The 57,671-nt window shown below is 60.8% G+C and carries 48 protein-coding genes (2 of these 48 cut by a window edge); 12 read left to right on the forward strand and 36 right to left on the reverse strand.

Annotated elements, in window-relative coordinates:
• The 8 genes from rbbA to EM858_RS15300 all read right to left on the reverse strand — a co-directional run.
• Positions 1-1,562 carry the 5' portion of a ribosome-associated ATPase/putative transporter RbbA gene (rbbA, locus tag EM858_RS15265; RefSeq protein ID WP_127757133.1) on the reverse strand. It extends 1,207 nt beyond the left edge of the window, so only the first 1,562 of its 2,769 coding nucleotides appear in the window; its start codon is at positions 1,560-1,562; its stop codon lies off the left edge, out of view.
• A gap of 11 nt (positions 1,563-1,573) precedes the next feature.
• Positions 1,574-2,638: an HlyD family efflux transporter periplasmic adaptor subunit gene (locus EM858_RS15270; protein ID WP_127757134.1), complete on the reverse strand. Its 1,065-nt coding sequence runs from the start codon at positions 2,636-2,638 to the stop codon at positions 1,574-1,576.
• A gap of 439 nt (positions 2,639-3,077) precedes the next feature.
• Entirely contained in the window at positions 3,078-4,451 is a 1,374-nt protein-coding gene (locus EM858_RS15275) for an alpha-glucosidase/alpha-galactosidase (RefSeq protein WP_127757135.1), read from the reverse strand.
• Between the two features lie 22 nt (positions 4,452-4,473).
• Positions 4,474-6,144 (reverse strand): ABC transporter ATP-binding protein, encoded by a 1,671-nt coding sequence (locus tag EM858_RS15280; protein WP_127757136.1) that lies wholly within the window; start codon positions 6,142-6,144, stop codon positions 4,474-4,476.
• Positions 6,145-6,156: 12 nt separating this feature from the next.
• Complete coding sequence (locus tag EM858_RS15285) at positions 6,157-7,293, reverse strand: ABC transporter permease (protein ID WP_127757137.1); 1,137 nt, start codon at positions 7,291-7,293, stop codon at positions 6,157-6,159.
• Position 7,294: 1 nt separating this feature from the next.
• Entirely contained in the window at positions 7,295-8,302 is a 1,008-nt protein-coding gene (locus EM858_RS15290; RefSeq protein WP_127757138.1) for an ABC transporter permease, read from the reverse strand.
• Between the two features lie 165 nt (positions 8,303-8,467).
• On the reverse strand, positions 8,468-10,555 hold the full coding sequence (locus EM858_RS15295) for an ABC transporter substrate-binding protein (protein WP_127757139.1): 2,088 nt from the start codon (positions 10,553-10,555) through the stop codon (positions 8,468-8,470).
• A 107-nt stretch (positions 10,556-10,662) separates the two neighbouring features.
• Positions 10,663-12,129: an alpha-glucosidase/alpha-galactosidase gene (locus tag EM858_RS15300; protein ID WP_127757140.1), complete on the reverse strand. Its 1,467-nt coding sequence runs from the start codon at positions 12,127-12,129 to the stop codon at positions 10,663-10,665.
• Positions 12,130-12,327: 198 nt separating this feature from the next.
• On the opposite strand from EM858_RS15300, the gene EM858_RS15305 reads away from it, so the two are divergent.
• Both EM858_RS15305 and EM858_RS15310 read left to right on the forward strand, forming a co-directional pair.
• Positions 12,328-13,215, forward strand: a complete 888-nt coding sequence (locus EM858_RS15305) for an AraC family transcriptional regulator (RefSeq protein WP_080818957.1) — start codon at positions 12,328-12,330, stop codon at positions 13,213-13,215.
• 77 nt (positions 13,216-13,292) lie between these two features.
• Entirely contained in the window at positions 13,293-13,754 is a 462-nt protein-coding gene (locus tag EM858_RS15310) for a hypothetical protein (protein ID WP_127757141.1), read from the forward strand.
• Between the two features lie 82 nt (positions 13,755-13,836).
• Here EM858_RS15310 and betC read toward each other — a convergent pair whose 3' ends face one another.
• Positions 13,837-15,351: a choline-sulfatase gene (gene betC / locus EM858_RS15315; RefSeq protein WP_127757142.1), complete on the reverse strand. Its 1,515-nt coding sequence runs from the start codon at positions 15,349-15,351 to the stop codon at positions 13,837-13,839.
• 14 nt (positions 15,352-15,365) lie between these two features.
• Complete coding sequence (gene choX / locus EM858_RS15320) at positions 15,366-16,319, reverse strand: choline ABC transporter substrate-binding protein (RefSeq protein WP_127757143.1); 954 nt, start codon at positions 16,317-16,319, stop codon at positions 15,366-15,368.
• Positions 16,320-16,413: 94 nt separating this feature from the next.
• Between choX and EM858_RS15325 the strand changes: the two genes are divergently transcribed.
• The gene (locus EM858_RS15325; RefSeq protein WP_127757144.1) at positions 16,414-17,310 is read left to right on the forward strand and encodes a LysR family transcriptional regulator; all 897 of its coding nucleotides are present in this window, start codon (positions 16,414-16,416) and stop codon (positions 17,308-17,310) included.
• Between the two features lie 30 nt (positions 17,311-17,340).
• Here the strand turns inward: EM858_RS15325 and EM858_RS15330 are convergent, their stop codons facing one another.
• The 6 genes from EM858_RS15330 to EM858_RS15355 all read right to left on the reverse strand — a co-directional run bounded on the left by EM858_RS15330 (position 17,341) and on the right by EM858_RS15355 (position 23,311).
• Positions 17,341-18,792 carry an aldehyde dehydrogenase gene (locus EM858_RS15330; protein WP_127757145.1) on the reverse strand — a complete coding sequence of 484 codons (1,452 nt, stop codon included), beginning with the start codon at positions 18,790-18,792 and terminating at the stop codon, positions 17,341-17,343.
• A gap of 16 nt (positions 18,793-18,808) precedes the next feature.
• Positions 18,809-19,531, reverse strand: a complete 723-nt coding sequence (locus EM858_RS15335; protein ID WP_127757146.1) for an ABC transporter ATP-binding protein — start codon at positions 19,529-19,531, stop codon at positions 18,809-18,811.
• The gene (locus tag EM858_RS15340) at positions 19,524-20,252 is read right to left on the reverse strand and encodes an ABC transporter ATP-binding protein (protein WP_127757147.1); all 729 of its coding nucleotides are present in this window, start codon (positions 20,250-20,252) and stop codon (positions 19,524-19,526) included. The genes EM858_RS15335 and EM858_RS15340 overlap by 8 nt, the downstream gene beginning before the upstream one ends.
• Positions 20,249-21,157 carry a branched-chain amino acid ABC transporter permease gene (locus EM858_RS15345; RefSeq protein ID WP_127757148.1) on the reverse strand — a complete coding sequence of 303 codons (909 nt, stop codon included), beginning with the start codon at positions 21,155-21,157 and terminating at the stop codon, positions 20,249-20,251. The genes EM858_RS15340 and EM858_RS15345 overlap by 4 nt, the downstream gene beginning before the upstream one ends.
• Positions 21,154-22,026, reverse strand: coding sequence for a branched-chain amino acid ABC transporter permease (locus EM858_RS15350; protein ID WP_127757149.1), 873 nt, complete (start codon positions 22,024-22,026; stop codon positions 21,154-21,156). The genes EM858_RS15345 and EM858_RS15350 overlap by 4 nt, the downstream gene beginning before the upstream one ends.
• A gap of 70 nt (positions 22,027-22,096) precedes the next feature.
• Complete coding sequence (locus EM858_RS15355) at positions 22,097-23,311, reverse strand: amino acid ABC transporter substrate-binding protein (protein WP_127757150.1); 1,215 nt, start codon at positions 23,309-23,311, stop codon at positions 22,097-22,099.
• 134 nt (positions 23,312-23,445) lie between these two features.
• Here EM858_RS15355 and EM858_RS15360 point away from each other — a divergent pair, with 134 nt between their 5' ends.
• Positions 23,446-24,318, forward strand: coding sequence for a helix-turn-helix transcriptional regulator (locus EM858_RS15360; RefSeq protein ID WP_127757151.1), 873 nt, complete (start codon positions 23,446-23,448; stop codon positions 24,316-24,318).
• 19 nt (positions 24,319-24,337) lie between these two features.
• Here EM858_RS15360 and EM858_RS15365 read toward each other — a convergent pair whose 3' ends face one another.
• The 6 genes from EM858_RS15365 to EM858_RS15390 form a co-directional block, all read right to left on the reverse strand.
• On the reverse strand, positions 24,338-24,637 hold the full coding sequence (locus EM858_RS15365; protein WP_020009806.1) for a HigA family addiction module antitoxin: 300 nt from the start codon (positions 24,635-24,637) through the stop codon (positions 24,338-24,340).
• 55 nt (positions 24,638-24,692) lie between these two features.
• The gene (locus EM858_RS15370) at positions 24,693-24,974 is read right to left on the reverse strand and encodes a type II toxin-antitoxin system RelE/ParE family toxin (RefSeq protein ID WP_127757152.1); all 282 of its coding nucleotides are present in this window, start codon (positions 24,972-24,974) and stop codon (positions 24,693-24,695) included.
• Positions 24,975-25,049: 75 nt separating this feature from the next.
• A complete protein-coding gene (locus EM858_RS15375; protein ID WP_127757153.1) occupies positions 25,050-25,859 on the reverse strand; it encodes an ABC transporter ATP-binding protein in 810 nt (269 codons plus the stop codon).
• Entirely contained in the window at positions 25,856-26,890 is a 1,035-nt protein-coding gene (locus tag EM858_RS15380) for an iron chelate uptake ABC transporter family permease subunit (protein WP_127757154.1), read from the reverse strand. Before EM858_RS15380 ends, EM858_RS15375 begins: the two co-directional genes overlap by 4 nt.
• A gap of 2 nt (positions 26,891-26,892) precedes the next feature.
• The gene (locus EM858_RS15385; RefSeq protein ID WP_127757155.1) at positions 26,893-27,936 is read right to left on the reverse strand and encodes an iron ABC transporter permease; all 1,044 of its coding nucleotides are present in this window, start codon (positions 27,934-27,936) and stop codon (positions 26,893-26,895) included.
• Positions 27,933-28,943 carry an iron-siderophore ABC transporter substrate-binding protein gene (locus tag EM858_RS15390; protein WP_127757156.1) on the reverse strand — a complete coding sequence of 337 codons (1,011 nt, stop codon included), beginning with the start codon at positions 28,941-28,943 and terminating at the stop codon, positions 27,933-27,935. The genes EM858_RS15385 and EM858_RS15390 overlap by 4 nt, the downstream gene beginning before the upstream one ends.
• Positions 28,944-29,164: 221 nt before the next feature.
• Between EM858_RS15390 and EM858_RS15395 the strand changes: the two genes are divergently transcribed.
• A complete protein-coding gene (locus tag EM858_RS15395; RefSeq protein ID WP_127757157.1) occupies positions 29,165-31,285 on the forward strand; it encodes a TonB-dependent siderophore receptor in 2,121 nt (706 codons plus the stop codon).
• A 204-nt stretch (positions 31,286-31,489) separates the two neighbouring features.
• Here the strand turns inward: EM858_RS15395 and EM858_RS15400 are convergent, their stop codons facing one another.
• Complete coding sequence (locus EM858_RS15400; protein ID WP_003521761.1) at positions 31,490-32,383, reverse strand: AraC family transcriptional regulator; 894 nt, start codon at positions 32,381-32,383, stop codon at positions 31,490-31,492.
• A 217-nt stretch (positions 32,384-32,600) separates the two neighbouring features.
• On the opposite strand from EM858_RS15400, the gene EM858_RS27155 reads away from it, so the two are divergent.
• A complete protein-coding gene (locus tag EM858_RS27155; RefSeq protein WP_164865447.1) occupies positions 32,601-32,777 on the forward strand; it encodes a hypothetical protein in 177 nt (58 codons plus the stop codon).
• 156 nt (positions 32,778-32,933) lie between these two features.
• Here EM858_RS27155 and katG read toward each other — a convergent pair whose 3' ends face one another.
• Complete coding sequence (gene katG, locus EM858_RS15405) at positions 32,934-35,105, reverse strand: catalase/peroxidase HPI (RefSeq protein WP_127757158.1); 2,172 nt, start codon at positions 35,103-35,105, stop codon at positions 32,934-32,936.
• 210 nt (positions 35,106-35,315) lie between these two features.
• Between katG and EM858_RS15410 the strand changes: the two genes are divergently transcribed.
• Positions 35,316-36,224, forward strand: a complete 909-nt coding sequence (locus EM858_RS15410; RefSeq protein WP_127757159.1) for a hydrogen peroxide-inducible genes activator — start codon at positions 35,316-35,318, stop codon at positions 36,222-36,224.
• Between the two features lie 63 nt (positions 36,225-36,287).
• On the opposite strand, the gene EM858_RS15415 is transcribed toward EM858_RS15410, so the two are convergent.
• The 3 genes from EM858_RS15415 to EM858_RS15425 form a co-directional block, all read right to left on the reverse strand.
• Complete coding sequence (locus EM858_RS15415; protein WP_127757160.1) at positions 36,288-37,166, reverse strand: DUF3313 domain-containing protein; 879 nt, start codon at positions 37,164-37,166, stop codon at positions 36,288-36,290.
• A 108-nt stretch (positions 37,167-37,274) separates the two neighbouring features.
• Positions 37,275-38,609 carry a HAMP domain-containing sensor histidine kinase gene (locus EM858_RS15420; RefSeq protein ID WP_127757161.1) on the reverse strand — a complete coding sequence of 445 codons (1,335 nt, stop codon included), beginning with the start codon at positions 38,607-38,609 and terminating at the stop codon, positions 37,275-37,277.
• Positions 38,606-39,280: a response regulator transcription factor gene (locus EM858_RS15425; protein ID WP_059756216.1), complete on the reverse strand. Its 675-nt coding sequence runs from the start codon at positions 39,278-39,280 to the stop codon at positions 38,606-38,608. Before EM858_RS15425 ends, EM858_RS15420 begins: the two co-directional genes overlap by 4 nt.
• Before the next feature lie 260 nt (positions 39,281-39,540).
• Here EM858_RS15425 and EM858_RS15430 point away from each other — a divergent pair, with 260 nt between their 5' ends.
• Together EM858_RS15430 and EM858_RS15435 are read left to right on the forward strand one after the other, a co-directional pair.
• Positions 39,541-40,701 carry an efflux RND transporter periplasmic adaptor subunit gene (locus tag EM858_RS15430; protein WP_127757162.1) on the forward strand — a complete coding sequence of 387 codons (1,161 nt, stop codon included), beginning with the start codon at positions 39,541-39,543 and terminating at the stop codon, positions 40,699-40,701.
• 1 nt (position 40,702) lies between these two features.
• Positions 40,703-43,855, forward strand: coding sequence for an efflux RND transporter permease subunit (locus tag EM858_RS15435; RefSeq protein ID WP_127757163.1), 3,153 nt, complete (start codon positions 40,703-40,705; stop codon positions 43,853-43,855).
• A gap of 238 nt (positions 43,856-44,093) precedes the next feature.
• Here EM858_RS15435 and EM858_RS15440 read toward each other — a convergent pair whose 3' ends face one another.
• Positions 44,094-44,636 (reverse strand): NUDIX hydrolase, encoded by a 543-nt coding sequence (locus EM858_RS15440; protein ID WP_059758602.1) that lies wholly within the window; start codon positions 44,634-44,636, stop codon positions 44,094-44,096.
• A 113-nt stretch (positions 44,637-44,749) separates the two neighbouring features.
• Between EM858_RS15440 and EM858_RS15445 the strand changes: the two genes are divergently transcribed.
• The 3 genes from EM858_RS15445 to EM858_RS15455 all read left to right on the forward strand — a co-directional run bounded on the left by EM858_RS15445 (position 44,750) and on the right by EM858_RS15455 (position 47,281).
• Positions 44,750-45,394 carry a DUF47 domain-containing protein gene (locus EM858_RS15445; RefSeq protein ID WP_003521774.1) on the forward strand — a complete coding sequence of 215 codons (645 nt, stop codon included), beginning with the start codon at positions 44,750-44,752 and terminating at the stop codon, positions 45,392-45,394.
• A complete protein-coding gene (locus tag EM858_RS15450; RefSeq protein ID WP_003521775.1) occupies positions 45,394-46,398 on the forward strand; it encodes an inorganic phosphate transporter in 1,005 nt (334 codons plus the stop codon). Before EM858_RS15445 ends, EM858_RS15450 begins: the two co-directional genes overlap by 1 nt.
• A 91-nt stretch (positions 46,399-46,489) precedes the next feature.
• Positions 46,490-47,281 carry a Ku protein gene (locus EM858_RS15455; RefSeq protein ID WP_164865448.1) on the forward strand — a complete coding sequence of 264 codons (792 nt, stop codon included), beginning with the start codon at positions 46,490-46,492 and terminating at the stop codon, positions 47,279-47,281.
• Between the two features lie 12 nt (positions 47,282-47,293).
• On the opposite strand, the gene ligD is transcribed toward EM858_RS15455, so the two are convergent.
• The 8 genes from ligD to EM858_RS15495 all read right to left on the reverse strand — a co-directional run.
• Complete coding sequence (gene ligD / locus EM858_RS15460) at positions 47,294-49,786, reverse strand: DNA ligase D (protein ID WP_127757165.1); 2,493 nt, start codon at positions 49,784-49,786, stop codon at positions 47,294-47,296.
• A 3-nt stretch (positions 49,787-49,789) separates the two neighbouring features.
• On the reverse strand, positions 49,790-50,623 hold the full coding sequence (locus EM858_RS15465) for a Ku protein (protein ID WP_127757166.1): 834 nt from the start codon (positions 50,621-50,623) through the stop codon (positions 49,790-49,792).
• The gene (locus EM858_RS15470) at positions 50,620-50,907 is read right to left on the reverse strand and encodes a hypothetical protein (protein ID WP_104679975.1); all 288 of its coding nucleotides are present in this window, start codon (positions 50,905-50,907) and stop codon (positions 50,620-50,622) included. The genes EM858_RS15465 and EM858_RS15470 overlap by 4 nt, the downstream gene beginning before the upstream one ends.
• A gap of 44 nt (positions 50,908-50,951) precedes the next feature.
• Positions 50,952-51,845, reverse strand: coding sequence for an SDR family oxidoreductase (locus EM858_RS15475; RefSeq protein WP_127757167.1), 894 nt, complete (start codon positions 51,843-51,845; stop codon positions 50,952-50,954).
• Between the two features lie 203 nt (positions 51,846-52,048).
• Positions 52,049-54,388 carry an EAL domain-containing protein gene (locus EM858_RS15480; protein WP_127757168.1) on the reverse strand — a complete coding sequence of 780 codons (2,340 nt, stop codon included), beginning with the start codon at positions 54,386-54,388 and terminating at the stop codon, positions 52,049-52,051.
• A gap of 189 nt (positions 54,389-54,577) precedes the next feature.
• A complete protein-coding gene (locus EM858_RS15485; protein WP_127757205.1) occupies positions 54,578-55,681 on the reverse strand; it encodes a hypothetical protein in 1,104 nt (367 codons plus the stop codon).
• 227 nt (positions 55,682-55,908) lie between these two features.
• Positions 55,909-57,495 (reverse strand): ABC transporter substrate-binding protein, encoded by a 1,587-nt coding sequence (locus tag EM858_RS15490; RefSeq protein WP_127757169.1) that lies wholly within the window; start codon positions 57,493-57,495, stop codon positions 55,909-55,911.
• A gap of 75 nt (positions 57,496-57,570) precedes the next feature.
• Positions 57,571-57,671, reverse strand: partial view of a mannonate dehydratase gene (locus EM858_RS15495; protein WP_003521785.1) — the 3' end only. 880 nt of this gene lie beyond the right edge of the window; 101 of the gene's 981 nt are visible here — the last part of the coding sequence; the start codon falls outside the window, past its right edge; it ends in the stop codon at positions 57,571-57,573.

Genomic DNA, 57,671 nt, shown 5'->3' on the forward strand with positions numbered 1-57,671 from the left:
TTGACGCCCGAAGCATCCTCGAGATAGGCGACGAAAGCCTCTTCGAGGGTTGCGGCATTGCGGCTTTTGGTAATCGCGTCAGGCGTATCGCTGATCAGCACCTTGCCGGCATGCATCAGCGAAATCCGGTCGCAGCGCTCCGCCTCGTTCATGAAATGTGTAGAGATGAAGATGGTGACATTGTCGTTGCGCGAGAGATCGGCAAGGATTTGCCAGAACCCGTCGCGCGCCACCGGGTCGACACCGGAGGTCGGCTCATCGAGGATGAGAATATCAGGCGAATGGATCATCGCCACCGCCAGCGACAGCCTCTGCCGGATGCCGAGCGGCAGGTCGTCCGGCAGGGTCTCCATGACCGCGCCGAGGTCGAAACGCTCGGCCATTTCGGCGATACGCGGTTGAATGCTCTCTTCCGGCAGCTTGAACAAGCGGGCGTGAAGATCGAGGTTCTGGCGCACCGTCAGCTCGGAATAGAGCGAGAAGGCCTGGCTCATATAGCCGACGCGGTGACGGATCGCCATGTCGCTGGCATCCACCTTGTGCCCGAAAAGCTTGGCCTCGCCTTCGCTGGCGGCCAGAAGCCCCGTCAGCATCTTCATGGTGGTTGATTTTCCGCAGCCGTTCGAGCCGAGAAAGCCGAAAATCTCACCGCGCGGAATCTTGAAGCTGACATTGTCGACGGCGGTAAAATCGCCGAAGCGCATGCTGAGATGCGACGCCTCGATGGCATAGTCGCTCTCACCGGTCACCTTTCGCGGCGCGATATGGACTTCGTGGTAACCCTTGCGCTTCTCTTCAGGAAGAAGCGCGATGAAGGCTGCATCGAGATTGGGTGCGGAGGTGCGCTTAAGAAGTTCGGCAGGCGAGCCGGTGGCTAAAATCTTGCCGCCATCCATGGCGACCAGCCAGTCGAAACCGGCGGCCTCTTCCATATAGGCCGTGGCGACGATGACGCTCATGCCCGGACGCCCGGCCCGGATGGAATCGATCAGCTCCCAGAATTGCCGGCGCGACAATGGGTCGACGCCGGTGGTCGGTTCATCGAGAATGAGCAGGTCGGGATCGTGGATAAGCGCGCAGCAGAGCCCGAGTTTCTGCTTCATGCCGCCGGAAAGCTTCATCGCGGGGCGGTCGGCGAATGGCTCGAGGCCGGTGCTCTTCAGCAATTCGGCGATGCGCGCCTGCCGCTCCCTGCCGCCCTGCCCGAACAGCCTGCCGAAAAAGTCGATATTTTCGAAGACGGACAGGGTGGGATAAAGGTTCTTGCCAAGACCCTGCGGCATATAGGCGATACGCGGGCAGGTATCTTCGCGGTGGCGCGGATCGGACATGTCCCCGCCCAGAACCTCCACCCTGCCTTTCTGGATGGCGCGCGCGCCGGAGACGAGCGATAACAGGCTCGATTTGCCGACACCGTCAGGCCCGATAAGCCCGATCATCCGCCCGGCGGGGATATCGACCGATATGTCGGCCAGCGCTATGGTGGTTCCAAAAGTCAACCGCACATCGGCCAATCGCGCGATCGGTGCATGCCTGTCATTCGTTGCGGGAGGCGCGACCATGGTGGCCACCGTCACTTGACGAGATTGCGTTCGAGGTTTTCCGGCCAGGCGGCCTGCGGATCAAGCCGGACATAGGCCATGCCGGGCAGCCCGGTTTTGACATACTGGATATATTTCTGCAGCAGCTCCTGCGGGATTTGCGCCCTCACCCGGAATGTCAGCTTCTGGCGTTCCTCTTCGGTTTCAACCGTTTTCGGCGTGAACTGCGCGACATCGGCGACGAAGGAAACCTTCGCCGGAATGGTATATTGCGGGGCGGCATCCAGTATCAGGCGAACGTCCGATCCCATGGATGTGCGACCGGCCTCGGCCGTCGGCAGGAAGAACGTCATATAGACATCGCCGAGATCGACCAGGTTCAGAACCCGTCCACCAGCCGACAGCACCTCACCCGGCTGGGCGATACGATATTGCACGCGGCCGTCGCGGGGCGATTTCAGCGTCGCATCGGCGATGTCAGTCTCGATGCTTTCTATATCGGCCTGCGCGGCATCCACCGCCGCCTCGGCATCGACGATCTGCGCCTTGGCGGCGTTGATTGCGGCATCGGAGGCGGCAAGCGAAGCCTCAGCGGAGGCGAGCGTGGCGCGGGCGGACTGCTCGGCGGCCTCACTGTCATCGACGATCTGCTGCGAGACGGCGTTGCCGGTCAGCAGCTGTTTCGAGCGCGCATAGGTCTTGGAGGCGGAATCGAGCTGGGCCTTGCGCTGTTCCACCACCGCCAGCGCCGAGGTCTTTTCGGCCTCCCGTTGGGCGACAAGGCTGTTGGCCGTATCGATTGCTATTTTCGCGCGGCGAAACTGTGCTTCCGCCTGACGCTTCCTCGCCTCCAGTTGCGCCGTATCCATCTGGGCAAGCACCTGCCCGGCCTTCACGAAATCACCCTCACGCACCATGATGTCCTGAAGACGACCGGCGGTCTTGGTGGAAATATCGATTTCGACGGCCTCGATCCGGCCGTTGCTGGCCACGAAACCGGCGGGAAGTCCCTCACCCTTCAGCTTCGACCAGGAGAAATAGGCGACACCGGCAATAACCAGAATCACCAGACCAACGAGCAAGCCTTTTTTAGACATCCGTCTTCCCCATGAACCCTTCGAATTTCAACCCTAATACGATGAAACCGAAGAAGCCAGCCACCATTGCGTTTAGTATTCGCCCCCAACATTTCTCCTCTTTAAGAGGGGATAGATCGAGTCAGGGGCTGTTTAGACGTCGAGGTGTTTTGTAGCCTTGACACAAGTCAAATGCTTTAAGGGTTTCAGACATACGCCTAAACCGGCTGATGATGGCAGGCCTCAGGGGTTGCAAAGCTCTATGAAACGGCCGCGTTTGGCAAAGCCGCATCATCCGCACCCCGTCACCCCGGACCTGATCCGGGGTCCAGCGCGATCAAGTCCTTGATCGCGGAAGAGTCCTCTCACGGCGCAGACGCGCCGTGGCTGGATGCCGGATCTAGTCCGGCATGACGGAGGAGAGGGCCTGTACCTTAATATTTGTCGTAGCAACCGCGCCTTACACCGCCCGCGCCCGCTTCACCTCCACCTGCGTCCATTCCGGCAGCCAGTCGCGATGGGCCAGTAGCAGATCGTCCACCAGCGACCAGATCTGGTCGAGATCCAGTTCCGCCGCCGTGTGCGGGTCCATCATCGCCGCATGGAAGATGTGCTCGCGGTTTTCGCTCATCAGCGCCCGCACCGTCAGCTCCTGCACATTGATGTTGGTGCGCATCAGGGCGGTGAGCTGCGGCGGCAATTCGCCGATGAAGGTGGGCTGCACGCCGTTATGATCGACCAGACAGGGCACTTCCGCCGCGCAATCCGATGGCAGCGAGGTGATGCAGCCATTGTTGCGCTGGTTGCCGTAGATAACCGAAGGCTCGCCGGTCCAGACCGAGTTGATGATGGAGGAGGCATATTCCTTGGATGGCTTGACCTCGATCTTCTCGGCCGAACGATAGGCCGCCGCCTGCTCCTTCCAGCGCTCGATCTGCTCGATGCAGCGCTTCGGATATTCATCGAGCGGGATACCGAATTTCTCGATCAGATCCTCGCGCCCTTCCTTGATGAAATAGGGCGTATATTCGGCGAAATGCTCGGAACTCTCGGTGACGAAATAACCGAGGCGCGTCAGCATCTCGTAACGCACCTTGTTGGGGCAACGCGGGTTCCAGCCGGGTTTGGGCGCACGGCCTTCGCGGTAGGCGCGCACGAGGTCGGGATAAAGGTTCTTGTAGCTGCCATCGGTCTGGCGGTGTTCGAACTCCAGGAAGAACGCCATATGGTTGATGCCGGCCGAACGGTAGCGGATTTCCTCATATGGAATATCGAGATCGTGGGCGAGTTCCATGGCCGTGCCCTGCACGGAATGGCAAAGGCCGACCTGCCGGATCGTCGGATATTTTTCCGCGATCGCCCAGGTATTGATCGCCATGGGGTTCACATATTGCAGCATGATCGCATTCGGGCAGACGGCCAGCATATCCTCGCAAATCTTCCAGAGGTGCGGCACGGTCCGCAGGCCGCGCATGATGCCGCCGACGCCGAGCGTATCGGCGATGGTCTGACGCAGGCCATATTTGCGCGGCACCTCGAAATCGGTGACCGTGCAGGGCTCATAACCGCCGATCTGGAAGGCCACGACAACGAAATCCGCGCCGGCGAGCGCCTTTTTCTGGTCCGTATAGGTCTCGGCTTTCGCCTTCGCCCCAAGCGTCGAAATCAGCTTGTTGACGACGATGGCGCTTTCTTCCAGCCTCTCGCGATTGATATCCATCAGCGCGATGGTGGCGCCCGAAAGCGCCGGACGCTGCAGCACGTCGCCAATGATGTTCTTCATGAACACCGTGGAGCCTGCGCCGATGAATGTGATCTTGGGATCTCTTGCCATGTCTACCTCCAGCATTGGGAATTCAAGCGATTTCGAAGGCGGCCCGTACAAGCCGCTGGGTATATTCGGTTTTCGGATTTGTCAGCACATCCTCGACAGGCCCTTGCTCAACGATCTGCCCGCGCTGCATGACGATGACGCGGTGGCAGAGCGCGCGGACCACTTTCAGGTCGTGTGAGATGAACAGGTAGCTCAGGCCCCGCTCATCCTGCAGCTTGCGCAGGAGATCGATGATCTGCGCCTGCACGGAAAGATCGAGCGCCGAGGTTGGCTCGTCGAGCAGGATGAATTCCGGCTCCAGCGCCACCGCACGGGCAATGGCGATACGCTGGCGCTGGCCGCCGGAGAATTCATGCGGGAAACGTGAGAGGATATTGCCGGGCATGCCCGCCGCCTCCAGCGCGTCGCGCACCCGGTCCAGCCTTTCGGCCTTGGTTCTGCCCAGCCCATTGACGACAAGACCTTCCTCGATGATCTGGCCGATGGTCATACGCGGATTGAGCGAGGCGAAAGGGTCCTGAAAGACGATCTGCATACGCGAACGCAAAGGCCGCATTTCGGCGCGGGAGCGGCCATCGACCCTCTCGCCATCAAAGATCACCTCGCCGGCCACCGGCTCGTTCAGCCGCAGCAATGATTGGCCGAAGGTCGTCTTGCCGGAACCGGATTCACCGACGAGCCCAAGCGTCTCGTGCCGATTGAGGGTAAGCCCCAGACTGTCGACGGCGATCAGTTCCTTCAGCTCCGGTTTGAACAGCCCGCCGTAACGCATCATGAAAGAGACGCGCACGCCGCTTGCCGTCAGCAGCACGCCGGAATTTTCCGGCAGCGGCTTTGCCGTGCCATGCGGTTCGGAGGCAAGCAGCTTTTTGGTATAGGGGTGCTGCGGCGCTTCGAAGAGCTTTTCCGTAGTGTTGTGTTCGCGCATCTCGCCATGCTGCATGACATAGACGTAATCGGAAAACTGCTTCACGATCGTCAGGTCATGGGTGATGAGAACCACGGCCATGCCGCGCTTCTTCTGCAGGTCGCGGATGAGGTTGAGGATTTGCGCCTGCACCGTCACATCGAGCGCGGTCGTCGGCTCATCGGCAATAAGCACATCCGGATCGTTGGAGAGCGCCATGGCGATCATGACACGCTGCCGCTGGCCGCCGGACAGCTGATGCGGATATTGCTTCAACCGCGCTTCCGGCTCCGGTATCTGCACCTGCCGCAGAAGATCGAGCGCCCTCGCCTCGGCCTCTTTTCGGCTCAGTTTCGAATGGACACGGATCGCCTCGACGATCTGGCTGCCGATCGTATAGATCGGGTTCAATGAACTTATCGGCTCCTGAAAGATCATCGAGATGCGGTTTCCGCGCAGCGCCCGCCGCTGGCGGCTCGAAAACTTCAGAATGTCGTCGCCATTGAAACGCACGGTGGCGGATTTCGCAACGGACGCCCGCTTCGTCAAAAGCCCCATGATCGTGCGGGCCGTGACGGATTTTCCCGAACCGGATTCGCCGACGATGGCAATCGTCTCGCCCCGGTAAAGCTGAAAAGAAATGTCCTTCACCGCTTCCACCGTGCCATGTTCCACCTTGAAGGTCACGGCGATGTTGCGCGCATCGATGATGGCGTCGTCGCTTCGGTCATCGGCATCGAAGCGGATGGCGGGCGCGTAAGTGTTGTTCTGTGCAGCAGCAACCATATTACGCTCCTCTCAATAGGGATCGACGGCATCGCGCAGGCCATCGCCCAGCGCGTTGAAGGCGAAGACCGTGACCAGCACGAAACCGACCGGGGCGAGAATCCAGGGATAGGAACCGATGACGGAATAGGTCGCCGTATCCTGCAGCATCAGCCCCCAGGAGATGAGCGGCGGCTTGACCGCAAAGCCGAGGAAACCGAGGAAGGATTCGAGCAGCACGACGCTTGGGATATGCAGCGTGACGGCAACGATCACATGGCTCATCACATTCGGCAGGATATGCTGGAAAATGATGCGCCGGTCAGTGGCACCGACGGCAATCGCCGCCCGCACATAATCGATACGCGCCAGCGCCAGCGTCTTGCCGCGCACCTCTCGCGACATCTGCGCCCAACCGAGCGCCGACATGACGCCGACGACGAAGACGAGGAACACGGTGGTCGGCGCGGTGACCGGAATGAGCGACGTCAGCGCGAGATAGAGCGGCAATTGCGGAAACGCCAGCACCACTTCGACGAAGCGTTGTACCCATGCATCCAGCGGCCCGCCGAAATACCCTGATATCAGGCCGACACTGGTGCCGATGACGGTAACGATGGCGACGACGCTCAAGGCGATGGCAAGCGAGATGCGCGAGCCATAGATGGCGCGCGACAGCACGTCGCGTCCGAACTTGTCGGTTCCGAGAAAATGCACCGGCTGGCCATCGGTCGAGCCGAAGAAGTGACGGCTCATCGGGATAAGGCCCAGCAGCCTGTATTCCGCACCTTTGACGAAGAAGCCGAGATAGACGGGATTGTCGTAATCCGGCCCGACGATGGGCTGGAAGGTGACAGGATCAAGTTCTTCCGTCTCGGCGATGGCATAGACGCGCGGCGCGAGGCTGATATTGCCATCCTTGTCGGTGAAGCGAACCACCTGCGGCGGCGAAAAGCTGCCATGGGTTTCGAGCGGGTTCATCGGCGCGAAGAAATCCGCAAAGATGGCGATCAGGATCAGCAGCGCTACCAGCACCAGCCCGACCATGCCGGTGAAGGAGCGTCTGAGACGCCGCCAGACCAGCGCGAGATAGGTCTCGTTGCCATGGGCGAAACGGTCGGGTTTTGCGGGGGCGGCGGTTTCGGTCTTCATCTCGTCAAACGCCATCATTTCAGGCCCTCCCGAATTCGCGAACGCGCGGGTCGAGCATGGCAAGCAGCATGTCGGCGATGATGTTGCCGACGATCAGCGTGGCGGCCAGCACCATCATGAAGGTCGCGGTGACATAGACATCGCCCACCGCCATGGAGCCGACAATGGCCGGGCCGACGGTCGGCAGCGCGAAGATGATCGCGGTTTCGATCTCGCCGCTCAGCATGTAAGGCAGCACCACGCCCTGATACATGACGAGCGGATGCACCGCGTTCGGAACCGCATGGCGCATGATGACAGCGCCTTCCGAAAGACCCTTGGCGCGCGCCGTCTCGACATATTGCGCATTCAGCGTATCGAGCAGATTGCCGCGCATCACTCGCATATTATAGGCCAGCCCACCGAAGACGGCGATGGCGACCACGGGCCAGACATGGCTGACCAGATCGACAAATTTGCCCCACGACCATGGCGCACCGCCATATTGCGGCGAGAAGAAGCTGCCGATCTCGGACACGTCGAAATGAAACACCATGAGATAGACGAGGATCAGCGCCATCAGGAAACGCGGGATCGTCATACCAAGGAAGGCGATGGTGGAGAGCAGATTGTCGACCCAGGAATATTGCCGTGTGGCCGCCCATATGCCGAAGGCGATACCGAGAACCGATGCAAAGATGTGGCAGACCAGCGCCAGCGCAATGGTGCGCGGCAGGCGTTCGCCAACCACATCGGCGACCGGCTTGTTGTAATAAAAGCTGTAGCCGAAATCGCCGCGCGTGACGATGCCGCCGATCCAGTTGAAATATTGAATGACGAGCGGCTTATCGAGGCCGTGTTCGATGCGGTAGGCCTGCGCCTGCGCTTCCGCCTGTTCGAAGGACGCACCGCCCTGGTTCATCAGCTGCGAGCGGATGTAGTCGGCATAATCGCCGGGCGGCGCCTGAATGATGGCGAAGGTTACCACGCTCAGGATCAACAACACCGGAACGGCGGAGCCTATGCGTATCGTCAGGAATCTCAGCATCGAACGGTTTTCCTCCGTTTGGGCGGGCCGTGATGGATAACGGTTCGCCGGGTGCCTCCGGCCGCGCTTCACGCGCGACCGGTACCGGGTGTTCTCCGGGAGGAGTTCTTCAAGTTTGTCGCATTTCCGGACGTAAAACCGCGACGCACTTTTACTGGAAATGCTTTAGTTGATCGGCCCGCCCTCACCCGGCTTGCCGGGAAGCTGCTGCGGGAAGAGTTCGTATTTGCCCTGCTTATCCGCCGCGACCCAAAGGCGTTCGCGAATGATGGAATCCTCGGCCCAGTTGAACATGAAGATCGGCGTGCCCTGCGGCACATTCGAGAACCGCTTGTTGACGATCAGCGCACCGGGATATTCGGTGAGACCGATCGTATAGAGGTTCTGCGTATAGACCTTCTGATATTGCTTCATCAGCTCGGCCCGCTCGGCATTGTCCTGCGAGGAGATGAACTTGCGCACGAGATCGGCCATCTCCTTCTCGAACGGCATCAGATCGAGTTCCTTGCCTTCGGGCGAGCGGTGGTTCCAGCTTGTGCGCGGGCCGACAGGGGCAAGCTGCTCGGTATTCTGCACCACGGATGAAAGCTCGGTGGAGTTGCGCCGTACCAGCCAGTCGAACTGCCCGCCATAATGGGCGGCATCACGCTGGTTGGAATCGAGGCTGTTGATGACGACGCGCAGGCCGAGTTTCGCCATCTGGCCAACAAGACCTTCCGCGAGGCTCTTGTCCGTCGCGTAACCGTTATTGACGAGAAGGGTAATTTCGACATTGCGGCCACCCAGCGTTTCCTTCGGGAAATTCAGGAAACCATCGCCATCCGTATCCTTCAGGCCAATCGAGGCGAGTGCGGCCTTGGCGGCATCGAGGTTGAAGGGGTAATAGACCGTGGAGGCGCGGTCATAGAAGCTGGTGCCAGACGAAATGCCGCCCGGATAGATCGCCGTGAACGGTCCCTTCACCAGCGAGTCGCCGACTGCCTTACGGTCGATGGCCGATGTGACGGCCTGACGGAACACCTCGTTGCGGTTCAGCTCGCGGATCGCCTGTCCGCGCTCGTCCGGATTGCCCCAGCCATTGGCGGAGAAATTCATCTGGAGATTATAGCCGATGAGGCGCGGCCCGAAGGCGAGACGAGCCGGCGCATTGGGGTCGGCGGCGCGTTTCAGCGAGGCGACGAAATTTTCCGGCTGTTCGAGGTTGGAGAAATCGCCCGATCCCGCCACGGCCTGCACATCACGGTCGGCCCAGGTGGAAAGCTTGTAATGGACCTCGTTGAGATAAGGAAGCTGCTGGCCCTTCTCGTCGACCTTCCAGTAATAGGGATTGCGCCTGAGCACGATGATGTCATCGGGACGATAAGCGACCGGCACCCATGCCCCCATGACCGGCATGTTCATATATTCCGGCGGGAAAGCGTTCTTGAACTGGTTGTAGGTGTTCTTGGAATATTTCGGATGTTGCGGTTTCAGGATATGCGACGGCCCGGGGCAGAAGCTCGGATAGGCCATGGTATAGAGATATTGCTTGGGAAACGCCGCCTTGAAGGTCCATTCGACAGTGTAATCATCGATCTTCGTGAGCGTCGTTCCCTCACCGAAAGCCTCGGGCGATGCGCCGCCGCCAAGCGGTGAAACATTGGGGTCGACGACGGCATCTTCCCAATAGAACATCACGTCATCGGCATTGAAGGGCTCGCCATCAGACCATTTGGCGCCCTTGACGAGATGCATCGTCAGCTTGTGGCCATCCTCGGACCATTCCCAGCTTTTGGCCAGATTGGGCAGCGGTTCGGTATCCTTGGCATCCACCTGGAAGAGCGGTGCCGTGCGCGTCAGGCATTCGGAAAGGGCGATATCGATGCCGCCCCAGCCCTGGCTCTGGCCGGCAATATAGTTCCAGCCCTCGGGCCTGCCGCCCACCACATGGCGCATCGTATCGCCGTAAACGCCCATACCGTCGGGCATATTGCCGGTCTTGTAGACCAGCGGTTCTTCCGGCAGGCGCTCTTTCAAGGGCGGCAGCTTGCCGGTCTTTTCGAATTTCTCGCTGACCCAGTCAGGCTCGCTGTAGCTCGGCAGCGCCTTGAATTCGAGGATCGAGTCGCGCGCCACATAATTGATCTTGCCTTCGGCCGGAAATTGCGGCGGCTCGGGCGGCGTGGCGGTCTCGAAGGCATTCGCATTGAGTGCGATCATCGAAACACCGAGACCCAGTGCCGAGATGATACCGATCCTGCGTTGAAGTAACATCGTCATTCCTCCCAAATGGCAGCTCTTCGACCGCCCACCCTCTGTGATCGTTCTGGCCGTGGCGGCGAACTCCCTTCCGCCGCCCGGCCTGTTCCCATGCCTTTCCTTCAAACAGCCTTTTTCAGCGCCGATTTTTCGGCCCGCAATTCTTCGATGGAGCGCACGTTGCGGCGCGCAGCCCCCGCCCAGTCGCGGGTCTTGACGCTGGATTTGGCAAGCCGCTCCTTCGCTGCCGGCACGGCATGGGCATATTGCGGCAGCCAGCGCGCCTGCGCGACGACCATCTCGTCCACCATCTGCCAGACCTCCTCCGGTGTGGCGACGGCGCCGACCAGCGGATCGTGCAGCACGGCCAGCTTCAAAAGATCGATATCGCCGCTCACCGCCGAATGCACGGACATGCGCTGTACGTTGATGGAGGCCATGCAGGTGGCCGCACAGGCTTCCGGCAGGGTCACGCCCGAGACCATGTTGATGCCGAAACGGTCGACAAAACCGGGGGATTCGATGATGGCATCGGCTGGCAGATTGGTGATGACACCATTGTTCTTGACGTTGAAATGGCCGCGATAGACACGCCCCGTCTCCAGCGCTTCAAGAATATGGCTTGCATGTTCGTTGGAGCGCTTTGCCGGATCGATCGGCTTGGCGGCGGATGCCAGGAATTGCGGAAATTCCGTCTCGAACCAGTTCCGCGTTTCGGTGGAGTGGCGGAGATAACCGCCGGTTTCACCGTGGATCCAGTCGGACATGTCGATCCAGCGGGCAATCTCTTCCGGCCGCTTGCGATACCACGGCAGATATTCGGACAGATGGCCGTTGCTTTCGGTCGAATAGACGCCGAACCGCTTCAGCACGTCGATGCGCAGCTTCTCCTGCTGCGAGAAGACCGGATGCGCCTCGAAGGCGGCGACCAGCTCGTCCTTGCCGATCTTGCGACCGTTGAGCCTCAGATCGATGAACCACGTCTGGTGGTTGATGCCGGAGCAGATGTAATCCAGCTCGGACACGCTTTTCGCACCGAGAATTTCCGCAATCTGCTCCGCGCCGTGCTGAACGCCGTGGCAGAGACCGACCGTATCCACCTTGCCATATTCGATGGCCGCCCAGGTATTCATGGCCATGGGGTTGGCATAGTTCAGGAATTTTGCACCCGATGCGGCGACCTCGCGGATATCCTTGCAGAAATCCAGAATGACCGGAATGTTGCGCTGACCGTAGAGAATGCCGCCGGCGCAGATCGTATCGCCCACGCACTGGTCGATGCCGTATTTCAGCGGAATGCGGATATCATCGGCATAGGCTTCCAGACCACCGACCCGCACGCAGCTGATGATATATTTCGCACCCTCCAGCGCCCGCCGCCGGTCGGTATCGGCCGTCACCTTCACGGGGAAACCATTGGCCTCGACGATCTTTTCGAGGATCGCCCTGATCATATCCAGATTGTGCTGGCTGATATCCGTCAGCGCGACTTCAATATCGCGAAACTCCGGCACACACAGGAGATCGGTGAACAGTTTTTTCGTGAAACCGACGCTGCCTGCGCCAATAATAGCGATTTTGAAACTCATAACGCCACCTCTGTTGCAAATCGAACGGGTGAAACGGGCCGAAGGATCTTAAAATGGCACTGCAGAAAAATACCCGTAAGAATCCCGGAAAACCGGCCTTCCTCTCCAATTTTTCAGCAGCAATATCCTGCTGGCTGTCTCCTCGGATCGGGATTATGCGTATAATATCGGTGAGGACCAGAGAAGGATTATGCTTTCATGGGTAATTTTGTGCTGCGGGATTTGATCGATCAGGGACCCGGCATGCGAACAGTCTCGCTGCCGCGCGGCCGCCAGACGCTGCACACCATGCCGACCAGCAGCGGTTATGAAATCCGCAGCGGCGGCAATTACGACTGGGACGGGCGCAAACGCGGCCAGACGCCTTTTACCGTGCTGCAATATTGCATCGCCGGCCAGGGCAATCTGCGTTACGAGAACCGCCATTATGTGGTGAGACCGGGCGAAACCCTGCTGCTGCTCATTCCCCACAATCACCGCTACTGGCTGGAAGAAGGCAAAGAATGGGAGTTCTTCTGGATTTCCATGAACGGCGAGGAAGCCCTGCGCATTCACCGCAATATCCTCTCCGTCACCGGCCCGATCCTCAAACTCCAACCCGAAACCGTGGATCATCTTGCCGAATGCTGCTCGCGCCTCGTCAATGGCGCGGAAACGCCAGGCGCGGCTTCCGCCGTCGCTTATGAAGCGGCGATGACGCTTTATGACGATGTCTTCGGTTCTCATCCTTCTTTCGGCGGCGAATATCGTACCATGCAACAGGTGCTGAGCTACATCGACAGCCATCTCGGCGAACGGCTTTCGGTCAGCGACCTTGCGGCGGTGGCAGGCCTCAGCCGCGCGCATTTTTCCCGTATCTTCGCGGCAAGCGAGGGCCTGTCGCCGGCGGAATTCGTGCTGCAGCGACGCCTGCGCCGGGCGGCCAAGCTTCTCACCTCGGCGGCCAACCTTCCCATCAAGGAGGTGTCGGTGCTGTGCGGTTTCGAGGATCCGAACTATTTCTCCAAGGTTTTTCGCAGGCTCTACGGCACCAATCCGAGCGAATTCCGCACCACCGGCATGTATGCGAGCGTGCGGCAGGGCTGAACGACAAAACGACTTCGTTTTGATATGTTTCAGGCGATTAAGGATGGGCGTTACGCCCTTTTTGGAGACCCGCCGAGGTGAAGAGCAAAATCCGGACGTTCCTCGTCTTTCCGCTTCGGGCGATCATCGTTTTCGCCCTGATCCTCGACGGCATTTTCCGCCCGCTCTACCGGCCCGTCATCAGGGCCATATCCGGGCTGACATTCATCAAGCGACTGGAAAGCCGGATCGCGCGATTGCCGCGTCTTGCCATTCTCCTTTGCCTTGCGGTGCCCTTCGCCATCGCCGAACCGATGAAGATCATCGGTCTCGTCCTCATTGCCCATGGCGCCGTCAAGGTGGGGCTGGTTCTGACGGTCTTCGCCCATCTCGCGACATTCCTGATCGTCGAGCGCATTTATCACGCCGGCCGGGAAAAGCTCCTCACCTATCCCTGGCTTGCATGGATCATGCGCTATGTGCGTTTCGCGCGGTCGTTTTACGATCGCTTCAAACTTGCGGCGCTGAACTGGGTCAGGCTCCGGCTTCTCGCGCAATAGAGGCACAGCGCCCCGTCACCGTTTGCGGCGCAGTTCCGCAAGGCAGAGGATGCCCGTACCAGCCTGATCCGCCCTACCCGCTTCACTCCCCGCGCGGATACCGCTGGTTTTCCTCCAGCACGTTGAGGTCCATGTGGTTGCGCATATAGCGCTCGGAGGCTTTCTGCAAAGGTTGGTAATCCCACGGGTAATAAGCGCCGTTGCGCAGCGCCTTGTAGACCACCCAGCGACGCGCCTGGCTTTCCCGCACCGCCGCGTCGAAAACCGGGAGCTGCCAGCGGCTGTCGATTTCAGCGGAAAGCGATGAGAGGACGGTGCTGAAAGCAGGGTCGCCGGCAAGGTTCGTGCGCTCCTCAGGGTCCGCGTCGATATCATAAAGCAAGGGCGGATCGGCCTCGCAGACCGATAGTTTGTAGCGGCCGTCGCGAAGCGCGACGAGCGGTGCTATCGAGCCTTCGGCGGCATATTCCATCGGCACCGGGCCGCGCTCGCCAGTTCCCGCTGCCAGCGCCGCCAGATCCTCGCCGTCCGTCCAGCGTTTGAGCGAGGTGATATCGAGCCCCGCCAGACCGCAGAGCGTCGGCGTGACATCGAGTGTGGAGACTGGCGTGTCGATCAAAGCCGGCTGCCAGCCGGGTGCGGCCACCATCAGCGGCACGCGGGCGGAACCTTCGAAGAAACACATCTTGAACCACAGCCCGCGCTCGCCCAGCATATCGCCATGGTCGGAGAGGAAGAGAATGATCGTGTCCTCCTCCATCCGCGTCGCCTTCAGCACCTGAAGGATTTCGCCGACCTTTTCGTCTATATAGGAGATATTGGCGAAATATCCGCGCCGTGCCCGGCGTATCTGCTCCGGTGAAATATCGAAAGCTTCGTGATCGCAGGCTTCCAGCAACCGTTTCGAATGCGGATCCTGCTCGTCGAAGGCAATCGCCGATGTCTGCGGATCAAGCTCGGGGCAGTCTTCGTAGAGGTCCCAGAATTTGCGCCGCGCCACATAGGGGTCGTGCGGATGGGTGAAGCTGACTGTCAGGCACCACGGCCGATCATCGAGGCGGCGCGACAGGTCGTAGAGCTTGCGGCTGGCGTGGTAGGCCACCTCGTCGTCATATTCCATCTGGTTGGTGATTTCGGCGACGCCTGCGCCGGTGACCGAACCGAGATTGTGATACCACCAGTCTATCCGCTCCCCCGGCTTGGTATAGTCGGGTGTCCAGCCGAAATCCGCCGGATAGATATCCGTCGTCAGACGCTCCTCGAAGCCATGCAGCTGGTCCGGGCCGACGAAATGCATCTTTCCTGAAAGGCCGGTGTAATAACCCGTCGCCCGCAGGTGGTGCGCATAGGTCGGAATATCGGAAGCGAATTCGGCGGCATTGTCGTAAACCCGCGTGCGGCTCGGCAATTGCCCGGACATGAAGGAGGCGCGGGCCGGCGCGCAGAGCGGGCTTGCCGTATAGGTGTTGGCGAAGCGGACGGACCGCTTCGCCAGTGTTTTGAGATGGGGTGCGTGAAGAAAATCGGCCGGGCCGTCGGGAAAAAACGTCCCGTTGAACTGGTCGGCCATCAGGATCAGGATATTGGGACGCGGCATTTCCACTTTCCGGTTTAGAGACCAAGCTTGCCTTTGACGGTGTCCGCACCCGGCTTGCCATCCAGCGTGGTAACGCCCTGCAGCCAGCCATCCAGCGCCTGCGGATTGGCCTTCAGCCAGGCCGCTGCCGCCGCCTTCGAATCCTCGCCACCAAGAATGGAGCCCATCAGGGTATTTTCCATGCCAATATCGAATTTCAGGTTCTTGAACAGCGTCGCCGCATTCGGGCATTGCTGCGGCCAGCCGGTGCGGGCGAGCGTATAAACTTCCGCGCCGCCGAAATTTGGGCCGAAATAGGCGTCGCCGCCGGAGAGATAAGCAATATCGATCTTCTCATTCATGGGATGCGGCGCCCAGGCGAGGAAGACCACCGCCTTCTTGTCCCTGCCCGCCCGTTCCACCTGCGCCAGCATCGCCTGTTCGCCGGATTCGACGAGCTGCCAGCCCTTCAGGCCGAAATCATCGGCGTCGATGATCTTCTGAATATTCTGGTTGGCCGGTGCGCCGGGCTCGATTCCATAAATCTTGCTTTCGAATTCATCGGCATGTTTGGCGAGATCGGCGAAATCCTTGACGCCCTTTTCCGCCATATAGGCCGGCACTGCCAACGTGAACTTTGCACCCTCGAGGTTCTTCGTCATCACCTCGGCCGCCTTGGCGGCATTCAGATCGTCCACGAAGGATTTCTGCGCCGGCATCCAGTTGCCAAGGAAAACGTCGATTTCGCCGTTCTTCATCGCCTGATAACCGATCGGCACTGACAGCGTCTTGACGTCAGCCTCATAACCCAAGGCATCCAGCAGCACGGAGGCAACGCCATTGGTGGCGGTGATGTCGGTCCAGCCCGGATCGCTGAGACGGATGGTCTTGCAGGCCGCGTCATCGGCCGCCTGAAGCGGGGTGGAGAAGGCCGCCACGGACAGAAAAAGACCGGCGGCGATACGATGCAGATGAGAAATGGTTTTCATTGCGGCTCCCCTTTTATCAATCCAGTTTATTGAACAACACGTTGCTTTTGCCTGTGAAGCGGTTATTTTTCGATAGTTGATATAAGGAATTTTAATGTCAGATCGGCCACTTGACCTGGGATGGATGCGCATTTTCACCGAGGTTGCCCGCCGCGGCAGCCTGACGGCGGCGGCGGCATCCCTGCGTCTGACCCAGCCGGCCGTCAGCTATCAGATCCGCAGGCTGGAGGAGGAACTGGGTGTAACCCTCATCCGCCGTAAACATCGCGGTATCGAACTGACGACGGAGGGCCAGCGGCTGTTCGAGATCGTCTCGCGCAATGTCGACGCCATCGACCTTCTGGCGCAGCAGCTTCGCCGGACGGAGGAGCGCCAGACCATCCGCCTGCACACGGACTATGCCTTCTCGTCCCTGTGGCTCATCCCGCGCATGCATGGTTTTCGCGCGCTCAACCCGGACATCAACATCCAGATCGTCGCCACGCAGGATCCGCTCGGCCAGGGCAAACACGACAGTGATGTGATGGTGATTTTCGGCACGCGGCAGGAGGCGGGCGAAGGAGCGGTATTGCTGCTTTCGGAAAAGGTCACACCGGTCTGCTCGCCGGCGCTCCTCGCGGAAACGCCGGCACCGGCGGGTGTCGTTGATTTTTCACGCCATAAACTCATCCACCTCGAAAACACCTCGCAGGCGCATTGGTTCGACTGGGCTGCCTATTTCAAGCATTTCGGCGTGCATCGCGGTGCCGAGTATGATGGCGGCGATATCAGCTTCAACAATTACACCATGGTGGTGCAGGCAACCATCGGCGAACAGGGTTTCGCGCTCGGCTGGGCCGGACTGGTCGATCCGTTGCTGGAGGCCGGCGTGCTGGTGACGGCCGGCCCGAGCCTCGATGCGCCGGGACGTGGCTACTGGCTGATGCGACCGAAAAGCAGCGACAGCGCGGTAAGAAAACTCACCGGCTGGCTGATCGACGAGCGACGATGACGCCGCCCGCCAGCCTGTACCGTTTGCGATTCAGATGGGATAATGCAGTGGCCCGTCCTGCAGCGTGACCCAGCGCAGCTCGGTGAATTCCGCAATGCCTGCCGTGCCGCCAAAACGGCCGTATCCGGAGGCCTTGACGCCGCCGAAAGGCATCTGCGCCTCATCGTGAACGGTCGGGCCGTTGATGTGGCATATGCCGCTTTCGATGCGGGCGGCAATGGCAAGCGCCCTTGCCTGATCCCTGCCGAAAATCGCCGCGGAAAGACCGAACTCGGTTTCGTTGGCGATGCTCACGGCCTCATCGATGCTGCCGGCCCTGATGATGGAAACGACGGGACCGAAGCTTTCCTCTGCATAAAGCCGCATGGCGGGCGTGACGCCATCGACGGCGATCGCATCCACCATCGTGCCATTGCCGCCGCCGCCCGCGACCAGCCGCGCACCCTTGGAGACTGCATCATCTACCAGCGCCCGGATGCGCGATGTCGCTTCGGCGCTGACCAGCGAGCCGAGCGGTGTTTTGCCTTCACGCGGATCGCCGGCCGTGAGGCTCGAAGCTTTTTTGGCAAAGGCCTCGACAAATCTATCGGCAACGCTGTCGAGCACGATGATGCGCTCCGTCGACATGCAGATCTGGCCCTGATTCATATAGGCGCCGAAGGCAGCAGCCGCGACAGCCGCATCGATATCGGCATCATCAAGCACGATGAACGGCGCCTTGCCGCCCAGCTCCAGCAAAGCGGGTTTCAAGTAACGGCCGGCGGTTTCGGCAATCACCCGGCCGACGCGGGTCGAGCCGGTGAAATTCACGCGTCTGACGGCGGGATGCGCGATCAGCGTATCGACGATCTTTGCCGCATCTTCCGGCGCATTGGATACGGCGTTGAGCACGCCCCTGGGCAGACCGGCGGAAGCGACCGCCTCGATGATCAGTGCATGGGTGCGCGGGCAGAGTTCCGAAGTCTTCATGACAACCGTATTGCCGCAGGCAAGTGGCGTGGCGATGGAGCGCACGCCGAGAATAACAGGTGCATTCCACGGCGCCATGGACAGCACGACGCCGGCCGGCTGACGCAATGCCATCGCCATGGTTCCCGGACGGTTGGAGGGGATGATCTCGCCCTTGATCTGGGTCGTCAGGCTTGCCGCCTCGACCAGCATATCGCTCGCCAGTTTGACGTTGAACCCGGCCCAGGCATCGGTCGCGCCAATTTCTTCCTTCATCGCCTGGGTAATGTCAGGCCCGGCGGCGAGAAGCGCCTGCGCGGCAGCCAGGAGCAGGCGGCGGCGTTCACCGGGCGGCGTTGCCGACCAAACCGGGAAAGCGGCCGCCGCGGCATCGGCTGCCCGGGTGGCGTCCTCCACCGTTGCCGCCGCAGCACTCGTCGCCACATCGCCGGTGATGGGGTTGCTGCGTTCGAAACGCTTGCCGCTTGTGGCCGGGCAATGGTCGCCGCCGATGAAAAGATTGACTGTCTGCATAGTATTCCTCCTGAATTCAGACAATGGCGGCGGTGGTACCGCCAAGAAACGCCCGTTGCACGGCTGGATCGGCGGACAGGGCCTCAGCCGTGCCTGCCCCGACGATCCGCCCTGCTTCCAGCAAATATCCGCGATCGGCAAGTGAGAGGCTTTCGCGCACGTTCTGCTCCACGAGCAGAATGGAAAGGCCGCTCTTCTTGATCTCCGCCAAAGCGGCAAAAAGCTCCTGCGTAACGATGGGCGCAAGGCCGAGGCTCGGCTCGTCCAGCAATAGATAATCCGGTGCCGACATCAGCGCGCGGCCGATGGCGACCATCTGCTGTTCGCCGCCGGACATGGTGCCGGCAAGCTGCTGCCGCCGCTCCGCAAGGCGTGGAAACAGCGAGAAAATATGCTCTCGTGTCGCTTTCTCCACTGAACGGGCATGGCGGGGATTGGCCCCGAGACGGAGATTGTCTTCCACCGTCAGCGCCGCGAAAATTCCGCGTCCCTCCGGCACCAGCGCCACGCCCCGCTCTACAATCTGATGAGCGGGGACAGCGGCAAGCGACGCGCCATTGACGCGCACTTCGCCGGAGACCGGAGCCACCATGCCGCCGACCGCTTTCAGCAGCGACGACTTGCCAGCGCCATTGGCGCCGAGCAGAACCACCGTTTCGCCCTTGGCGACATTGAGCGATATGCCGTCAACCGCGAGATGTTTGCCATAGCGGATTGTCAGTGCATCTATTTCAAGCATGTGCCGCTCCCAGATAGGCGGAAATGACCTGCGGATCGTCAAGCACCGTTGCCATCGTCCCATCGGCGATCTTGCGGCCGGCGGCCATGACCACGGAGCGCGGGCAAAGCGCGCGCACAGCAGCCATGATATGTTCCACCAGCAGGATCGTCGTACCCTCGGACGCCAGCCGCCGGATCAGCGCTATTCCTTCCTGCAGCTCCGTGGGGTTGAGACCTGCAAGCCATTCATCGAGAAGCAGAAGCTTCGGTTCGCCCGCCAGCGCACGCGCCAGTTCAAGGCGTTTCTGGTCGATATAGGTGAGGTCGCCGGCCGGCATGGTTTCCCGCCCGGCAAGACCTATTCTTTCGAGGCAGGCGCGCGCGACCTTCTCCGCCTCGGGGCGTGAAAGCCGCTGCGGGCCGAACATGGCCGATACGGCAACGTTTTCGAGCAGGGAAAGCGACGGCAAAAGCCGCACAAGCTGGAAGGTGCGCGCCACGCCGGCGCGTGCAATCACATCCGGCCGCCTGCCCGCAATCTCCTGCCCTTTCAGTCGGATAGACCCTTCAGTGGGCTTCAGCGCCCCGGAGATAAGGTTCATCAGCGTCGTCTTGCCGGAACCGTTCGGGCCGAGCAGCCCGACGACCTCGCCAGCCTCGATGGTAAGGCCAAGGCCATCCACCGCCTTCAGCCCGCCGAAGGTCTTGCGGATATCGGTGATTTCGAGAACGGCGCTCATGCGGCGTTCTCCTTTTTGCGCAGCTTCTCCAGCGCCGCCAGCACGCCATCCGGCAGCACGAAGACGATGAGGATGAAGAGAGCGCCGAGGATGATGGAAAAATGGTTGGGGAAGTTGGCGCCCAGCCACTCGAACAGCAGGAACAGGGGCACCGCACCGAGAATGGGTCCCCAGCGGTGTGTGGCTCCACCAAGCAACGCCATGATGACGGTGAGGAACGATACCTGCGGATTAAAGACGATGGCCGGCTCGATATAGACCCAGCGCGGGGCTTGAATGGCACCGACCAGCGTGATGATCGTGGCCGAAAGCACGAAGAGCGTCAGCTTGGTGCGGGCCAGATTAATGCCCGCGTGGGCGGCCACGACCTCGTCGTCACCGATTGCCTTCAATGCCAGTCCGAGCTTGCTGCGGTCGATGAGGATTGCCAGCAGGAGGGTGATCACAGCCAGCGCCAGCAATTGCCAGAGCACATGCTGCGGCTCCAGCGGCAGGAAGATGTAACGCCCGAGCGTGCCGGTCACATTCACCTCATACCAGGTGATGACCTGGCGGATAAGCTCGGCAAGGCCAAAGGAAAAGATCACGAAATAAATGCCCGCGACGCGCAGTGTGGAAAGCCCGACGACAAGCGCCAGCGCCGCGCCGACAAGGGCCGCGCACAGAAGCACCAGCGGCCATGGCAGAACCTCGCTCAGCACCGCAACCGTATAGGCCCCGACACCGAAGAAGGCGACGGTGGCGAGCGAAATATAACGGGTCGGACCGGAAAACATCGCCCAGGCGGAGGCGAGCGTCGCATAACCGAGAAGGCCGATGATGACGCCGACGCCATAGGCATCGAAGAAGAAAGGGGAAAGCGCCAGCAGCGCGGCTGCGGCAAGGCCGATGAGAAGCGGGATCATTTGCCCCTCCTTGCGAAGATGCCTTCCGGACGCCAGAGCAGCACCACGAGGAAAAGCAGATAGGTGGCGGCAAGCGTGAGGCCGGGATCGACATAAACGAGCACGAAGGTTTCCACGAGACCGAGCAGCAGGCCGGCCACCAGCGCGCCAAGCAGATTGCCGACACCGCCCATGATGACGACGACAAGCGCCTTCATGGTGAAGACCACGCCATAGGAGGCGGAAAAGGTCTGATACATCGAAATCATCACCCCGCCTGCCACGGCGAGTGCGCCACCAAGCGCAAAGCCGATTGAGGCCACGCGGTTCACATCGATGCCGACCAGCGGCGCAGATTTGGGCGCAAGCGCCACCGCCCGCAGGTTGAGGCCCCAGCGGCTGTGGGTGAGCGCCAGATAAAGCCCGCCACCGATCGCGACCGACAGGCCAAAGGACAGGAGCCGGTTCAGCGCCACTGTGGTGCCGAAGATGTCGACGCCATCGGAGAGATAGGAATAGGAATGGTAGTTGCCGCCGAACGCCACGAGCATGATGCCCTGGATAACGAAGAGCAGCCCGAAGGTCGCCAGAATGGAATCGACTTCCAGACGGCCGGAGCCGCCCGAACGGCGCACCAGCGGCCGCATCATGACCCGGTAGATGACGAAAGACAGGGCGTAACCGAGCGGCACGATGATGAAGAGCGACCAGAGCGGCGACAGGCCATAGCTGGAAAACAGCACGAAGGCGATGAAGGCAGCCGCAATCAGCACTTCGCCATAAGCAAGGTTCATGATGCGGGCAATGCCATATTGCAGCGAAAGTCCAAGCGCGATCAGCGCATAGGTCCCTCCCAGCATCAAGCCGAAGATGAGGGTGGATAAAAACAAGGAAGTGTCTCCAGTCTGGAACATGGCGGAAGCCTGCCGGCCGGGGTTCACGGCCCCGGCCGGCAAAGGCTCACCATTGCGGCTTCGGAATGACCGGCTTTGCCACGCCTGAACGGTCCGCCGGTGCAATCGCCACAAAGCGGTCACCCTGCCATTGCCCCGCCCACCAGAGCTGCCGAAGCTGGTTGTCCTCAAGCTTGACCGGGCCGATGACGGTGTCGAAGCTTCCCGTCGAAAGTTCATTTGCCACCGCCGCCTGGTCGAGGCCGACGCGTTGAACGGACTGGGCCAGCATTTCGAGGCTCGCATAGGTGATGGCGCTTGCCCAGCTGTCCGGCTTGGCGCCGATAAAGGCCTCGTGGCGCTTGAAATAATCCTCGATCCTGTCGCTGCTGCCATCAACACCGCCAATGCTGATGACACCTTCCTGCTTGCCATCGGAGACCTTCGGGAAGATCGGGAACGCACCGCCGACGCCGACATAAAGAACCTTCGGGTTAAACCGGGCCGTCTGCGCCTGTTTCGTCACCGCAAAACTGTCGGGTGGATAGGAAAACGCGATAAAGCTGTCCGCACCGCTCGCCGCCGCCTCGTTCACCAGCGCTGCGAAATCCGAAGTGCCGACCGGATAGGTCTTGTCATAGGCGAGTGTGAAACCCGCTTCCTTCAGCGCCGGTCGCGCAGCCTTGATGAGATCGATGCCGAAACCGTCAGCCACGGAAATCACCGCGACCTTGTCGTTGATCTGGCCGGCCTCGCGCGCGGCTTTCAAAACGTCGGCCAGCGCATTGGCATAATCATGGCCGCCGCCCAGCATCCAGAAGCTCTTTTTCCAGCGCGCCGCGAAATCGGGCGCCTTGTCGGTCACACCGGTCACGGCCAGCTGTGGATAACCGAAACGGTCGTAAAGCGGCGCGACGGCAAGATTGAAGCCCGTGCCCCAGGGCGGCAAAATGAAATCGACCTTGTCCTGGCTGGCCAGACGCTCGGTGAATCGCACCGCATCCTCGGCCGAGGAACGGTCGTCATATTCCACCACTTCCACCGGCAGGCGCTTGCCATCCGGCAAAGTGAGGCCGCCGGCATCGTTGACCTCCTTCACCCATAATTTGTAGTTTGGAATGGTGGTGATGCCAGCACCTGTGGCATTGGCGCCGCTTTTTGAAACGGCATAACCGATCTTCACCGAGGTACGGTCCTGCGCATTGGCAAAACCGAAAGATACCGCCGACAGGGCAGCACCGGAGAGCAGGCAGAACAGCGTTCTGCGCTTCAGATTATTCATGATGTTCCTCCCAAAGCGCCTTATCGGGGTTGCCGTTCTCCTCAAGGCTTTCCCCTGCGCTGATCAAAGTTTAGCAATGACAGCCGCATATAAAATGCACTAATGTAGCGCATTATTGTACTTTTGGAGGTTGAATGCCGCTGCACAGCCAGATTGCCGGCAATCGCGTGGAGATCGCGGCACGCAACCTCGCCTCGACGCTGCGCATATCCGAATTCCGATTGGAATCGGATAGCGCCCATCTGCTTCTCCTTTCCGCCGGGGAAGCGGAGATAATACAGGGCGAAAAAACGCTGCCTGTCCCGGCACCGGGGCTCGTCTGGCTGCCCATCGGCCCCGCCGGACGCCTGCGGCAGACCGCCGGAAGCCGTGGATCGCTGCTGAGGACGAGCGAAATCGGGCTTGCCCATGCGATGCCCACAGGCACGAGCGCAAGCGCCGTGCGCAATATATTGCAACGTGTTCTGACGCAGGTGCCGGCAGAAAGGGACCGGCAGGAACTTGCGGGTTATCTCGAGACCATCGCCAGCGAAAATGTCCGCGCGACAACCGGTTCGGACACGATCATCGCCAGCCTGCTCTGCGTCACCCTCATCCGCATCTGCCAGCACGCCATCGCCGATATTGCCGCCGCCATCTCCACCCCCGGCAGCCTTACCGAACGGTTCATCCTGCTGGTGAGCCAGCACAAACGCGATCAATGGGGTGTGGAAGACTACGCAAGGCAACTCGGCGTCAACCGCGAACGTCTTGGATTTGCGGTGAGCAAGGCGACAGGGCTTTCGCCACAGGCCTATATTCACCGGGAACTGCTGTCCGAAGCGCGTGACCTTCTTCTGAACTCATCGCTGCAAGTTGCTGAAATCGCGTTCCGATTGGGATTTCAGGACCCCGGTTATTTCAATCGCTTCTTCACCCGCAACGAGGGCACGTCTCCCGGCCGTTTCAGGAGAACGGCAACGCGAATGCAGAACGTGCCGCCGCCGTCTTATGCGGCCTGGCCGTGACCTGACGGGCGGCTGAGAATTAGGCCGCTTCCAGTTCTTTGATATTGGCAAGGTCCGCTTCCAGCCTCACAGCCGCCGCCTTAATGTCAAAGGCGTTCTGCAAGTTCAGCCAATATTCCGGTGTGGTCTTGAAAAACTTTGCAAGGCGCAAGGCGGTGTCGGCGGTGATACCAAGTTTCTCTCCCGCAATCCGTTCTATGCGGGTGCGCGGAATATTGAGGTGCCTTGCAAGAGCGTAAGCCGACATCCCCAGCGGCTCAAGATAGAGTTCCCGCAGGATTTCGCCCGGATGGATCGGAGGCGATTTACTGATTGTCATGCTCGCTGGCCCTCCTTGGCCGATTTTTCATGAGCCTCTCCACGAGAATTCCAGACTAGTGATAGTCGGTTATTTCCACGCTTTCCGGCCCCGCGTCTGTCCAGACGAAACAGATGCGCCACTGCTTGTTGATCCGGATCGAATATTGGCCCTCACGGTCGCCGGACAGCTTTTCCAAACGGTTACCGGGCGGTGACCGGAGGTCTTCAACCGTGGTCGCCGCATCCAGGATCGTGAGCAGCTGCTGGGCGCGGCGTACGAGATCGGCGGGAAAGCCCTTCTTCACAGATCCGTCGTCAATCGATGCGGTCAGCTTGTTTTTGAAAGAACGGATCATTGCTGGCCTCGTGATGTTGGTATCATAAACAGATACGCACAGAAGTCAACAGAACCGTATCTTAAAGAGATACACCTATTGCCACCCCGCCACCGTCCGATGCCGCCCGATCGGCAGCATCATCGGCTTGCCAGAGGTCGGATCCTTGATGACCCGGCTTTCGATGCCGAAGACGTGACGGACATTCTCCTCCGTTAATACTTCCTCCGGCGTGCCGAAGACATGCAGCGTCCCCTCCCTCATGGCAACGAGATGATCGGCATAACGGGCTGCGAGATTGAGGTCGTGCAGCACCATGACGATGGTGGTCTCGCGGGCGTGGTTAAGGTCGGTCAAAAGATCCAGCACTTCGACCTGATGGCTGATATCGAGGAAGGTGGTCGGTTCATCCAGCAGCAATATGTCTGTCTGCTGGGCGAGCGCCATGGCGATCCAGACGCGTTGCCGCTGGCCGCCGGAAAGCTCGTCCACCGGCCGCTCGGCCAGTTCCACCGTATCGGTTGCGACAAGGGCTGCGGCGACGGCCTCGTCGTCCTGTCGCGACCAGCGGGCGAACAGGCCGTGATGCGGGTGCCGGCCACGGCTGACGAGATCGGCAACCACGATACCCTCCGGCGCTATCGGCGATTGCGGCAAAAGGCCCATGCGCCGTGCGAGGTCGCGTGAGGGTAGACGATGGATCGATTTCCCATCGAGCAGAACCTGACCGGCGCGCGGCGTGATGAGTCGCGACATGCTGCGCAGCAGGGTGGACTTGCCGCAGGCATTGGCGCCGACGATGACGGTGATCTTTCCGCGGGGAACGATGAGATCCAGCCCTTCGATGATGAGGTTTTCGCCGTAGCCGGCGGACAGGCCGCTTACGGAAAGGGAGTGGCCGGTCATAACGAGCCTCCGCTGCGGTTGACCCGCACGATAAGGTAAATCAGATAGGGCGCACCGAGCGCGCCGGTAACGACGCCGACCGGATAACGGCCCGGCAACAGGAACTGGCCGCAATAATCGCCAACCAGCACCAGCGCCGCCCCAACCAGCGCCGCAGGAAGGAGCAGCGAGCCGTTGCTGCCGACGATGCGCGCCGCAATCGGCCCGGAGAGGAAAGCGACAAACGCGATGGGACCCGAGACCGCCGTTGCAAAGGCTATCATGCCAACGGCAGCGATGATGACGATGATGCGGGTTCGCCCCACCCGCACACCAAGCGCTGCAGCGGCATCGTCTCCCAGTCTCAACGCTTCCAGATCACGCGCACGGCTGAGGAGCAGGCCGCCGAAAAGGATGAGCGCAATGAGGAGCGGCAGCAGCTGGGCGATTTTCGCGCCGTTGACGCTGCCGGTCAGCCAGCGCATCGCCTCTTGCAGCGTCCATGCCGGCGCGACGGAGAGGATATAGGCGATAAAGCTTTCCAGCATCGCTGAAACGCCGATGCCGACAAGGATCAGCCGCGTTCCGGCCACGCCGTTGCGGAAGGACAGGAGATAGACGAGAAGCGCAACGCCAAGACCGGCCGCGACGGCGAAGACCGAGACCAGCGGCCCGTTCATCTGCAGGACGACGATGGCAAAAACGGCTGCCGCACTCGCCCCGGAACTGATCCCGATAATGTCAGGGCTGGCGAGCGGGTTGCGCAGCATGATCTGGAAGGCGACGCCGCCAAGCCCGAAGCTCAGGCCTGCCAGAATCGACAGCAGCGCGCGCGGCAGGCGCAACTGCCCGACGGTGAAGGTGACGCCGGCAATGTCCTGCCCCAGCAGAACGCGAACGACATCGCCGGGCGGCGTGAAGGATTGCCCGAGCATCAGCGTCGTTGCGAAAGCGGCAATCAGAAGCGCCGACAGGGCAGCGATGACAAGGCGACGCCGGCGCTGGCGGGCATGACGATTGAAGACGAGATTTTCGATGACGGGAGCGTACATGGTCACAATTCACGCACCCTCTGGCGTCTGACAATCCAGATGAAGAAAGGCGCGCCGACAAGGGCGGTGACAATGCCGACATCGAGTTCCGACGGCCGCGCCACGATGCGCCCGACAATATCGGCGGCAAGCAGCAGGCACGCCCCGCCAAGCGCAGAAAATGGCAGCAGCCAGCGATTGTCCACACCGACGAGCAGACGGCAGAGATGCGGCACCACCAGCCCGACAAAACCGATCGGCCCGCAAATGGCGGTAGCCGCACCGCAGAGCAGAATGGCGCCGAAGGAGGCCACGGCTCTGGCCACGGCAACATTCTCGCCGAGCCCGGCGGCGAGTTCATCTCCGAGCGCCAGAGAATTCAGCTTGCGCGCCGAAAACAGGCTGATGATGAAACCGGCGGCCAGAAAGGGCAGCACGGTCTCGATGCGCTCGAAAGTCGCCCCGCCGACGCCGCCGATCTGCCAGGAGCGGATGCCGCCGGCAATATCGCTGCGCGGCAGAACGACGGCGATGACGAGCGAGGAAAAGGCGACGGAGGTGGCGGCACCCGCAAGTGCGAGTTTCAGCGGTGTCGCCCCGCCTCGCCCAAGCGAGCCGACAACATAAACGAAAACCGCAGACGCCCCCGCCCCGGCAATTGCCGCGACGATGAAGGCCTGAGCCGAGGCGATGCCGAACCAGACGATGCCGATGACGACGGCAAGCGACGCCCCCATGTTCACACCGAGAATGCCGGGATCGGCAAGCGGATTGCGGGTGACACCCTGCATGATGGCCCCGGCCAGCCCCAGTGCCGCCCCGGAAAGCAGGGCAAGCAGCGTGCGCGGCAAACGCACGGCAACCGCCGCCTCTGCAACCGTCTCGACACGGCCGCTGAGCCCACCAACAATATCCGCAAAAGAGACGTCACGCGTGCCGATGGCGACGGACAGCGCACAGAGCAGCGCGAGAAGCGCCAGCACTGCGCCGAGCCAAGCCGTTCGCACGCGGTTGGAGCGGCCGGCGAGCAGCACGGCCGTCGCTTTGCCGGGTCCAGACATTGTCACTGCGATTTCCCGGAGGATTTGTCGGCAGCCTTTGCCAGAAGATCGGCATAGTCCTTCAACACCCACGAAATCGACAGCGGCGTGGGATTGGAGGCGGTGCCGAGCGGGTCGCGGCCCAGCATGACGATGGCATCGTTGGCAACGGCCGGCATGCGGGCGAGAAGCGGATCGGCGCGCATGGCGTTCAGCAGCGGCTCACTGCCATAGGTCACGACGATATCGACATCGTCGAAGGCATCCACACGCTCGGCGCTGACGCCGGCGGCGAATTGCCCCGGCTTCGTGGCTTCCACGACGCTTTTCGGCGAGGCAAGTCCAAGATCGGCGAAGAACTTCACCCTGGTGTCATTGGCCGTATAGAAATTGACGACGCTGAGATTGGTGGCGTCGAGATGGGTGACGAACATGGCTGACTTGCCCCTCAACTGCGGGTGGCCGGCAACGACCTGCGCGATTTCACCCTCGATGCGTTTGATGAGCGCCTCACCTTCCGCGACCATGCCAAGCCCGGCGCTGTTCAGCCGGATCATTTCGCGCCAGTCCGTAGCCCAGGGAGAAACGGGATAGGCAACGACAGGGGCGATCTGGCTCAGCGTATCGTAGTCGGACTGGCTGAGGCCTGAATAGGCGGCAAGGATGACATCCGGCTGCGTCGCCGCCACGGCCTCGAAATCGATGCCGTCACCCTCGTCGAACAGCACCGGCTTTGCCGCGTTGAGTTCGGCAAGCCGCTTCGCCACCCATGGCAGCAGGCCATCGCCGTCATCATCGCCGAAATTGGCCGCCGCAAAACCGACAGGCACGATGCCGAGCGCCAGCGGCACCTCATGGTTGGCCCAGGCGACAGTCGCGACCCGCTGCGGTTTCTTCGCGATCGTGGTCGTGCCGAAAGCATGTTTGATGACGATGGGATAGCTGGTCGTCTCCTCCGCCGAGGCCATATTCGGCGCGATCATCGACAGGAAAAGCACAAATACCGGCATGAGGCAGCGGAACGGGCGAAGCATTGGCGAGCTCTCAAAAGTTCAAAAGTGGACTTGAACTCTCAGCTTCAATTGCCTCCGTCAAGCCCAGGCAAGAAATGCCGTCGCAACAGCGGTGAAATTTCCGGGGTTTTGTACAAAACCGCAAAAAGTTACAATACCGGACAAACTTTCTCAAGTTATTGGGCGCTTCGAGAGTGGGCCGTGGAAGCGGCGATCGGGGCATCAACTTCTGGAACATACCAATGAATATCGAAACCGAAGGCAGACACCGCAAAACCGCGCGACGTCGTTATCAGGAAGCGGCGCTGCTTGCCTGCACGGCGCTTGTCGCCACCCTGCCCGGCGCCTTGCTGGCGCAGGAGGCTGCCAACACGAACAGCAGCACGGTTCTGGAACGGATCACCATCGAAAGCGGTGACAATGACCAGAAGTCCATCGTCGCCACCCGCACGACGAGCGGCAGCAAGATGGCGACCGATATTCTCGACACACCTGCCTCCGTTTCCGTCATCACCGCCAAGGAAATGCAGCAGCGCGGCGTGCAGAGCGTGGAAGAAGCCCTGCAATATACCGCCGGTGTGACCACGGATTTTTACGGCTCCGACGACCGGTTCGACTATTTCAAGATTCGCGGTTTCGACGCCTATACCTATCGCGACGGGTTGACGCTCGGCCGTCCCTTCGGCGCGCTGCGCGAAGAAACCTATGCCTATGAGCGCGTGGAAGTGCTGAAGGGCGGCAATTCCACCACCTTCGGCGTCTCAGATCCCGGCGGCTCGGTGAATTATTCCACAAAGGTGCCGAAACGCACCCGTTTCGGTGAAGCCTATGTCACCGGCGGCTCCTATGGCCGCGCCGAAACCGGCTTCGACTTTGGCGACAACATCACCAGCAACGACACGCTGTCCTATCGCCTGACCGGCAAGCTCAGAAATGCCGATGCGGAATATGACTATTCCCGCGATGACGAGAAATTCTTCATGGGCGGCCTGACATGGCGTCCCACGGATGTCACCAGCCTTACCGTGGTTTACGACCACCTCAACAAGGATGGCGTTCCGGGCGGCGGCGGCCATCCGGTCGGCTCGCATTTCGACCGGAGCCGTTTCTTCGGCGAACCGGACTACAATTATCGCGGCACAAACCGCAATTCGCTGAGCGTGATGTTCGACCACGATTTCGGCTCCGGCCTGACGCTGAGTTCCAACGCCCGCTACAGCAAGGCGAATACGGACTTCGGTTACGCCTATATCTCGTCCACGCCGACCAACGGTTCGACAATCGCCGACCGGTCCTATTTCGGCAACGACACCGAAACCGAAAACTTCCTGATCGACACGCGCCTGCAATACGATACGCGGTTTGAAAATGTCGAAAGCCGCAGCCTCGTCGGCGTCTTTTACAATGACTACACCTCCGGCAGCAAAAGCTACTTCGGCGCAGCGCCGAGCATCAACTGGATGAACCCGGTCTATACCGGCGCACCCGCTTCAGTGCCGCTCTATGCCGACTCCCTGACGGACCAGAAGACCAAGGCGATCTATCTCCAGCAGGATTTCACCTTCTTCGACCGGCTGATCGTCAGCGCCGGCCTGCGCAACGACTGGATCGACACAGAGCAGACCAACCGCCTGCGCGGCACCTCGGCCAGCGGCGACATCAGCGAACTGACCAAGCGTATCGGCGTGTCCTACAAGGTCACCAATGAGATCGCGCCCTATATCAGCTATGCCGAATCGGTGGTGCCGGCATCCGGCCTGACGGTGGAGCCCGAACGCGGCGAGCAGATCGAACTCGGCGTGAAATACCGGCCTGACGCTTTCCCGGCCCTGTTCACCGCCTCGATCTACGATCTGAAGAAGAACAACATCACCGTCACCAGCCCGATCACCAGCCTGCCCACGACCATCGGCGAGGTGCGCGTGCGCGGTCTCGATCTCGAAGCCAAGGCGGAAGTGACCGACAATCTCAGCCTGACGGCGGCCTATTCCTATCTCGACGCGGAAATCACTGAAAACGGCACCGGCGGCAATGTCGGCAACCGGCCGCAATTCGTGCCCGAGCATCAGGCTTCGCTGTGGGTCAACTACACGCTTGCGGGCAACGACCATTTCGGCGACATGACCTTCGGTCTCGGCGGCCGTTATACCGGCGCTTATTATTTCGACAACGCCAACAAGGTCGAAACCGGAAGCAGTGTGACCGTGGATGCGGCATTCAGCTACAAGATTCAGGAAACCGCCTCGCTGGACGTCAATGTTTCCAACATCTTCAACGAAAAACACGTCTCTTATGGCGGTTTCGGCGCTGACTTTTACAATCCCGGCCGGGCGTTTTCCGTGACCTTGCGAAAGACATGGTGATGGGATATATTAGCAATATTTTTCAATATATTGTACTGTTTTCCTAACACACAACGTCATCCTCGGGCTTGTCCCGAGGATCTAACCACGTCTCATCTCGTCTGAAGTTGGCAGATCCTCGGGACGAGCCCGAGGATGACGTGGAGAGAGGCTCGAGGAATGCGCCAAACCGCTGAACATGGGCGGCGCAGGGTCGACCCGCTATCAAAGCAGCCTGTGCAGCCGTCGCCAGGCGGCCGGCGTGTTGCCCACGGACTGGCGGAAAGCCTTGGTCAGATGGGCCTGATCGGAGAAGCCGAGCTGGGCGGCGATATCGGCCACCGTCAGATCGCCTTCCAGCAGAAGTTTCTGGGCAGCATTGATGCGCCGCTCCAATTGCCATTGCAGCGGCGTCTTGCCGGTGGTCTGGCGAAATACGGTGGCGAACCAGCTTTCCGAAAGCCCGACAATATCGGCCATCTCGGCAACCGTCATACGGTCGTCGCCACGCTTTTCGACCTGGGCAAGAAGCTTGTTCAACTGCGCCTGCGTCAGCCTGCCATTGGCCTGCTCCGGCGAAGGGCCGGGAATATCCAGCAGGCCGGCAACGATGCTGCCCACGAGGCTTTCCGCATAGACCGCATGTTTCGAGGGTTCAGCCAGCTCATCGACAAGCAGGCCGGCAAGGGTTTCCACCGAACCGATATCCTGTATCTCGACCGGACGGCGCAGCGCCGTCATCGCCGCCGAACTGCCGACTGAGGGCGACAGGAAACGCAACAGGCGATCCTTGTGAATATGCAGGTTGAGATGCGAGAACCGATGGGTGGCGCTGCTGCTCGTCCACATCGGTACGCCAGCCGGCACATAAACCGCCCGTGTCATCGGCCGCGAATGGTTGGTGAATTCGCCATTGCGGTTGGACATGCTGATGCGCGAAGAGACATCGTTGAAAAAGATCATGATGCGCGGATCGGCGGCCAGATAATAACCCTTGGCTCCCATCTGGCTTTCCGCTTCCCAGAAAGCACTGACCAGCCCGTCGAACTGGCGCCATTTCACCGGCGCAGTGACGCTGATCCCTTCCGTGTGCCAGGTCATGGAATGCCAGAAACTCACTGCGGGTACCGTCCGGTTGTCGGGTCTGGGTCGGGTGAAATCAAAAGACGGGCGCACCGCGCCAGTCATCGCGTTTCGCCCCAATAACATGACTTATCAATTCATGTTAATAGCAAAGATCGTTATAAAATGAAACATTCGCTGCGGCGACCGCGCTGGAACCTCTGCTCATGACGGCCGTTGAACTCCTGACAGAAGTGCAACAACGGAGATTACCATGGACAGCAAGAAGGAACCGGGCGACTTCGCAGACAAGAAGCGCGAGGAGCACGGCCGTGGCGTGATTGTGGCTGGGCCGGACGCGCATGAAAACGAGAAGGACGGCAAAGCCCCGTCGCCAGACGCCGGAAAAACCCCGGTCGGCAAACCGGTTCCGTCCTCGGACCGGCGATAGGGAAACCGTCCTGCGCAAACAAGATAATGAGGGCCTATAAGGCGTCCAGCAATCTTTCGCCGTCACGGCAACCGTTGCGCCTTGGCGGTCGATAGAACGCAAAACACCTCCCCGATTTCTCGGGGAGGTGTTTATTCTTAAACAGCCGGATTTTTCTTACAGAAGGTCGAAACGGTCGGCGTTCATGACTTTCGCCCAGGCGGCAACGAAATCCCGCACGAATTTCTCCCTGCTGTCATCCTGCGCATAAACTTCCGCATACGCACGCAGAATGGAGTTCGATCCGACGACGAGGTCCACACGGGTCGCGGTATACTTCGTCACACCCGTTCTGCGGTCGCGAACCTCATAGAGATTGTTACCGGTCGGAACCCAGGAATAGGCCATGTCGGTCAGCGTGGTGAAGAAGTCCGTCGTCAGAGCGCCGGGCTTGTCAGTGAACACGCCATGCGCCGCACCGGCGTAGTTGGTACCGATGACGCGCAGGCCGCCGATGAGCACCGTCAGTTCCGGCGCGGTCAGGCCAAGAAGCTGGGCGCGGTCCAGCAGCAGCTCTTCCGGGCTGACGACATAGTCCTTCTTGATCCAGTTACGGAAACCATCCGCCAGCGGCTCCAATGGCGCGAAGCTGTCGGCATCCGTCTGTTCGGCGGAAGCGTCGCCACGGCCGGGCGCGAAAGGCACGGCGATATCGAAACCAGCCGCTTTCGCCGCCTGTTCCACACCGTAATTGCCGGCAAGGACGATCACATCCGCGATGCTCGCGCCGCTTTCACCGGCGATCTGTTCCAGAACAGACAGCACACGGGAAAGACGGGCAGGCTCATTGCCTTCCCAGTCCTTCTGCGGTGCAAGGCGGATACGTGCGCCATTGGCGCCGCCGCGCTTGTCCGAGCCGCGGAAGGTACGGGCGCTGTCCCAGGCGGTCGAAACCAGATCGGCAATCGGCAGGCCGGAAGCAGCGATCTTCGCCTTGACGGCAGCGACATTGTAGCTCGTGGAGCCTGCCGGAACCGGGTCTTGCCAGATCAGGTCTTCAGCCGGAACATCCGGGCCGAAGTAACGGGACTTCGGTCCCATGTCACGGTGGGTCAGCTTGAACCAGGCGCGGGCGAAGACGTCAGAGAAGTGGTCCTGATCGTCCTTGAACTTCAGCGAAATCTCGCGGTAGATCGGGTCGACCTTCAGGGCCATGTCGGCATCGGTCATCATCGGGATGGTGCGGATCGAGGCGTCCTCGACATCGACAGGCTTGTCTTCTTCAGCAATGGTGATCGGCGCCCATTGCGATGCACCGGCGGGGCTGTGCGTCAAAGTCCACTCATGCTTGAACAGCATGTCGAAGAAGCCGTTGTCCCACTTCGTCGGCTCGCTGGTCCACGCGCCTTCGATGCCCGATACCACGGTGTCACGGCCAATGCCGCGGCCCTTGGTATTGATCCAGCCAAGACCCTGATATTCCGGGCCTGCGGCTTCCGGATCGGGGCTGAGGTTGGCGGCGCTGCCATTGCCATGCGACTTGCCGATGGTGTGGCCGCCGGCGGTCAGCGCCACGGTCTCCTCGTCGTCCATGCCCATGCGGGCAAAGGTCTCGCGCATCTGCGCCGCTGTCGCCAGCGGATCGGACTTGCCGTTCACGCCTTCCGGGTTGACGTAGATGAGGCCCATCTGCACGGCGGCAAGCGGGTTTTCCAGCGTCTCTGGCTTGCTCACGTCGCCGTAACGGCCGTCGCTTGGCGCCAGCCACTCTTTCTCGTCACCCCAATAGGTGTCCTTTTCCGGCGCCCAGATATCTTCGCGGCCGAAAGCGAAACCGAAGGTCTTCAGACCGGCGACGTCATAGGCAATGGTGCCGGCGAGCGCGATAAGGTCGGCCCAGGAAATCTTGTTGCCGTATTTCTTCTTGATCGGCCACAGCAGGCGGCGGCCCTTGTCGGTGTTCACGTTGTCCGGCCAGGAGTTGAGCGGAGCAAAACGCTGGTTGCCGGTGTTGGCGCCGCCGCGGCCGTCAGTCACACGGTAAGAACCCGCCGCATGCCAGGTAACGCGGGCCATCATGCCCACATAACTGCCCCAGTCGGCCGGCCACCAGTCCTGGCTGTCGGTCATAAGCGCACGCAGATCGGCCTTCAACGCTTCGACATCGAGCGTCTTCAGGGCTTCGCGATAGTTGAAGGAGGTGCCGAGCGGATTGGTCTTGGTGTCGTGCTGATGCAGAATGTCGAGGTTCAGCGCATTCGGCCACCATTCGGTCACCGATTTACCCGAGGCCGTGTTGCCTCCATGCATGACAGGACACTTGCCAGCCGGTTTTGAAGTTGCGTCCATTTCGCCCTCCGATGGGTTTAACAATTAAACGAAATAATCAATTCGACATGTGCAGCGTGGGAGCCAGAGCCAGCGGCAGGTCATGGGAAAACCGTGCAGCGACGCTGGTAACCTCTCACAGCTACAGCTTCTTTCTGTCATGAAGATGACTAACAGCCGAGTTCCATAATTTCCAATTGTATATTCTAAAGGCTGCGATATGCTGAGCTTATGATTGCGCTCTCCATGAAACATCTTCGTTATTTCGACGCTCTGGCCAAGATCGGCCATTTCGGCCGGGCGGCGGAGGCATGCGCCATTTCCCAGCCGGCCTTGTCGCTGCAGATCCGGGAGCTGGAGGAACTGATCGGCGCGCCGCTCGTCGAACGGAGCAGCCGCCAGATCCGGCTGACCGCGCTTGGCGAGGAATTCGCCGAACGCACCCGGGCCATCCTGCGTTCGGTGGACGAGTTGCAGGATCTGGCGCGTGCGGGGCACGGCCCTCTCAGCGGCCGGCTGCGCATCGGCGTCATTCCCACCGTCGCGCCCTATCTTTTGCCGCAGGTGATCAAGACGCTCACGCGGCATTATCCCGGACTGGAAGCACGCCCGCGCGAGGCGGTGACACAGAAGCTCATCGAAGACCTTCTCGAAGCCCGGCTCGACATGGCAATCGTCGCCCTGCCCGTCTCGGAGCCGGCGCTGGAAGAGGTTCCGCTGTTTTCGGAGGAATTCATTCTGGTGCGGCCGATGGAGGATGCGGGCATGCCGGTGCCGAGCGCCGACAAGCTGGGCGAAATGCGCCTGCTGCTGCTCGAAGAAGGCCATTGTTTCCGCAATCAGGCGCTTTCCTTCTGCAGCACGACCAATGCGCCGCCGCGCGTGCTGATGGAGGGTTCCTCCCTCTCCACCCTCGTGCAGATGGTCGGCGCCGGCATCGGCGTCACCCTCATTCCGCAGATGGCCGTCGATATGGAGACACGGCAATCCACGGTCTCGGTGTTCCGGCTCGCGGAACCGCGCCCGTCGCGCACCATCGGCATGGTGTGGCGCAAGAGCAATCCGCTCGCGGCGCAGTTCAGCCATATCGCCGAAATCGTCCGCGAATGCGGTCTTCAGAAACTTGGCATCGCGTCATAGGAACTTAGGTCGGATGATCGCGCGCGCCACAACGCGCGCGATCCACAAATCTTGCGGCTGCCCCTATCGCGACGCGGCCTTTGCGGATCTGTCGGTCCATTCGGGTGGCGCACCGAACTTGTCGGCCACCATGCCCTGCAGGCCGCGCGACCGGCCATAGGCATCGCATTCGACATATTTCGGTTTTCCGCCCAGAGCGGACCGGATTCGATGGCCGGAGGGAATAGAGAGGTTCAGCCCGTCGGAGACCTTGCCTGTCACCAGAATACGCGAGAAGTAGTTCGAGAAATCGGCGGCAAGCTCGTAGGCATCTCCGATTTCCGAGACGCGGGCGTTGCCCGTGATGGAATTCGCGCCCTTGGACCAGACGGCTGCGGCGCGCTGGACGCCGGTGCTGTCCACCGCCTCCGCCTCGACAGCGAGGCCGCCAAGCCCGAATGGAAGACGCGGCACGCTGACCGGCAGGACGAAGCCGCTGCCGAGCGTCACGGCCGTCGATACCCCGGCCATGGTCTTGTCGGTCGGCACCAGATCGGTGATGACCGTGCGCACCGTCATGTCCGCCGGCTGGCCCAGCGCGGCAATCCGGTATTTATCGCTGAGCGCCACGCAGATGGCGCGATCCAGCGCATTCGAAACAAGGACACGGTCCTTTTCCGATGCGACCCGTGAAGAGGCCGCGAAGGAGAAGGTTGTCGGCACGATGGCGACGGTCTTGACCCCAGCCAGTCCGTTGGCGTCCACGAAGGTGCGCGATTTGGTGAACTTGCCCTTGACCGGGCTGAGTTGCGCATAAGAGGTCAGCGTACCGCCTTCCTTGAGCGGCACGGAAGTGCAGCCGGACATGATGATGGCAAAGGGCAAGGTGGCGAAGGCGACGCCGCGACTGCGGGAGGCCCTGTCGCCGGAAGCCCGGGCAAACAGACTGCACTGTTGTTTCACTGCACGTACTCCAGTTGGCATGGTTGATCCTGTGCCCCACACGGTACGACAGCGAAAATTGCGGCAACATTACAATTGCCCGCCCCTGAAATCGCGCGCAACGCAGGATCAGAAACGTAACCGGAAGGTGCTTCCGAAGGCGCTGCTGTCCAGAAAGATTCGCCCGTTATGGTTGGCGACGATCTGCTTGACGAGGCTGAGGCCGAGGCCCGCCCCGGTGCTGCGCGGTGTAACGCGATAAAAAGGCTCGAAAATCCGCTCCCGCTGGTCTTCGGCGATCCCCTGTCCCTCATCGGAAACCGCGATCTCGCCACTGGCGAGAATCGAGACGTGGATCATCCCCCTGTTCCCGCCATGGTCGATGGCGTTGCGCACGATGTTGCTGATGGCGCGCGGCAGGGTGAACGGGTTGCCCAGTATTTCATATCGCGCGATCTGCGCTTCGAAGGAGATATCGTAGCCCGCCGAAAGCGCGAGCGGCGCGAGATCGGCAACGACGGTGCGCGCCGTCTCGACGAGGTCCAGCGTTTCGCGCCGGTCGTTTACCTGATCGTTTCTTTCGAAGGCGAGAAGCTGTTCGGTGGTCTCCCCAAGCCGCGCGACATCCTCCATCAGACGTTGCTGCTCCGGCCCCGGCAAGCCCTCTATCCTGGTCTGCATGATCGCAATCGGCGTTCTCAGCTCATGCGCCGCATCGATGAGAAAACGCTGCCGCGCCCGAAACTGCTCTTCGAGCCGTTCGAGGATGCCGTTGAAGGCAAGGATCAGGGGCACCACCTCCCGCGGCACATCCTCGACCGGAAGCTTCGAGCCCGGCCGGCGCGGGTCGATCTCGGGAGCCTTTTTGACGACGGAACTGAGGCCTGCAAGCGCCTCGCGCACGATGCGGGGAACCGAGAAGAACACGGCGGGCAAGATGACAGCCAGGAGGGGAACGTAAATCTTGTAGGTTCCGGCAAGAAGCGTCAGAAACTGCCCCCTCATATGCGTGGTTCCGCCGAACATGACCCTTATGGAACCCCACTTCGTCTCCATGCTTTCAACCAGGGCGACCTCGGAGATGCCCTTTCCTCCGCGAATATCGGCATCCGTCAGCAAATGCAGATACGGCGACAATTCCCCATAAACGGCGGGCACGGCGCCATAGCTCGCCACCCGCCCGTCCAGCGTGGAAGCCACGAACCAGAGCGTTGAGTTCTCCGCTTTCAGGGCCTGCAATGCCGGGCCATCGGTAACCACCAATCCTTCTTGCGGATCGAGCGAAAGCGACTCATCGAGTGTCGCCGACAGATCGTCCCAGAGCGCAATATTGGGCGAAAGCATTGTCATGCCATAAAAGCAGAGACCGATGATGACCACGGCAATCATGGCGGAGACGACGACGCTGAGCTGCCAGCTCAATTTCCACCACAAGGACGAGTTGGAGGTGCCCTGCGCTTTCATGCCTCTTCCTTCAACAGATAACCGATGCCGCGAATATTGTGGACGCCAACGCCTGCGGAGGCATCGAGCAGACGTTTGCGCAGCCGCGATATATGCGCATCGAGCGCATTTGACTGGATCTCTTCCTCGTAATTGTAGACGGCCGCCTCAAGCGTGGAACGCAGCACGGATTTGCCCTTGCGCTTTGCCAGCGCAACGAGAACCGCAAGCTCGCGCCTTGGCAGATCGAAGGGAACGGAGTTGATCGTGACGCTGAGATGGAGCGGATCGATAACGATGCGGCCGGCTGTGATTTCGGCCGGCGCAAGGTTTGCCGGCCTTCTCAGAACCGCACGCACCCGCGCCAGCAGCTCACCGACGAGAAACGGCTTGCCGAGATAGTCGTCGGCGCCGCCATCCAGTCCGGCGATGCGGTCTTCCGGTTCGTTCAACGCCGTCAACAGAATGATCGGCGTGTCGATGCCGGCGTGGCGCAGCTGCGGAATGAAGGCAAGCCCCTCCCCGTCCGGCAGGCGGCGATCAAGCAGGATGGCGTCATAGACATGCTGGCGCGTCAACTCCATCGCATCGCCGAGCCACATCGTATGGTCGATGACGATGCCCTGCCTGCCGAGCGTCGCCGTCAGCGCATCCGCCATTGCCTTTTCGTCTTCGATCAACAGAAGTCTCATGCGTCACCGTCCCTTCGCATTCCCTTGTCTGCCAGAAAGGTTGCGGCAGTATTGCGGCAAAGAAGACGCCAGAGCATTTCCAACCCGCCGCATAACGGTTTCCCCTCCGAAAAAGGCATGAAATCAGGGCGATGGAACATCAGACCCTGCTGTTTAAGCAGTTGCGTTCGCAAGGGTAATGCTGCTGCAATTATGGACGCCTATCCAGATGCCATGCGCCTCAAGAGAGGCTGCGGTCCCGGTATGGAAAGGATTTCAGCATGTGGGTGAAGAGAACCATCAAGGCAGGGATCGCGCTTGCAGGTTGCGTTCTCGTTGTCACCGCTCTCGATCCGGCGCGCGGCAGCGTCGATGCGAATGAGCGTGTCAAAGGCACCGTGAACGGGCTCGTCGAGACTGCCGCGATGAGCCCGGCAGGCACTCCGTTCGAACTGACGGCCACCGAAACGGCGAAGATCGGCACACGCCCGATGGTGGAGCGGCTTGGCATCAGCGGCGAACTTCAGCCCATCACCCGCGTGGTGATCCGCGCCCGTGAAGCCGGCAAGATCGTCGAGATGAATGTCCGCGACGGAGACACGGTGCAGACGGGCAAGCTGCTTGTGCGTTTCGAAACCGACGAGCTGCAATCGACGCTTTTGCTGCGGCGGAGCGACCGGGATGCGGCTGAGGCCGAGCTGATGCTGGCAATGCAGGCCCTGACGAGAACCGAACAGCTAGCCCTGAAAAACATCGCTTCGGCGGAACAGCTCGACAAGGCGAAAAGCGATGTCGCGGTGAAGACGGCAAGGCTCCAGAGCCTCTCGGCGCAGGCGGATATTGCCCGCCTCGCCCTTCGCAATGCCGAAATCCGCGCGCCCTTCGGCGGCACCGTCACCCGGCGGCTGGCCGAGGCGGGATCGCGCGTCGGTGCGGATGGCGAGCTTCTCACGCTGGTCGATACCAGCGTGCTGGAGGCGAAGGTTCTTGTCGCCACACGCGATGTTCCGCGCGTCGCCCTCGGCCAGACGGCGAAACTGGAAATTGACGGCCTTGACGGCCAGATCGTCAAAGGCACGGTCGACCGCATCAGCCCGGTTGCCGAAGACGGCACCCGCTTCGTCGCCGTCTATCTGCGGCTTGCCAATCGTGACGGCCGGCTGTGGGGCGGAATGTTCGCCAGCGGATCGATCCTGCTGCGCGAGAAAAACGATGCGCTCGTCGTTCCCGCCATCGCGCTGCGCAAGGATGAGACCGGTTACCATGTGCTCAAGGTACAGGACGGCCATCTTCGTCGCCAGACAGTCACGGTGGGAGCGCGCTGGAACGGTGGCAACCTGATCGAGATTGCCGCCGGGCTGCAGGATGGCGAGACCATCCTGACCGCGCCGCTTCCGCAATTGCGGCCCGATATGGCCGTCACCGTCGACAAGGCAGGCTGAAATGTTCCTGACCCGCATATCCGTTACCCACCCCGTTTTCGCCACCATGATGATGGTCGCGCTTCTGGTCATGGGCGCTTTCTCGCTGCAACGGCTTGGGCTGGACCAATATCCCAATGTCGACGTTCCCGTGGTGGTGGTCGTCACCTCCTATCCCGGCGCGACACCGGAGACGGTGGAAACCGAGGTGACACGGCCGGTCGAGGATGCGCTGAACGCCATTGGCGGTCTCGATGAGGTCACCTCCACCTCCTATGAGGGGCGCTCCGTCGTCGTCGCGAAATTCAAGCTTGAGGTGCGCAGTTCAGCCGCCGCGCAGGAAGTGCGCGACAAGATCGCCGCCATCGAGGCGAATTTCCCCGAAGATGCCAAAAAGCCCGTCATATCGAGGTTCGACCCCGCCGCCGAGCCGATCCTGTCGGTAGCGATCAGTTCGACGTCGCTCGATGTGCCCGCCCTCACCAGCCTTGCCGACCAGAAGGTGGTGCGGCAGTTGACGACCGTTGCGGGTGTCGGTCAGGCAACGCTGGTCGGCGCGCGCAAACGGCAGATCGATGTGACAATCGACGAAACGCGCATGCGCGCCCTCGGGATCGGCATCAACGAGGTGGTGAACGCGCTGCGCAGCGGCAACGGCAACAGCCCGGCCGGAAGCGTCGTCGATCCCGTCTCCGAACGCACGATACAGGTGCAGGGGCGTATCGAGGAGCCGCAGGCGCTGCTGGATATGGTCGTGGCAAGGCGCGGCGGCGCGGCCATTGCGCTTCGCGATGTCGCCGCGCTTTCCGAAGGGGCAGCCGATGCCGAAAACCGCGCCCTCTATAATGGCCAGACGGCGCTGGCGATCGACATCGTCAAGGTTCAGGACGCCAATACGGTTCAGGTCGCGACGGATGTGAGGAAGCGCCTCGATGCGCTCAATGCCGAGCTTGCCCCACAGAACGTGCAATTGCGTATCGTCACGGATGCGTCGATACCCATCCGCGAATCCGTCAACCAGGTACAGACGACGCTGATCGAAGGTGCGGCGCTCGCCGTCGCCATCGTCTTCCTGTTTCTAAACTCCTGGCGCAGCACGGTCATCACCGGGTTGACATTGCCAATCGCAATCATCGGCACGCTCGCAGTGATCCATTTCCTCGGCTTCACGCTCAATACGCTCAGCCTGCTGGCGCTGACGCTTTCCATCGGCATTCTGGTGGATGACGCCATCGTGGTGCGCGAAAACATCACCCGCCATCTTCACATGGGCAAATCCCACCTGCGTGCGGCCCTCGACGGCACCAATGAAATCGGGCTTGCGGTAATCGCAACAACGGCGGCAATCGTGGCAGTCTTCCTGCCGGTCGCCTTCATGGACGGCATTGTCGGCCGGTTTTTTTACGAATTCGGCGTCACCGTTTCCGCCGCCGTCCTGATCTCGCTCTTCGTCGCCTTCACGCTCGACCCGATGCTGTCCAGCGTCTGGTACGATCCGGACGCCCAGCCCGATGCGAAGCGCGGGCCGGTGGGCCGCCTGATCGCCTGTTTCGACCGCGGCTTCGAATGGATGGCCGGGCAATATCGCCATGCCATCGGCTGGACGCTGCGGCATCGGCTCGTCACCCTGCTTGCCACGGCCGGCGTCTTTATCGGCAGCCTGTTCATGGTGCCGCTGGTCGGCACGGAATTCGTTCCGAATGCTGATGAGGGCCGCTTCCAGGTCAATATTACCGCGCCAGTCGGCTCCTCGCTGGACTATACGACAACGAAGGTACGGCAGGTCGAGAAGGCGCTGAAGGAATTTCCGGAAGTCGAGACGCTTTATTCCACCGTCAATACCGGCGGCGCCGCCGGCAAGCATCGGGCCGCCATATTGGTGGGGCTGGTGCCGCTCGACATGCGGAGCCGAACTCCGCTCTCCCTTGCCGAACTGGTTCGCAAACGCCTGTCAGCCATACCCGGCATAGAGGTCACGATCCTGCAGAATGGCCTTGGCGGCGGCGAAAGCCCGGTGCAGCTCAGCATCCTCGGCGACGACCGGGCGGTCCTCGAAAAAATCGCCACCGGTCTGGTCGAAGACATGAAGAAAATCCCCGGCATCGTGGATGTGACCTCCAGCGCCAGGGATGTGACCTCCATTCTTTCGGTCCGCCTGAAGCCTGCGGCGGCGAGCGATCTTGGCATTGCCCGCTCCGATCTTGCCGCAGCGCTTTCCCCCCTCATCGGCGGCGAGGATGTGTCGAAATGGACGGATGCGGACGGCAACAGCTACGATATCGTCATTCGCCTGCCCGTCGAGCGGCGGTCCGACGCGGCAGGTCTCGGTGAATTGATGATCGCAACCGGCCGCACGGCCGCGAACGGCGCGCCGCTGATGGTGCGTCTCGATCAGGTCGCCGATATCGGCATCATGCCGGCCCCCGCCGAAATCCGCCGTATCGACAATCGCCGCGAGATAATGGTTTCGGCCAATATCGCCGGCCGCACACTCGGCGACGTGACGGCGACGTTGCAGGGCCTGACAGCCGGCCGTGACCTGCCGAATGGCTATCGCATCCGCTTCGGCGGTGACGCCGAAACCATGCAGGAGACCATCGGCCACATGGTCACGGCGCTTACCATGGCCGTCATCTTCATCTACATCGTGCTCGCCTCGCAATTCGGCAGTTTCATGCAACCGCTCGCCATCATGGCGTCCCTGCCGCTTTCGCTTGTCGGCGTCCTCATCGGGCTGATGGTGGCCGGCAGCACGATCAACATGTTCTCGCTGATCGGCTTCATCATGCTGATGGGCCTCGTGACCAAGAACGGCATCCTGCTGGTCGATTTCGCCAATCGCGAGCGGCGGCGTGGGCTTTCGCTGAACGAGGCGCTGGAAAACGCCGGCGTCATCCGCTTCCGCCCGATCATCATGACGACGCTTGCGATGATCTTCGGCATGATCCCGCTCGGTCTCGCCGTCGGCGGCGGCGGCGCGCAGCGTGCGCCGATGGCCCATGCGGTGGTTGGCGGTCTCATCAGTTCCACGCTGCTGACCCTGATCGTGGTACCGACCATCCTGTCCTATATAGACAGCATCGTCAGGCGTTTCGCCCGCCTGTTACCGAAAGCGCCGGATGAAACGGGGCATCCGAACCATCAGGCGCAACCTTCCCAAAAGCAGCCGGCCTGAAAAGGCCGGTTTTGCATCTATGGGGCTGCCGTCACCTCAGCAGGAGAATGGCGGCTGGCCCCGCCAGAAGCACGGCAAGGACGATGATGGGATGGAGATAACGCAATAAAAAGCGGAGAGCGGAACGACATGGTTTCATGCACCGGCACCTGACGACAATCATCAGGCAAGGTTGGAGATCGCCCATTGCGGCGGCATTACAATCTTGGCCACAGCAGCAGATGCCGGGCGCGTGCGGTTACGGTCTCTCGCTGCCCTGACGCTTCTTTTTGCCCTTCGGGCGAAAATCGACAAGAAGCGACTTCAGTTCGATATCGCGAACGCGCCTTGCCGCCTCATCCGGGCGCACCCATTCCAGCAGGCGTTCACCGCGCTCCTTGAAACTGGTTTCCGCCTCCGTCACCTCTATCTGGAACACATCGACCATGCAGGGAACGACATCGCCATTGTCGAGCATCTTGAGATAGGTATAGCGGCCAACCGCATTCTTTTTCACCCGGCCGCGCACGCCCGCCTCCTCCCACGCCTCGATTGCCGCCGCCTCGTGCGGCTTCTTGCGTTTCATCGGCCAGCCGCGCGGAATGATCCAGCGTCCGCTGGTGCGGGACGTGACAAGGAGGATTTCGACATCCTCGCCATTGCCGGCATAACGGAAGCAGAGCGCGGCATATTGTTGCCGGAAAGCGCCTGTGAAGAGCTTTTCCGGAACCGCAGCAAGCTGCTGGAGCAATGTCAGTGCACGAGCCGGGCGGGTTTTCCGGCTTTTCTTGGTGGGTTTCATATCCGTTGATAGTGCTTATTTTCCGGGTTGCATCAATGCCCCGCGTGCATTTATGACAGTTTTATGACAATCACCCCCCACAACTAATAAAGCGCCATTGAGGGCCAATTCGCATGATGAGTATTTTTCGCAAGCTGATGCCGCGCGAGGACCGTTTCTTCGACATGTTCAGCAAACATTCCGAAACCGTCATCAAAGCGGCCGAGGCCCTTGACCAACTTTTGAGCGGCATCGACGTCGAGAAGAACTGCGACCTCATCGTCGCCCTCGAGCATCAGGCGGACGACATCACCCGCGAGGTGCTGCTCGCCGTCAGGCGCAGCTTCATCACCCCCTTCGACCGCGGCGACATCAAGGATCTCATCCAGTCGATGGATGACGCCATCGACATGATGCACAAGACCGTCAAGACCATCCGTCTTTTCGAGCAAACGGAATTCGATCCGCTGATGAAGGAAATGGGTCATGAGATCGTGCGCGCAGCCGGCCTCATCGCGGAAGCCATTCCGCTTCTCAACAAGGTCGGCACGAATGCGCATCGCCTGTCTTCCATCGCCGAAGAGGTGACCCGCGTCGAAGGCCGCTCCGACGAACTTCACGATCTGGGTCTCAAGGACCTCTTCCGCCGCCACGGCGCGAGCGGCAATGCCATGGCCTATATGATCGGCAGCGAGATCTACGGCGAACTCGAAAAGGTTGTCGACCGCTTCGAGGATGTGGCCAACGAGATCAGCGGCATCGTTATCGAGAACGTCTGATGGATGTCGCACTTGCCCTGCCGCTGCTAATCGGCCTTATCGCCATCGCGCTGTTCTTCGATTTTCTGAACGGTCTGCACGATGCCGCCAATTCCATCGCCACCATCGTCTCCACCCGTGTGCTGCGCCCGCAATATGCGGTCGCCTGGGCGGCCTTCTTCAACTTCATCGCCTTCCTGTTCTTCGGCCTGCATGTGGCCGAAACGCTCGGCACCGGCATCATCGATCCGGCCATCGTGTCGCCGCAGGTGATCTTCGCGGCGCTGATCGGCGCCATCGTCTGGAACATCGTCACCTGGATTTTCGGCATTCCCTCCAGCTCGTCGCACGCGCTGATCGGCGGGCTCGTCGGTGCGGGATTTGCGAAGGTGGGTTTCAATTCCATCGTCTGGTCGGGTCTGCTGAAGACCGTGGGCGCCATCTTCATGTCGCCGGCCATCGGCTTCTTCCTCGCCCTGCTTCTGGTGCTCACCGTCTCCTGGCTGTTCGTGCGGCAGACGCCCTTTGCCGTGGACCGCACCTTCCGCGTCATGCAGTTCATCTCCGCCTCGCTTTATTCGCTGGGACACGGCGGCAACGACGCGCAGAAGACCATGGGCATCATTGCCGTGCTGCTCTTCAGCCAGGGACATCTGGGCGAGAGCTTCTACGTGCCCTTCTGGGTGGTGATTTCCTGCCAGTCGGCCATGGCGCTCGGCACGCTGTTCGGCGGTTGGCGCATCGTCCATACGATGGGATCGAAGATCACCCGGCTGAACCCGATGCAGGGCTTCTGCGCCGAAACCGGCGGTGCGCTGACGCTGTTCGGTGCGACGTGGCTCGGCATTCCGGTCTCCACCACCCACACGATCACCGGCGCCATCGTCGGCGTCGGCGCGGCCCGCCGCGTCTCGGCGGTGCGCTGGGGCCTTGCCGGCAATATCGTCATCGCCTGGATCGTGACCATGCCGGCGGCTGCGCTGATCTCCGCCGCGGTTTACGGGCTGACGTCTCTCTTCGGCTGACAGCTCCATCCCTGCCCCGATTTGCCGCTCCTCCCGGAACAAAAGCCACCCCGTGGCTGTTGTTCCGGGTGGACCAATGCGGATCGCGGACATGGCACGACAGGTTTTCTGGAAGGGTTATTTGAAACTGTCGCTGGTGACGGCCTCCGTCTCGCTGACGCCCGCGACGACGGAAGGCAACAAATACACCTTCCACATCCTCAATCGCAAAACCGGCAACCGCGTCGAAAGCCGTTATGTCGACAGCATCACCCACCGACCGGTCGCCGCCAAAAACCAGGTAAAAGGTTTTCCCCGCGCCGAGGACGATTACGTTCTGCTGGAAGATGACGAGATCGATGCGGTGGCGCTGGAAAGCACCCGCACCATCGATATCAAGACCTTCGTGCCGAAAGGATCGATCGACTGGATCTGGTACGACCGTCCGCATTTTCTGCGCCCGGAAGACAAGATCGGCACCGAAGCCTTCAGCGTCATTCGCGAAGCCATGAAGGTGAACGATGTTTTCGGCATCGCACGCCTCGTAATCTACCGTCGTGAAAGGGCTGTGCTCCTCGAACCGTCGGGAAAAGGCATCATCCTGTGGACGCTGCATTACGGCGAAGAGGTACGCGAAAGCATCGACGCGCTGGAGCCGAAGATGAAAATCGACCGGCCGCTGCTGGACGCCATGGAAAAACGCATCGGCAAACAGGTGACGGGTTGGAAACCGGCTCTGGTGCAGGACCCCATTCAGAAGAAGATCAAGTCCCTGCTGAAGACCAAGGGCGAGGAGGTCTCCTCCTCGAAAAAGAAAACCGGCACGAAGGCACGCACCGGCGGCAATGTCATCAACATCATGGATGCGCTGAAGAAAAGCCTTGCTTCCGAAAAGAGAAGCTGAGGCTCGATGCCTTCAGCGGGCCTTTTTCGGAAGCGGCTCGGCAGCAGCAAAAAAGCCGTCCCAAGGGTCTTTTTTCAGCGCGGAGAGACGCGCGCCGATATTGTTGACGGTGAAATGGGCCGGGCCGATCTCGGCGGTGAGTTCCGACCATTCGAGCGGCGCTGAAATGGCGGCTCCCGGCCGCGCACGCGTCGAATAGGCCGCAACCGCCGTATTGCCCCTGCCATTGCGCAGATAGTCGATGAAAATACGGCCCTGCCGTTTCGCCTTGGTGGCGACTGAGAGATATTTCTCCGGCTCGGCCTTCGACATATCCGCCGCCATGGCCTTGGCGAAGGCTTTTACCGGGACCCAGCCCGCCTGCGGCTTCAAGGGTGCGACGACATGCAACCCCTTGCCGCCCGACGTCTTGACGAAAGCGGCAAGTCCGGCCTCTTCGAAACGCCGCTTCAGTTCAAGTGCCGCTTCGATCACCTCTTCCCAAGCCACATCCTCGCCGGGGTCTATATCCATGGTGATCATGTCCGGCTTTTCCCAATTGGCAGTGGTCGCGCCCCATGGGTGGATTTCAAGCGCGGCGGACTGCACAAGCGCCATCAGGCCATCGAAATCGGTGATGCGGATCAGCGGTTCGCCGCCCTTGTCCTTGGGATCCCGGATCTGCTCGACGGCCTTGTTGATGCCGCGCCAGGCATGTTTCTGGAAAAATCGCTGCCCCTCTATGCCCTCCGGGCAGCGCAACAATGCCAGCGGCCGGTTGACGACAAAGGGCGCCATGTGCCGCCAGACCTGCGCATAATAATCGGCAAGCCCCTCCTTCGTCACACCGTCCTCCGGCCAATAAAGCCGGTCCGGATGGGTGAACTTGATCTTCGATTGCGGCGCCTGGGTATCGGACACGGCCTTCTCCTCGCGTTCGATTTCTGCTGCGGGCTTGTCTTCGCGCAACCCCCGGAAGGAGGCGTGACGCAGATTGCCATCTCCAGACCATGCACGAAACTCCACTTCAGCGACCAGTTCCGGCTTGACGAAATGAAGATCGCGGCGGGCGAGCGCGGTGAGTTTCTCACCGAACGGGCTTTCCTTGCGCTCCAGCGGCTTCAGCCGGCCAAGCAGCATCTCCGCCATTTCGCCCGTATAGCCCGTCCCGACACGGCCGACATGGCGCAACTTGCCATTTTCATAAACGCCGAGCGCCAGCGATCCGATGGCGTGGTCGGATGTGGAAGAGACCGTATAACCGCCGATGACGAATTCCTGTCGCATCGAGCATTTGGATTTTACCCATTCGCCCTTGCGGCCCGAAACATATTTGCTGTTCCTGACCTTGGAAATGACGCCCTCGAGGCTGAGCCGGCAGGCATGGTCGAGGACAAGCGCGCCGCTTTCCTCAAAATGCTGGCTGTAACGGAGATGGGGGTCACCCGCCGGCAGCAGCTTTTCGAGCAGCGCCTTTCGCTCGCTCAATGCCGCACCGCGCAGATCGCTGCCATCGAGATAGAGAAGGTCGAAGGCGTAAAATACGAAGCGGTCGCTGCGCCCTTCGCTCAGATCCTGCTGCAAGGCGGAGAAATCGGAGGCCCCGCTGTCGCGTTCAACGACGATTTCGCCATCGATCAACATCGTTTCCACCGGCAGAGCCGTGAGAGCTCCTGTCACGGCGCTGCCGAATTTCTCCGTCCAGTCCAGCCCGCTGCGGGTCAGCAGTTGAAGCTTGCCCTGATCGACGCGCGCCTGCAGACGATAGCCGTCAAATTTGATTTCATGCAGCCAGCGATCTCCGTTAGGCGGTTTCGGCTTAAGCGTGGCGAGCGCCGGCGGCACGAAGGATGGCATGGCCAGTTTGCGTGCGCCTTTGGGCAGCGCATGCGCCTGTTTCCTGCCGGAGGCAGAAGCCACGGTCTTTTTCGATACCGTTTTGGAGTTCCAGGTATCTTTCGGTTTGGCTGCAACTTCCTCGACACTACGCCCGGTCTTTACGGATTCTGGCCGTTCTTCGAGAATATCCGCGCCGCCCTTATGCCTCGCCTCCTCGTCATCGCCCTTGATCAGCAGCCAGTTCTCCCGGCTTTCTCCGGGCTTTCCGTGCATGCGTACCAGATGCCATCGGCCTTTGAGCTTTTCGCCTTCCAGTTCGAATTCCAGATGGCCTTTGCGATAACCTTTCCGGGCGTCACCGATCGGTTGCCAGGTGCCACGATCCCAGACGATCACGGTGCCGCCGCCATATTGTCCTTTCGGGATGACGCCCTCGAAATCGCCATAGCTGAGCGGATGGTCCTCGACATGCACGGCAAGGCGCTTGTCCTCGGGATCGAGGCTCGGGCCGCGCGTCACCGCCCAGCTTTTCAGCACCCCGTCCATTTCCAGCCGAAAATCATAATGCAGGCGGCGGGCATCGTGTTTCTGTATCACGAAGCTCGAGCCCTGCTGTTCGGCCGTCGTCCCTTTGGGCTCCGGCGTCTTGTCGAAACTGCGCTTGGCGTTATAGGTCTGCAATCCCATGGATCAGCTCGCTTTCCGCGGGGCCTTGCGGCCCGCTGCCGTCGCCCTTTTCCTGCTGCCCGCTTCGGCCCCCGCGCTGCGACGCAGGGCCTCCTTGAGATCGATGATATTGTCTTCCTTGCGCGGCGGCGGCCTGGCGATTTCCCGGCCTTCGATCTTGGCTTTCACGAGTTCCGCGAGTGCATCATTATACCGATCGCTATAGTCTGCGGGGTCAAATGTGCCCGCACGCTTTTCGATGATGTGACCGGCCAGCTCCAGCATTTCCTCATCGAACTCGATATCGGGGATCGACTTGAAGACGGATGTCTGCGAACGGACCTCGTAGCTGAAATTCAGCGTCGTAGCGACGAGAGCCTTACCGCTCGGACGGATCAGCAGGACACGGTTGCGGCGGAAAAGCACCGCTTCGCCGAGAGCTGCGACATTCTCGTCGTCCATTGCCCTGGCAAGAAGCGTAAGCGCCTCTTCGCCGCCCTCCCCGCTCGGCGCGAGATAATAGGACTTGTCGAAATAAAGCTTGTCGATCTCGTCACAGGGCAGGAAATGCCTGACGCTGATGACCTTGTCGCTTTCCGGCATCAGCTTCGCAATCTCGTCTCCCTCGATGACGATGTGGTCGCCATTGTCCAGCTCGTATCCCTTGACCTGATCCTCGCGGAGAACCGCGTCGCCGGTATCGCTGTCGACATATTGCCGCTCGACGCGGTGGCCGGTCTTGCGATTGACGATATTGAAAGAGATTTTCTCCGCCGAGGTCAGCGCGGAATAAAGGCCGACTTCGCAGTTGAAATCGGCAAAGGTTAGATGGCCTCTCCAGCTCGCTCTCCGGTTCATGTCCGTCGTCCCTCGTCATCGCTGCGGGAAGGCATGTCTCCGCGTCGGCCCTTGGCCAGAATGCGCTCGATGGCGGGCACGTCCGCCTCCGCCAGAACCGGCACCGGATCGGACGCCATGGCTTCCAGCACCTCCGGCGACAGCCCGCCATTGCGGATAACCCATTCCATGGCCTCGCGGGTCTGGCGCTCCGCTTTCAACTGCGCATAAAGCGCCAGTATGAGCCGGTCGCGAACATCGAAGCTCTTCAAACTTCTGTCTGAACGTTCTGCCTGCCGTTTCATTTCGAAATCCTCAAAGGCCCATCCGGAATTGGCTGGGCATCGCCTCAGGCAATGCCCCTGCCGCCGGTCACACCATAAACCTCGCCATTGATGAAGCTTGCATCCTGCGACGCCAGCAGCACGTAAACGGGCGCCAGTTCCACCGGCTGTCCCGGGCGGCCGAAATCGCTGTCCTTGCCGAAATTCCTCACCTTCTCGTCCGGCTGGCCGCCGCTTGGCTGAAGAACCGTCCAGAACGGACCGGGGGCGACGGAATTGGCGCGCACACCCTTTTCGATAAGCTGCTTTGCGAGCGCTTTCGTATAGGCAACGATGCCGGCTTTCGTGGTGGCGTAGTCCAGCAGGATGGCGGAGGGCTCATAAGCCTGTATCGACGCTGTGGTGATTACCGACGAGCCCGGCTTGAGATGGGGAACCGCCGCCTGCGCTATCCAGTGCAGTGCGTAGAGATTGGTCTTCATGGTAAGATCAAAATCGACTGTCGATAACTCGTCGACGCTTTCTCGATATTGCTGCCTTGCCGCGTTGACGACCAGAATGTCCAGCCCGTTGAGATCGCCGGCCGCTTTCTCGACCAGTTCACGGCACCAGGCCTCGTTGGTGATATCGCCGGGCAGCGCGACCGCCACGCGGCCCTCCGCCTCGATGAGCGCCACGACCTCCTCGGCGTCGGATTCTTCTTCCGGCAGATAGGAGATCGCCACATCCGCGCCTTCCCGCGCAAAGGCGATGGCAACCGCGCGGCCGATACCGGAATCGCCGCCGGTAATCAGCGCCTTGCGACCGGCAAGCTTGCCGGTGCCCTTGTAGCTTTTTTCGCCATGATCGGGGAAAGGCGTCATATTCGTCACCAGACCCGGCATCTCCTGGGTCGGTGTCGAAAAGGGCGGGCGCGGATATTGGCTGCGTGGATCCTGAGGCTCGAGGCGGTCTGTCATCGCGGTCTCTCCCATCGATAGAGGTGCATCCGAGGCGCGTTCATGACAGGCAATCGAACTATCCCGTCATGCTGATTGCCGGTGTCGCCGGGGCAACCGCGGCATGGACGCGCCATACGCAAGCCTAACGATCTGCCGTCGCTCTCGTTCCATGGGATGTGGGAAAGGCGGGGCGACGGCGTCTGCGCCGTCGCCTTTTTTTATCAAACGGAATGTTTCTTCCGTGTGGTGGCGCTGACGACCTGAGCAGGCGCGACATCCGGTTTGCCGAAGAGATAACCCTGCGCCTGCGCGCAGCCCTCGTCGACCACCATGCGATATTGCGCATCCGTTTCAATTCCCTCCGCCGTTACCGGCAGATCGAGGCTGCGGCCGAGGCCGATCACCGCGCGCACGATGGCGCGGGCATTGTCGTCGTCGCTCATGGCGGCGATGAAGCTGCGGTCGATCTTGATCTTGTCGAAGGGGAAGCTCTGCAGGTTGCTGAGCGAGGAATAACCCGTGCCGAAATCGTCCATAACGATGGCGACGCCGAGCGCCTTCAACTGGTTGAGGATGATCAACGTCGCCTTGCGGTCTTTCAGAAGCGCGGCTTCGGTGATTTCCAGTTCCAGCCGGTTGGGCGAAAGTCCGGTCTGCATCAGCACGGTGCAGACGACATGACCGAGATTGGCCAGCGAAAACTGCAATGGCGAAACGTTCACCGCGATCTTCAGGTGCGGCGCCCAGCCGGCCGCCTGACGGCAGGCCTCGCGCAGCACCCATTCGCCGAGCGAGATGATGATGCCGCTCTCCTCGGCAATTGGAATGAAGACATCCGGCGGCACCACGCCCCGTGTCGGGTGCTGCCAGCGCACCAGCGCCTCGTAACCGACGACCTGCCCGCATTCGACCGAAAGGACCGGCTGATAATTCAACAGCAGCTCGTTGCGATTGATGGCAAGCCGCAGATCCGTTTCGAGCTGGCGGCGTTCTCGCGCCTCCTGATCCATCACCGGATCGTAGAAGGCCAATATGCCGCGCCCGCCCATCTTGGCGCGGTAAAGCGCCAGATCGGCGGCGTGCATGATGCTCTCATGGTCCTTCCCGTCCCGCGGGAAGACGGCGATGCCGATGCTGACGCCGACGGAGGTCGGATCGTTGGCAACATTCATCTTCAGCGCAAACATGCCAAGGATCGTCTCGGCCAGCAGGCGCGCCTCTTCCGCTTTGGTGTGCCGGGCAGTCAGGATGACGAATTCATCGCCGCCGAGACGGGCGACCACATCGCCTGCCCTTGCGCATTCATCGAGAATGGCGGCAACCTTTTTCAGAACGCGGTCCCCTTCGGCATGGCCGAATATGTCGTTGACCGCCTTGAACCGGTCGAGGTCGAGCGCCAGCAGCGCGAATTCGTCCTCCTCGTCGCAATGCTCGATCTGCTGGTGAAGACGGGTCTGGAACATGGTGCGGTTGGACAGGCCCGTCAGGACGTCGTGGCGGGCGAGATATTCGATTTCCCGCTGCGCTTCGCGCTTTTCCGTCAGGTCACGGATAGCCATTACCTCGCAGGGGCGGCCGCGATATTCGATCGTGCGTACGCCGAGCTCGAATATCTGCGCCTGCCCGGCGCGCTCACGAATCGCCTCCACCGGTGCGTGGCGTGGCAGATAAGCGGGCTGCCCGTCGATGGCCTTGAAGAGATCGTCGGGGTTTTGTCCGACCAGCGACGCTTCCTCCCGGCCCAGAAGGCCGGCAAAGCGGGTGTTAAGCTCCACGATCCGCCCATCGCGGACGACCGCGAGACCATCGAGCGTCGCATCCACAAGACCCTTGAGATCGACAAGGTAACGATCCACAAGAGCAGCGGCGGCGGTGGTGGACAGGATCAGGAACGTGACGCCGGAAATGGCGCAGATCATGATCAGCCGGGCGACATTGTCGGGGTCCGGCCCCGATACGGACGGATCCGGCGAAAGCACCGTGGCCGACATGGTCGTGAAATGCAGCGCGCAGATCGCGAAGATCGCCGATCCGGCCGGCGCGGCGATGCGCTGCCAGGAGCCAAGGCGACGAAAAAGGAAAAAGGCGAGGAGAAAAGACGCCCAGGCAACCGCAAAACCACCCAGCACCGGCCCCCACCGATAGCTGATCGTGGCGGCGACATCCATTCCCGCCATGCCGACGAAATGCATGACGGCGACCGACAGGGTGACCAGCGTGCCGACGAGAACAGGGCTGTAAGCGGCCTGCGAACGGCTGGTGAGCGCCAGCCAGAAGCCGAAAACCGGAAGAACCGCCGAAAGAGCCGTGAAGGCGAAATCATAACCGATCGGGACCGCGCCCTTATAGGCGAGCATGGCGACGAAATGCGTGGCCCAGACGCTGAGCCCTCCGGCAAAGGCGGCAACCAGCACCCAATAGGGCTTGCGGCCAGCCGGACTTTCCTCCGCACGCAATAAAAGATGAAAAAAAGCAAACATGCCAAGCAGGCAGATAACAGCCGCAAGAAGCACGACCGCCCGGTCGTGTTGTACGACAACGCATTCCAGAACCGTGAACATGACGCACTCTCCCAGCCTCTGAAGAACCGCTCACGGTGGCACTATGGGAGTGGTTTATTTATAAATCTCTAATGCAACTAATGATAAATGTAACGATCTGTTCTGCAACGTACAGAAAGGAACGGGCCGCACGCGGCGGCGCGTAAGGTTTTTCGCGTGCGGCGCGACGGGGACCAAAGGAAAAGCCGTTTATTTCCAGCTTCGATAATCGGCTGCGGTGCATCCGAAAGGCGCCGGGCCATCGGCGAAACGCTCCTGCAGACGGGCGCAACCCCACTCGTTGAGCGCTGCCGGCAACATGTTGTTGATGTCCATTCCGGGCGAGTTGAACTGCGACGGAGCGCTCGTGACGTACCACAGCCAATAACCGATAACCGCGACGACGACGACAGCCACGATGGCAACGAAAGTCCCCAGTCTGCGCAGGAGGCCCGGTCCTTTCTTTATCGCCGAGGCCTGGGCCGCTGCAGCCTCCTGTGTCTCACGCGCGACCAACGGGGCAAGCGATGTCAGAGCTTCCGCCCGCTCCTGCTCCGTAAGGTCGATCCGTTCCAGCTGATCATCGAGCAGGACCGGCAAGGCGCTGTTTCCATGCAGGACCGCGAGCGCCACATCATGTTTGCCGGTATGGCCGACGACAACGGGAATGCGACCCCGCTCCAGATGCGTGAAGGATTGCCGCTTGGTTTTATCGTCCCTTACCGTATCGGCATAGGTGACGAAAAGACGGCTGCGTTTTTCGGCAACCGCCGTCAGCGCCACCGGAATGACGGTCAACGGTGCGGGTTTGCGCAGCTGCAGGCGAACCCGCAGGACCCGGATGAGCGTGAACAGCATCGCCAAACTGCCGAAACCGAGCAGGGCAACGAACACGCCGAGCGTGATGATGCGGTTCCAGAGCATGTCGAGGCCCAGCGAAATCGTTGCGAGTTCCGGGTTCTTCGCGGAGATGACCAGCCCGGTTTCATAATCGCCGGAATGGAAATCGACGAACATGACCTCGACATCCTTCTTGTAGCTCACACCCGCATGGTCATAGGAAAGATCCGCCTCACAGGTCGTGAAGATTGCCTTGCGCGTCTTGCAGCTGCCGCTGATATCGCCGTTTTCAATCTCCAGCGGATCTTTGCTGATCTGATAGTCGCGCAATATGCCCGGGCCTTCGGCGACGAGCATGACGACCGTGATGACCAGAAGCACCGGAATGGAAAAATAATAGGCTGCCGGCACTGAAATGACGCCACGTTTGAGGCTTAGCGGCCGCGACGGAAGTTTTATCTGTGCAAGGTTCATGGTCGTCAACGCATTCTTCGGGAGGTGGGTGAGCGGAGTTCACGACTCTCGCCCGACGGAAGGAATAGTGGTCGGACGATCTAACCCGATGAACTCCTTGAGAAAACCCCCGAAATTCCGGGATAATGACGATAATTCACCGCCCCGGCCGGGCTTCACGCCTGGCGGCGAATAAAAACGGGCGGTAAAACCGCCCGTTACAGTTTTTCAGAGGCTGTGGTTTGCCCTTAGTCCTTCGTGACCTTTTCCAGCCGGGTCGTCTGGCTGGGATGGCCCACATAATCCTTCACGCGCGCATTCAGCACGATCGGCTCAAACCTCTCGAACATCGGCAGCACCGCCGGCTTCTGGGCGACGAACATTTCCTGCATCTGGGTGTAGATTTCCCCGCGCTTCTTGGCGTCCGGCTCCAGCGAAGCCTTTGCCGTGAGCGCCGTCAGTTCCGGAATGTCCCAGGCCGAGCGCCAGACGAAATTGCCGGCGTTGTTGGCTGCCAGCGAATTGTCGGGGTTGCTGGAAAACTGCTCCATCGAGCCCAGCACATTCGGCATGTAGGCGCCGGTCTGCGGAATGAGCAGATCGAAATCCCGCGCGCGGTGGGCGGCAATCACATCCGAACCGTTACCCTGCTGGATATTGACCTTGATACCGATCTGGCTGAGCGACGCCTGGATTGCGGTGGCGAGGTCGATGCGCGGCGTCTGTGCGATCGTCTTCAGATTGAGCGTGAAGCCGTTCTCATAACCGGCTTCCTTGAGGAGCGCTTTCGCCTTCTCCACATCGAGCTTCCAGTCCGGGCTCGGAATGGCGTATTCGAAGTTTTCCGGCACCGGCACCGTGCGCGCCCGGCCATAGGGACCCATGATGGTCTTTTCCATGCCCTTGTAGTCGATGCCATAGGCAATCGCTTCTCGGACCTTGGGGTTGGACAAAGGTTCCTTGCCGGCATTCATGGACAGGACGTAGAAGCCGCCCGTCGGCACGCGCTGGATCTGAAAGCCTTCCTTGTTGTTGAAGGTTGCAAGGTCGGCAGCCGTCAGCGCACTGGCGATGTCGATATCGCCACGCTCCAGCATCAGGCGCTCCACCTGGCTTTCCGGCACATGCCGCACGATGACGCGGCGCATTTTCGGGCTGCCGGCCACATAATTCTTGTTGGCCTCGAGAATGATGATCTCATTCGGCGACCAGCGATTGAGCGTAAAGGGACCGGAACCGGCGGAATTGGTTCTCAGCCAGCCATTGCCCCAGTCGCCACTGCTTTCATGCGTCTTGAGCTCCTTGCTGTCGACGACGCTGGCGATGACCATGGCCAGACGGTAGAGAAGCAGCTCGGACGTGGTTTCGCCGGAAAGATCGATGCGTACCGTTTTTTCATCCGGCGCGCTCACCAGCTTGTCGACATTATCGGCATTATAGCCAACGCGCTTGAGGTTGGCTGCGGCCGCCTGGTTCATCTTCAACAGCCGGCTGAGCGAATAGACGACGTCAGCCGAGGTTACCGGATTGCCCGAGGCGAAATTGGCTTCGCGAAGATGGAAGGTGATGCCCTTGTCATCTATCTCCCAGCGCTCGGCAAGCTGCGGAGAAACCTTGCCCGAACCATCGACCGAAATCAGACGGTCATAGAGGTTGGACATGATTTCGTTGGCTTTTCCTTCGGTGGCCTGATGCGGGTCAAGCGACAGTACCTGAGCCAGCGAGGTTCCGATGACAAGCTGGTCATTCGGTGTTTTGGCCAAGGCTGGCGCTGCCTGCACCAGCATGGCGCCCAGGGCCGTGGTGAATGCGAGACGGATCAATGATTTTCTCATACCTGCTCCTCCTACAGATCGGTAATTCATGTTTGGGAAGCCCGCGACGCAGCGCGGCGTCGCGGGTCAGAACGGTCAAAGATGTTTGTTATCAAGCGCTTCTATCAGCGCGGCGATGTAGCCGTAGCAGAAGGCGAAAGCGACACCGACGGCATCGCGGCCGGCAATCGTCGGCA

The sequence above is a fragment of the Agrobacterium sp. CNPSo 2736 genome (assembly GCF_004005385.1).
GTDB classification, from domain to species: domain Bacteria; phylum Pseudomonadota; class Alphaproteobacteria; order Rhizobiales; family Rhizobiaceae; genus Agrobacterium; species Agrobacterium leguminum.

Excerpts from the sequence above, each read along its gene's own strand:
- katG (WP_127757158.1), bottom strand. The coding sequence starts at position 35,105 with ATGGACGCAACTTCAAAACCGGCTGGCAAGTGTCCTGTCATGCATGGA.
- EM858_RS15390 (WP_127757156.1), bottom strand. The coding sequence starts at position 28,943 with ATGCTTCGCCCGTTCCGCTGCCTCATGCCGGTATTTGTGCTTTTCCTG.
- EM858_RS15305 (WP_080818957.1), top strand. The coding sequence starts at position 12,328 with ATGGGTAATTTTGTGCTGCGGGATTTGATCGATCAGGGACCCGGCATG.
- EM858_RS15450 (WP_003521775.1), top strand. The coding sequence starts at position 45,394 with ATGGATGTCGCACTTGCCCTGCCGCTGCTAATCGGCCTTATCGCCATC.
- EM858_RS15340 (WP_127757147.1), bottom strand. The coding sequence starts at position 20,252 with ATGAGCGCCGTTCTCGAAATCACCGATATCCGCAAGACCTTCGGCGGG.
- EM858_RS15335 (WP_127757146.1), bottom strand. The coding sequence starts at position 19,531 with ATGCTTGAAATAGATGCACTGACAATCCGCTATGGCAAACATCTCGCG.
- betC (WP_127757142.1), bottom strand. The coding sequence starts at position 15,351 with ATGCCGCGTCCCAATATCCTGATCCTGATGGCCGACCAGTTCAACGGG.
- EM858_RS27155 (WP_164865447.1), top strand. The coding sequence starts at position 32,601 with ATGGACAGCAAGAAGGAACCGGGCGACTTCGCAGACAAGAAGCGCGAG.
- EM858_RS15475 (WP_127757167.1), bottom strand. The coding sequence starts at position 51,845 with ATGACAGACCGCCTCGAGCCTCAGGATCCACGCAGCCAATATCCGCGC.
- choX (WP_127757143.1), bottom strand. The coding sequence starts at position 16,319 with ATGAAAACCATTTCTCATCTGCATCGTATCGCCGCCGGTCTTTTTCTG.
- EM858_RS15480 (WP_127757168.1), bottom strand. The coding sequence starts at position 54,388 with ATGTTCACGGTTCTGGAATGCGTTGTCGTACAACACGACCGGGCGGTC.
- EM858_RS15425 (WP_059756216.1), bottom strand. The coding sequence starts at position 39,280 with ATGAGACTTCTGTTGATCGAAGACGAAAAGGCAATGGCGGATGCGCTG.
- EM858_RS15440 (WP_059758602.1), bottom strand. The coding sequence starts at position 44,636 with ATGAAACCCACCAAGAAAAGCCGGAAAACCCGCCCGGCTCGTGCACTG.
- EM858_RS15360 (WP_127757151.1), top strand. The coding sequence starts at position 23,446 with ATGCCGCTGCACAGCCAGATTGCCGGCAATCGCGTGGAGATCGCGGCA.
- EM858_RS15445 (WP_003521774.1), top strand. The coding sequence starts at position 44,750 with ATGATGAGTATTTTTCGCAAGCTGATGCCGCGCGAGGACCGTTTCTTC.
- EM858_RS15490 (WP_127757169.1), bottom strand. The coding sequence starts at position 57,495 with ATGAGAAAATCATTGATCCGTCTCGCATTCACCACGGCCCTGGGCGCC.
- EM858_RS15410 (WP_127757159.1), top strand. The coding sequence starts at position 35,316 with ATGATTGCGCTCTCCATGAAACATCTTCGTTATTTCGACGCTCTGGCC.
- EM858_RS15380 (WP_127757154.1), bottom strand. The coding sequence starts at position 26,890 with ATGTACGCTCCCGTCATCGAAAATCTCGTCTTCAATCGTCATGCCCGC.
- EM858_RS15420 (WP_127757161.1), bottom strand. The coding sequence starts at position 38,609 with ATGAAAGCGCAGGGCACCTCCAACTCGTCCTTGTGGTGGAAATTGAGC.
- EM858_RS15430 (WP_127757162.1), top strand. The coding sequence starts at position 39,541 with ATGTGGGTGAAGAGAACCATCAAGGCAGGGATCGCGCTTGCAGGTTGC.
- EM858_RS15355 (WP_127757150.1), bottom strand. The coding sequence starts at position 23,311 with ATGAATAATCTGAAGCGCAGAACGCTGTTCTGCCTGCTCTCCGGTGCT.
- EM858_RS15375 (WP_127757153.1), bottom strand. The coding sequence starts at position 25,859 with ATGACCGGCCACTCCCTTTCCGTAAGCGGCCTGTCCGCCGGCTACGGC.
- EM858_RS15300 (WP_127757140.1), bottom strand. The coding sequence starts at position 12,129 with ATGAGTTTCAAAATCGCTATTATTGGCGCAGGCAGCGTCGGTTTCACG.
- ligD (WP_127757165.1), bottom strand. The coding sequence starts at position 49,786 with ATGGGATTGCAGACCTATAACGCCAAGCGCAGTTTCGACAAGACGCCG.
- EM858_RS15330 (WP_127757145.1), bottom strand. The coding sequence starts at position 18,792 with ATGCAGACAGTCAATCTTTTCATCGGCGGCGACCATTGCCCGGCCACA.
- EM858_RS15345 (WP_127757148.1), bottom strand. The coding sequence starts at position 21,157 with ATGATCCCGCTTCTCATCGGCCTTGCCGCAGCCGCGCTGCTGGCGCTT.
- EM858_RS15455 (WP_164865448.1), top strand. The coding sequence starts at position 46,490 with ATGGCACGACAGGTTTTCTGGAAGGGTTATTTGAAACTGTCGCTGGTG.
- EM858_RS15395 (WP_127757157.1), top strand. The coding sequence starts at position 29,165 with ATGAATATCGAAACCGAAGGCAGACACCGCAAAACCGCGCGACGTCGT.
- EM858_RS15270 (WP_127757134.1), bottom strand. The coding sequence starts at position 2,638 with ATGTCTAAAAAAGGCTTGCTCGTTGGTCTGGTGATTCTGGTTATTGCC.
- EM858_RS15485 (WP_127757205.1), bottom strand. The coding sequence starts at position 55,681 with ATGAACCTTGCACAGATAAAACTTCCGTCGCGGCCGCTAAGCCTCAAA.
- EM858_RS15435 (WP_127757163.1), top strand. The coding sequence starts at position 40,703 with ATGTTCCTGACCCGCATATCCGTTACCCACCCCGTTTTCGCCACCATG.
- EM858_RS15325 (WP_127757144.1), top strand. The coding sequence starts at position 16,414 with ATGTCAGATCGGCCACTTGACCTGGGATGGATGCGCATTTTCACCGAG.
- EM858_RS15295 (WP_127757139.1), bottom strand. The coding sequence starts at position 10,555 with ATGTTACTTCAACGCAGGATCGGTATCATCTCGGCACTGGGTCTCGGT.
- EM858_RS15465 (WP_127757166.1), bottom strand. The coding sequence starts at position 50,623 with ATGAACCGGAGAGCGAGCTGGAGAGGCCATCTAACCTTTGCCGATTTC.
- EM858_RS15285 (WP_127757137.1), bottom strand. The coding sequence starts at position 7,293 with ATGATGGCGTTTGACGAGATGAAGACCGAAACCGCCGCCCCCGCAAAA.
- EM858_RS15290 (WP_127757138.1), bottom strand. The coding sequence starts at position 8,302 with ATGCTGAGATTCCTGACGATACGCATAGGCTCCGCCGTTCCGGTGTTG.
- EM858_RS15365 (WP_020009806.1), bottom strand. The coding sequence starts at position 24,637 with ATGACAATCAGTAAATCGCCTCCGATCCATCCGGGCGAAATCCTGCGG.
- EM858_RS15470 (WP_104679975.1), bottom strand. The coding sequence starts at position 50,907 with ATGAAACGGCAGGCAGAACGTTCAGACAGAAGTTTGAAGAGCTTCGAT.
- EM858_RS15275 (WP_127757135.1), bottom strand. The coding sequence starts at position 4,451 with ATGGCAAGAGATCCCAAGATCACATTCATCGGCGCAGGCTCCACGGTG.
- EM858_RS15370 (WP_127757152.1), bottom strand. The coding sequence starts at position 24,974 with ATGATCCGTTCTTTCAAAAACAAGCTGACCGCATCGATTGACGACGGA.
- EM858_RS15280 (WP_127757136.1), bottom strand. The coding sequence starts at position 6,144 with ATGGTTGCTGCTGCACAGAACAACACTTACGCGCCCGCCATCCGCTTC.